The 57,671-nt window shown below is 40.4% G+C and carries 50 protein-coding genes and 2 pseudogenes (1 of these 52 running past the window's edge); 37 read left to right on the top strand and 15 right to left on the bottom strand.

Annotated elements, in window-relative coordinates; all coding sequences use genetic code 11:
* The coding region (locus LS48_RS12295) for a transposase (RefSeq protein WP_157881736.1) at positions 1–999 on the bottom strand (999 nt) is incomplete at its 3' end.
* Between the two features lie 279 nt (positions 1,000–1,278).
* On the opposite strand from LS48_RS12295, the gene LS48_RS12300 reads away from it, so the two are divergent.
* Together LS48_RS12300 and LS48_RS12305 are read left to right on the top strand one after the other, a co-directional pair.
* A complete protein-coding gene (locus tag LS48_RS12300) occupies positions 1,279–1,521 on the top strand; it encodes a hypothetical protein (protein WP_062622809.1) in 243 nt (80 codons plus the stop codon).
* Positions 1,512–1,829, top strand: coding sequence for a type II toxin-antitoxin system RelE/ParE family toxin (locus tag LS48_RS12305; RefSeq protein ID WP_062622810.1), 318 nt, complete (start codon positions 1,512–1,514; stop codon positions 1,827–1,829). Before LS48_RS12300 ends, LS48_RS12305 begins: the two co-directional genes overlap by 10 nt.
* A gap of 45 nt (positions 1,830–1,874) precedes the next feature.
* Here LS48_RS12305 and LS48_RS15615 read toward each other — a convergent pair.
* Positions 1,875–2,075: pseudogene (locus LS48_RS15615) on the bottom strand (IS110 family transposase); the annotation flags it as partial.
* Positions 2,076–2,135: 60 nt separating this feature from the next.
* Between LS48_RS15615 and LS48_RS12315 the strand changes: the two are divergent.
* The 3 genes and pseudogenes from LS48_RS12315 to LS48_RS12325 all read left to right on the top strand — a co-directional run bounded on the left by LS48_RS12315 (position 2,136) and on the right by LS48_RS12325 (position 4,772).
* A pseudogene (locus LS48_RS12315) lies at positions 2,136–3,271 on the top strand (IS3 family transposase).
* An 82-nt stretch (positions 3,272–3,353) separates the two neighbouring features.
* The gene (locus LS48_RS12320) at positions 3,354–4,370 is read left to right on the top strand and encodes a tetratricopeptide repeat protein (RefSeq protein ID WP_062622812.1); all 1,017 of its coding nucleotides are present in this window, start codon (positions 3,354–3,356) and stop codon (positions 4,368–4,370) included.
* Between the two features lie 21 nt (positions 4,371–4,391).
* Entirely contained in the window at positions 4,392–4,772 is a 381-nt protein-coding gene (locus LS48_RS12325; protein ID WP_062622813.1) for a hypothetical protein, read from the top strand.
* Between the two features lie 19 nt (positions 4,773–4,791).
* Here LS48_RS12325 and LS48_RS12330 read toward each other — a convergent pair whose 3' ends face one another.
* The gene (locus tag LS48_RS12330; protein ID WP_062622814.1) at positions 4,792–7,065 is read right to left on the bottom strand and encodes a T9SS type A sorting domain-containing protein; all 2,274 of its coding nucleotides are present in this window, start codon (positions 7,063–7,065) and stop codon (positions 4,792–4,794) included.
* 186 nt (positions 7,066–7,251) lie between these two features.
* On the opposite strand from LS48_RS12330, the gene LS48_RS12335 reads away from it, so the two are divergent.
* From LS48_RS12335 to LS48_RS15840, 4 genes are all read left to right on the top strand, one after another.
* Complete coding sequence (locus LS48_RS12335; protein WP_062622815.1) at positions 7,252–8,544, top strand: aminopeptidase P family protein; 1,293 nt, start codon at positions 7,252–7,254, stop codon at positions 8,542–8,544.
* Positions 8,545–8,634: 90 nt separating this feature from the next.
* Complete coding sequence (locus LS48_RS12340; RefSeq protein ID WP_131807725.1) at positions 8,635–8,967, top strand: DUF3784 domain-containing protein; 333 nt, start codon at positions 8,635–8,637, stop codon at positions 8,965–8,967.
* Between the two features lie 21 nt (positions 8,968–8,988).
* Positions 8,989–9,759, top strand: a complete 771-nt coding sequence (locus LS48_RS12345) for an alpha/beta fold hydrolase (RefSeq protein ID WP_062622817.1) — start codon at positions 8,989–8,991, stop codon at positions 9,757–9,759.
* Between the two features lie 63 nt (positions 9,760–9,822).
* Positions 9,823–10,068, top strand: coding sequence for a DUF1660 family phage protein (locus tag LS48_RS15840; protein WP_076692473.1), 246 nt, complete (start codon positions 9,823–9,825; stop codon positions 10,066–10,068).
* A 74-nt stretch (positions 10,069–10,142) separates the two neighbouring features.
* Here LS48_RS15840 and thiL read toward each other — a convergent pair whose 3' ends face one another.
* Positions 10,143–11,198, bottom strand: coding sequence for a thiamine-phosphate kinase (gene thiL, locus LS48_RS12350; RefSeq protein ID WP_062622818.1), 1,056 nt, complete (start codon positions 11,196–11,198; stop codon positions 10,143–10,145).
* Between the two features lie 169 nt (positions 11,199–11,367).
* Here thiL and LS48_RS12355 point away from each other — a divergent pair, with 169 nt between their 5' ends.
* The 16 genes from LS48_RS12355 (at position 11,368) to LS48_RS12430 (ending at position 25,116) form a co-directional block, all read left to right on the top strand.
* Positions 11,368–12,777 (top strand): choice-of-anchor B family protein, encoded by a 1,410-nt coding sequence (locus LS48_RS12355; protein WP_062622819.1) that lies wholly within the window; start codon positions 11,368–11,370, stop codon positions 12,775–12,777.
* A gap of 19 nt (positions 12,778–12,796) precedes the next feature.
* Complete coding sequence (locus LS48_RS12360; protein ID WP_062622820.1) at positions 12,797–14,149, top strand: hypothetical protein; 1,353 nt, start codon at positions 12,797–12,799, stop codon at positions 14,147–14,149.
* A gap of 33 nt (positions 14,150–14,182) precedes the next feature.
* Positions 14,183–14,950: an MbnP family protein gene (locus LS48_RS12365; RefSeq protein WP_062622821.1), complete on the top strand. Its 768-nt coding sequence runs from the start codon at positions 14,183–14,185 to the stop codon at positions 14,948–14,950.
* 25 nt (positions 14,951–14,975) lie between these two features.
* Positions 14,976–16,064 carry a cytochrome-c peroxidase gene (locus LS48_RS12370; protein ID WP_078056435.1) on the top strand — a complete coding sequence of 363 codons (1,089 nt, stop codon included), beginning with the start codon at positions 14,976–14,978 and terminating at the stop codon, positions 16,062–16,064.
* 154 nt (positions 16,065–16,218) lie between these two features.
* The gene (locus tag LS48_RS12375; protein WP_062622822.1) at positions 16,219–16,548 is read left to right on the top strand and encodes a HesB/IscA family protein; all 330 of its coding nucleotides are present in this window, start codon (positions 16,219–16,221) and stop codon (positions 16,546–16,548) included.
* Positions 16,549–16,561: 13 nt separating this feature from the next.
* Entirely contained in the window at positions 16,562–18,010 is a 1,449-nt protein-coding gene (sufB, locus tag LS48_RS12380) for a Fe-S cluster assembly protein SufB (RefSeq protein ID WP_062622823.1), read from the top strand.
* A gap of 47 nt (positions 18,011–18,057) precedes the next feature.
* The gene (locus LS48_RS12385; protein ID WP_062622824.1) at positions 18,058–18,462 is read left to right on the top strand and encodes a hypothetical protein; all 405 of its coding nucleotides are present in this window, start codon (positions 18,058–18,060) and stop codon (positions 18,460–18,462) included.
* A 1-nt stretch (position 18,463) separates the two neighbouring features.
* Entirely contained in the window at positions 18,464–19,213 is a 750-nt protein-coding gene (gene sufC, locus LS48_RS12390) for a Fe-S cluster assembly ATPase SufC (protein WP_062622825.1), read from the top strand.
* A gap of 54 nt (positions 19,214–19,267) precedes the next feature.
* Positions 19,268–19,657, top strand: coding sequence for a four helix bundle protein (locus LS48_RS12395; RefSeq protein ID WP_062622872.1), 390 nt, complete (start codon positions 19,268–19,270; stop codon positions 19,655–19,657).
* Positions 19,658–19,695: 38 nt separating this feature from the next.
* On the top strand, positions 19,696–21,009 hold the full coding sequence (gene sufD / locus LS48_RS12400) for a Fe-S cluster assembly protein SufD (RefSeq protein ID WP_062622826.1): 1,314 nt from the start codon (positions 19,696–19,698) through the stop codon (positions 21,007–21,009).
* A gap of 11 nt (positions 21,010–21,020) precedes the next feature.
* Positions 21,021–22,238, top strand: a complete 1,218-nt coding sequence (locus LS48_RS12405) for an aminotransferase class V-fold PLP-dependent enzyme (RefSeq protein ID WP_062622827.1) — start codon at positions 21,021–21,023, stop codon at positions 22,236–22,238.
* Positions 22,239–22,295: 57 nt separating this feature from the next.
* Complete coding sequence (locus LS48_RS12410) at positions 22,296–22,733, top strand: META domain-containing protein (RefSeq protein WP_062622828.1); 438 nt, start codon at positions 22,296–22,298, stop codon at positions 22,731–22,733.
* 12 nt (positions 22,734–22,745) lie between these two features.
* Positions 22,746–23,171: a SufE family protein gene (locus LS48_RS12415; RefSeq protein WP_062622829.1), complete on the top strand. Its 426-nt coding sequence runs from the start codon at positions 22,746–22,748 to the stop codon at positions 23,169–23,171.
* 4 nt (positions 23,172–23,175) lie between these two features.
* Positions 23,176–23,505 carry an SUF system Fe-S cluster assembly protein gene (locus tag LS48_RS12420; protein ID WP_062622830.1) on the top strand — a complete coding sequence of 110 codons (330 nt, stop codon included), beginning with the start codon at positions 23,176–23,178 and terminating at the stop codon, positions 23,503–23,505.
* 67 nt (positions 23,506–23,572) lie between these two features.
* Positions 23,573–24,076 (top strand): DUF2480 family protein, encoded by a 504-nt coding sequence (locus LS48_RS12425; protein WP_062622831.1) that lies wholly within the window; start codon positions 23,573–23,575, stop codon positions 24,074–24,076.
* Between the two features lie 113 nt (positions 24,077–24,189).
* On the top strand, positions 24,190–25,116 hold the full coding sequence (locus tag LS48_RS12430) for a DUF3078 domain-containing protein (protein WP_062622832.1): 927 nt from the start codon (positions 24,190–24,192) through the stop codon (positions 25,114–25,116).
* A 76-nt stretch (positions 25,117–25,192) separates the two neighbouring features.
* On the opposite strand, the gene hflX is transcribed toward LS48_RS12430, so the two are convergent.
* Complete coding sequence (gene hflX / locus LS48_RS12435) at positions 25,193–26,404, bottom strand: GTPase HflX (RefSeq protein ID WP_062622833.1); 1,212 nt, start codon at positions 26,402–26,404, stop codon at positions 25,193–25,195.
* 254 nt (positions 26,405–26,658) lie between these two features.
* Between hflX and LS48_RS12440 the strand changes: the two genes are divergently transcribed.
* From LS48_RS12440 to LS48_RS12450, 3 genes are read left to right on the top strand one after another with little or no spacing between them, the layout of a single operon-like run.
* Positions 26,659–29,151, top strand: coding sequence for a T9SS type B sorting domain-containing protein (locus tag LS48_RS12440; protein WP_062622834.1), 2,493 nt, complete (start codon positions 26,659–26,661; stop codon positions 29,149–29,151).
* Between the two features lie 38 nt (positions 29,152–29,189).
* Positions 29,190–30,107: a PorP/SprF family type IX secretion system membrane protein gene (locus LS48_RS12445; RefSeq protein ID WP_062622835.1), complete on the top strand. Its 918-nt coding sequence runs from the start codon at positions 29,190–29,192 to the stop codon at positions 30,105–30,107.
* 23 nt (positions 30,108–30,130) lie between these two features.
* Positions 30,131–32,017, top strand: coding sequence for an OmpA family protein (locus LS48_RS12450; protein WP_062622836.1), 1,887 nt, complete (start codon positions 30,131–30,133; stop codon positions 32,015–32,017).
* A gap of 521 nt (positions 32,018–32,538) precedes the next feature.
* Here LS48_RS12450 and LS48_RS12455 read toward each other — a convergent pair.
* Together LS48_RS12455 and LS48_RS12460 are read right to left on the bottom strand one after the other, a co-directional pair.
* Positions 32,539–33,912 (bottom strand): DUF5689 domain-containing protein, encoded by a 1,374-nt coding sequence (locus LS48_RS12455; protein WP_062622837.1) that lies wholly within the window; start codon positions 33,910–33,912, stop codon positions 32,539–32,541.
* Positions 33,913–33,941: 29 nt separating this feature from the next.
* Entirely contained in the window at positions 33,942–36,692 is a 2,751-nt protein-coding gene (locus LS48_RS12460; RefSeq protein ID WP_062622838.1) for a TonB-dependent receptor, read from the bottom strand.
* A gap of 132 nt (positions 36,693–36,824) precedes the next feature.
* On the opposite strand from LS48_RS12460, the gene LS48_RS12465 reads away from it, so the two are divergent.
* On the top strand, positions 36,825–37,874 hold the full coding sequence (locus tag LS48_RS12465) for an endonuclease/exonuclease/phosphatase family protein (protein WP_062622839.1): 1,050 nt from the start codon (positions 36,825–36,827) through the stop codon (positions 37,872–37,874).
* 84 nt (positions 37,875–37,958) lie between these two features.
* On the opposite strand, the gene LS48_RS12470 is transcribed toward LS48_RS12465, so the two are convergent.
* The 8 genes from LS48_RS12470 to uvrC all read right to left on the bottom strand — a co-directional run bounded on the left by LS48_RS12470 (position 37,959) and on the right by uvrC (position 50,610).
* Positions 37,959–38,399: a COX15/CtaA family protein gene (locus tag LS48_RS12470; protein ID WP_062622873.1), complete on the bottom strand. Its 441-nt coding sequence runs from the start codon at positions 38,397–38,399 to the stop codon at positions 37,959–37,961.
* 95 nt (positions 38,400–38,494) lie between these two features.
* A complete protein-coding gene (locus LS48_RS12475) occupies positions 38,495–41,128 on the bottom strand; it encodes a TonB-dependent receptor (RefSeq protein WP_062622840.1) in 2,634 nt (877 codons plus the stop codon).
* Between the two features lie 186 nt (positions 41,129–41,314).
* Complete coding sequence (locus tag LS48_RS12480) at positions 41,315–42,535, bottom strand: M23 family metallopeptidase (protein ID WP_062622841.1); 1,221 nt, start codon at positions 42,533–42,535, stop codon at positions 41,315–41,317.
* A gap of 29 nt (positions 42,536–42,564) precedes the next feature.
* Positions 42,565–43,338 (bottom strand): DUF3108 domain-containing protein, encoded by a 774-nt coding sequence (locus LS48_RS12485; protein WP_062622842.1) that lies wholly within the window; start codon positions 43,336–43,338, stop codon positions 42,565–42,567.
* 104 nt (positions 43,339–43,442) lie between these two features.
* Positions 43,443–44,603: a 4-hydroxyphenylpyruvate dioxygenase gene (gene hppD / locus LS48_RS12490; RefSeq protein WP_062622843.1), complete on the bottom strand. Its 1,161-nt coding sequence runs from the start codon at positions 44,601–44,603 to the stop codon at positions 43,443–43,445.
* A 157-nt stretch (positions 44,604–44,760) separates the two neighbouring features.
* A complete protein-coding gene (locus LS48_RS12495) occupies positions 44,761–45,921 on the bottom strand; it encodes a homogentisate 1,2-dioxygenase (protein ID WP_062622844.1) in 1,161 nt (386 codons plus the stop codon).
* 116 nt (positions 45,922–46,037) lie between these two features.
* On the bottom strand, positions 46,038–48,272 hold the full coding sequence (locus LS48_RS12500) for a patatin-like phospholipase family protein (RefSeq protein WP_062622845.1): 2,235 nt from the start codon (positions 48,270–48,272) through the stop codon (positions 46,038–46,040).
* 541 nt (positions 48,273–48,813) lie between these two features.
* Positions 48,814–50,610, bottom strand: coding sequence for an excinuclease ABC subunit UvrC (uvrC, locus tag LS48_RS12505; protein ID WP_062622846.1), 1,797 nt, complete (start codon positions 50,608–50,610; stop codon positions 48,814–48,816).
* A 137-nt stretch (positions 50,611–50,747) separates the two neighbouring features.
* On the opposite strand from uvrC, the gene LS48_RS12510 reads away from it, so the two are divergent.
* The 8 genes from LS48_RS12510 to LS48_RS12545 form a co-directional block, all read left to right on the top strand.
* On the top strand, positions 50,748–51,161 hold the full coding sequence (locus tag LS48_RS12510; protein WP_062622847.1) for a hypothetical protein: 414 nt from the start codon (positions 50,748–50,750) through the stop codon (positions 51,159–51,161).
* Between the two features lie 66 nt (positions 51,162–51,227).
* On the top strand, positions 51,228–53,450 hold the full coding sequence (locus LS48_RS12515) for a TonB-dependent receptor (RefSeq protein ID WP_062622874.1): 2,223 nt from the start codon (positions 51,228–51,230) through the stop codon (positions 53,448–53,450).
* A gap of 57 nt (positions 53,451–53,507) precedes the next feature.
* Positions 53,508–54,386, top strand: coding sequence for an ATP-grasp domain-containing protein (locus LS48_RS12520; protein WP_062622848.1), 879 nt, complete (start codon positions 53,508–53,510; stop codon positions 54,384–54,386).
* A gap of 194 nt (positions 54,387–54,580) precedes the next feature.
* Positions 54,581–55,006 (top strand): ATP-dependent zinc protease family protein, encoded by a 426-nt coding sequence (locus tag LS48_RS12525; protein ID WP_062622849.1) that lies wholly within the window; start codon positions 54,581–54,583, stop codon positions 55,004–55,006.
* The gene (rimK, locus tag LS48_RS12530; RefSeq protein WP_062622850.1) at positions 55,003–55,875 is read left to right on the top strand and encodes a 30S ribosomal protein S6--L-glutamate ligase; all 873 of its coding nucleotides are present in this window, start codon (positions 55,003–55,005) and stop codon (positions 55,873–55,875) included. Before LS48_RS12525 ends, rimK begins: the two co-directional genes overlap by 4 nt.
* Positions 55,876–55,877: 2 nt before the next feature.
* Entirely contained in the window at positions 55,878–56,879 is a 1,002-nt protein-coding gene (locus LS48_RS12535; RefSeq protein ID WP_062622851.1) for a succinylglutamate desuccinylase/aspartoacylase family protein, read from the top strand.
* A 4-nt stretch (positions 56,880–56,883) separates the two neighbouring features.
* A complete protein-coding gene (locus LS48_RS12540) occupies positions 56,884–57,465 on the top strand; it encodes a 5-formyltetrahydrofolate cyclo-ligase (RefSeq protein ID WP_062622852.1) in 582 nt (193 codons plus the stop codon).
* A gap of 32 nt (positions 57,466–57,497) precedes the next feature.
* Positions 57,498–57,671, top strand: partial view of a CD225/dispanin family protein gene (locus LS48_RS12545; protein WP_078056436.1) — the 5' portion only. 111 nt of this gene lie beyond the right edge of the window; 174 of the gene's 285 nt are visible here — the first part of the coding sequence; it begins with the start codon at positions 57,498–57,500; its stop codon lies beyond the right edge, outside the window.

Here is a 57,671-nt window from a genome sequence, read left to right on the forward strand (position 1 = left end):
GTGGGGCGGAATGTAGCTTTTAATGCCCCTGGCTTCCAGATAGGCATAGTTCTCCCCACTGCTGTAGCCGGTGTCTGCCAAGAGGTGCTCCCAAATCATTCCCTCCTTTCTCAACCGCCTGTTGAGCCTTGCCACGGTGTCCTGCAAATACTGGTTGTCTTTCTTGTCGGCGTGGTAAGCCTGCACATCGGTAATCACGTGGCCCCCGGTATCTACGCTTATGTTGCACAGGTAGTTGAGCTTTCTTGCCTTCCCGGGCTTGACACTTATTCTGGAATCGGGATCGGTAGGACTATAATGGGTTTTGTTGCTGGTGTAACGGCTGCCTTTGTTCTTGGCTCCCGGGCGCATATCCTGGTCTTCGCTCCATCTTTTGTTGCGGCTCTTGATCTCCTGTAATTCTTTTTTACTGGCCGTTATTTCTTGTTGTTCTTTAGGCGCTTTGTTCTCTTTGGCCTTTCTGTCCCTGCTGCTCTGTACGCGCACCTTGGAAAGGTGTTCTTCAAGTTCATCTGCCGGCACTTTGATTTCAAGACTGTCCATCGAGGCATTGGCCTTTACAGGAGCTGAATCGATGGCCTGGGTATGGCCGCTTACCAGACCGGCTTCTATGCACAATTTCAGAACACGGGTAAAGACTTCTTCAAAAATATCTTCCGGGAAAAGTTGCCGTGTGCGGCTGATGGTGCTGTGCCAAGGTAAAGGCTCGTCAATATCATAGTCCAGAAAATAAAGGATGTCCATGCGCATGCTGCAGTGATCCATCAGGCCACGGTCTGTGGTTATGTTTTCCAGATAGCCCACCAGGCATATCTTGAAAAAGACCACGGGGTCTATGCTTTTTTGCCCGCTTTGTCCATAGAACTTATTGGTGAGCGGATAAAGAAAGTCCAGGTCTAGAACTTCTTTTAGCCGTCGGTAAAAATTTTCTTTTGAAACCCTGTCGCTTAGCTTAAAGCTTGTGAAGAGTTTTTCCTGATAGTTTTTCTTGCCTTGCATAGGCATGAAATTAATAAACTTCTCAATTTTATACAAGCCTTTTGCTATATTTGAAGAGGTGGTTGTGCAACAGGCACAACGTATATAGTTTATTGCTAGATCAAGCCTAGTTACGAAAATCCTCGCGGATTTTCAGTTTGGTGTGTACTTGCAAAGTTAAGTGCTAAACCACGCAACTACTCATAGCCGGAGCCGTTGGCAACAAGCTGAATAAAAATTCGAAAATCATAAAAGCAACTGAAAATGATAATTTTGTACCTTTGATAAAAAGCTAATAAAATGGATTTACAAACGAGAAAATTAGAACTTATTCAGGAATTTTTGAAAATTCAAAGTGAAGATGTCATCTCACGTCTGGAAAAGATTTTAAAAAAAGAAAACAAAAGATCTGGACACGAAGATTTTAAGCCAATGACAATTGAAGAGTTTAACTCTCGAATCGACCAGTCTATGGAAGATTCAAAAAATGGTCGATTAATCGAAGCGAGTGAATTAAAAGCCAAAATTGATAAATGGAACTAAATTTATTCTGGACTGATTTTTCTCAAAAAGAGCTCGAAAAAATCTATGAATATTATCGAGAAAACGCAGGAATAAGAGTTGCTAAAAATCTCGTTAACGGAATTTATAATGAAACTCTAAAATTAAAAATTCAGCCGAGAATCGGACAAGAAGAAGAAATTTTAAAGAGCAGAAAACAAGAATTCAGATATTTAGTTTATAAAAATTATAAAGTCATTTATTGGATTAACGAAAAAGAAAACCGAATTGAAATAAATGATGTTTTCGATACTCGACAAAACCCAACAAAAATCAAAAGAACAAAATAAAGCCAGTTGCCAACAAAGATCTAAGTTAAAAACCTAACCTTTTTTCTAAAATTTCGATATAAATTTCTCATCATAGGGCAGTCCACTTTTCACGATTGCAAATGCCTGTTTCAGCAGTTTATTTGCTACTGCTATCAACGCCAGTTTTTTGCTTTTCCCCTTTAACACTATGCGCCCATAGACCTCTCGGCATGCCTTGTTGTGCTTGCATGCTGAAAACGCGCACAGAAACAACAGGTTCTGTAAGCTTCCCTTAAAACCGAATTGTTTAAAAGTAGAATAATTATCTTAAATTTAAACAGTATTGTGAGACGAAGTAAATTTTCACCGCAACAGATTGCAAAGATTTTAAAGGAATTCGACAACGGAAAGAGTGTTGACCAGATTAGCCGTGAGCACGGTGTTGCCCCTGCGACCTTCTATAAGTGGCGCTCCAGGTATGCCGGGATGAACACCAAGGAGCTCAAGCGCCTCAAGGAGCTGGAAGAAGAGAACGCCAGGCTCAAGCAGATGTATGCCTCCCTTGCCCTTGACCACCAGATGGCCAAGGAGATCATCGAAAAAAAGCTCTAAAGCCCTGCAGGAAGCGAACCATTGCCAAAGAACTTATTCATTACGGCATCTGCAGGGCGTGCCGTGTACTCAACATGAGTAAGAGTGTTTATTATTATAGGCCGTTGCCCAAGGATGACAGCGAGATAGAACAGGCCTTACAACAAAAGGCAAAGGAACATTCAGAGGAAGGTTTTTGGAAGGCCTATGACCGGTTGCGCGAAGAGGGAAAACCCTGGAGCCATAAGCGTATGCACAGGGTCTATGTGGCACTGGGGCTCCCCTTGCGCAGAAAGGTGAAGAAACGTTAAACGTTTGCCTGCCAGAACAAAAGAACCCCTGGAGGTTCCAAGCGAGCTCAACCATACCTGGAGTATGGATTTTGTAACAGACGTCCTAGAGAACAGAAGGCGCTTTAGGGCATTTAATATAATCGACGATTTTAACAGGGAGGCACTCCATATTGAGGTCGACTTCTCCCTGACGAGCAACCGCGTGGTCTGGGTGCTCAACCACCTTATCAATAAAAAGGCAAACCAAAAAAAATACGGATGGACAACGGCCCTGAGTTTATCGCCAAGATCGCCTCGGAATGGAGCGAGATGCACGATATCGAGTTCAAGTATATACAGCCGGGGAAACCCACGCAAAATGCGTTTGTGGAAAGGTTCAATGGGAGTTACAGAAGAGGGGTACTAAACAAATACATCTTTGAAGACATAGACCAAGTAAGAGAACAGACGCATATCTGGATGCACGATTACAACCATTACCGGCCGCACGACGGACTGGATAAAATATCGCCAGTAAAATATGCGGAACTTAATTCTCTTGGGGCTAGCCCCAAGAGAATTAAAAACAATAAGTTTGTAAAAATATTAGAAGAATAAACAGTTCTAATTAGGGGAAGCTTACACATTTTTAGAAACTAAAATAGGCCATTCCAGAACAAAACAATAAATTCAAATACCTATGAAAAATATATACATCTTATTGTTAGCTACACTATTCACAATTCAGCTAAATGCCCAAAACAACATAAATATTTTTATAGAGGAAGGCATAGCGCACCACGACAATGGTGATTATGACAAAGCACTGGACGCCTATAAAAAAGCGCTGATCCTTGATCCACAATCTACAGTGGTGAACTATGAAATGGCGCTGAGCTATTTTAAAAAAAAGGATTATGAAAATTCCATAGCACGTGCAGATATTGTAATTGACAAAAAAGAAGACAATGTAATAAGCGCCTATCTTGTAAAAGGCTCAGCCCTGGATATGATGGGAAAAGTGAAAGAGTCCATCAAGCTTTTTGAAAAAGCCATTCGCAAATATCCAAACGAATATCTGTTATATTACAATCTGGCATTAAACCACTACAAACTGAACCAAATGGACAAGGCCAAAGAAAATGTTATTAAAGCCATAGAAAACAATCCAAATCATGGCAGCAGCCATTGGATGCTGGCAAACATTGAGTACGCAAAGGGCAACACGGTTCAGTCGTTACTGGCCAATCATTATTTTTTATTTTTAGAACCTGACTCTGCCCGTTCTTTGGATGCCTATACATTCCTTCGTAAAAATTTTGGCGGAAATGTAACCCAAGACAAAGATAACGCCATCACTATTAATGTCTCCATGAGTGAAGATGATGACCCATTTTCTGCCGCTGGTTTAATGCTTGGCCTTATGGGAGCCACCAATCTTTTGCCCGAAAATTCAGATAAAACTTCTGAAGAACTCTTTGTGGAAAACACCGACTCCTTCTTTAAAATATTGGGTGAATTAAAAGACAAAAAACAAACGGGTCTTTATTGGAATTTTTACGTACCCTTCTTTTATGATGTTGCAAACAGCGACCATTTGGAAACCTATTGTATGTACATTTCGCAAAGCGGAAATGAAGACCCTACAGCCTGGCTGGATGCAAATACCAAAAAAGTTGAAGCTTTTGATATATGGCTTAAAGAATACTCTCAGTAATTTTAACCCAAAAAATACAAAATGAAACACCTTTTATTTTTCGCTTTACTCAATTCATTTTTTTCAATTACAGCACAAGAAAATTGTGAGAAATTCAAGAATGGAACATTTAAAATGAGTGATCCTGCAATCAACTTTGCCTGCACCATTACCAGAAATGATTCTATTCAAGTTGAAAAAATAGACGGTACAAATCAACAATCCACCTATAGGGTGAAATGGACCAGTCCCTGTGCATATGAACTACAAATGGTTGAAGGAAATCCTGATGCTGTAGCTTTTTATAAAGATAAAATACTTAAGGTGAATATCATTTCAACCGAAGAAGACAATTACACATACGAGGCCAGAATTGATGGGATTGAATTTGTTTCTACCCAAACCATTTATAAAGTGGAATGATAAGCTATACGTTAACTTATCAATTTTTAATAAGCTTTATTGTATTACTTTTCTTGTTTGAAGTAATCTTACAAAAATAAATTCCGTTTGACTGCGATGCCAGATTGAGCAAGATGCTATTTTTACCAATAGAAACATCTTTTACATCCACACTTTTTACATTTTTTCCCAAAATATCAAAAACTTCAATGGAAACGGGGCTAGCATCTTTAGATTGGAAAATTAAAGTAGTAGTTTCAGAAAAGGGATTGGGGTAATTTAACCCATCCATTTGTTCTGTAAAAGCGATATCATTTATACCCAGTGTTCTTTCCAGAGTTCGGTCTATACAGTCAAACCCATCAATTCCATCCGGGTTATAAATACTGAAACCTTCGCTCTGTGTTAGGGCCCAAACATTTCCAAAAGAATCTACTGCTATATCTTCTACCTGTTTGTGCGCCAAGGGGGAGCTCCCATCCAAGAAGGTAATAAAGGTATTTCCAGTGCCATCAAAATATGAGATACCGCCATAATAGGGCCAAATTTGTGTGTTATGGGCGCTTATGTAAATATTGTTGGCCGTATCAAAATCTATGGCCGTTACATAATCAGCCGCAATGTTGCTGTTTGACTCATTCCAATTGGTCCAAGTTGTGCCGTCATATTTCCATAAACCGGTAGTGGTACCTAGCCACATATTGTCATTGGCATCAAAAGCGACGTGAAGTACGTGCTCGATACCTTGAGGAGATAAGTCTATATTGGTCCACGATCCGTTTTCAAATACATCTATACCTTGGTAACTACCTACATACATGGCATTACCACGAGACCCCAGACTATATGGAGGACCGGACAATCCGTTAGACATGTTCCAGACAGTCCAAGTGTCGGCAACCTTATCAAACATAATAGCGTTATTGTCAGTAAGTGCAAACAATTTACCGTCATCCGTGGCATTTAATTCTTCAATAAATTGAAGTGCCGGGGTGGAATTGGTATTGTCATAAGTAGTCCAGGCGGCATAGTCCCAATAATTACCGTCCGGAACATGAATAATATAGCCCGAGGTGCCAGTGTATGAAAACCAAATATCGCCATCGGCATCTTCAGTAATTGAGGTTCCGATGGTAGTGGAATATAATGTCTGCGGATTTGGAAATAATCCCCCGTTCTCAGGGCCATAGACTTCCCATTTTGGACAATCAAAAACCTGGATCCCACCGTTGCCATTGGCAAACCATCTGCGACCTTGACTATCAATAAAAATATCCTCGTTGAAATTGGTTGGCAGTCCAGTATTGTAAGCTGTATATTGAATCCAACCCGTACCGTCATTCTTTGCCACCACGCCGTAACCCGATACCCAGTATGTGCCATCATTGTCTATGTATGAATCGAACATGCTTAGGTTCATATATTCCGAAGTCCAAGTAGTTCCGTCAAATAGCAATACGCGGTAATTGGAACCCTCAGCTATAATGACCTGATCACCGTGTATGGCCAGCGATCTGCCCTGTACGTTTGAAATAGGCCAATCACTTTCGTTAATTTGCGTCCAAGCGGTGCCGTCAAAAATATCGACTGCATTACCCACCAAAGCCCAAACCTTATTTTGGTCATCAATTGCAACTTCCCAAACATTATCTGCCGAAAGGCCACTATTTGCAGTGGTATAGTGCTGCCAGGTTGTACCGTCAAAAGAAATAAGGCCATTGTTTGAAGCTATCCACTTTACATCATTGCCATCAATGGCTATATCTCTCAAATTGGATCCAGAGGGAAGACCTGAGTTTGAGGAAGTGTAGTAATTCCAAGTTGCGCCATCAAAATAACCCACGCCTCCCAAAGCTGGGTCGCTATTGGTATTTACAGTCCAGACCGTATCGCCTGCACCTATGGCTATTCCCTCAACATCGGTACTTAAAAAAGGGGTGTTAGAAGCATCATAATGCGTCCAATTCAAGCCGTCGCCAGAAGTGGTAATACCTGCTTCAGAGCCGACCCATATAATACCCGTACTGTCAAAAGCAATGTCATAAATCAATCCGTTTGGCAAATATTCATCAGAATAGGTGGACCAATTGGTATAAACAGTATCCGTAGTAGCAATACGCACCAAACTACCTTCGTCTGAAGACTCATAGCCTCCAGTCCATATATTGCCAAAGGCATCGCCCTGCACAACGAAATGTAGCGCCCCGCCTATGCCTGTATTTTCTTTACGGAGATAGGTCCAGTTGGGATCTTGGGCAAAAGTTTGGATTGTAAACGATAGTAAAATTATATTGATAAGTACTTTTGTTTTCATAAGTGTTCTTTTTAAAAAGACAATCACCGACAAAAAAACCCTACCCTAATTTACAATTTTTTTAAATTATAAGTTTAAATATTGACTTTTTAGTGCCCCAAGCCGAATTTAATTCACTTTTAACCCTTGATTATCCTCAGATAACTTTATAATAATTAATTTTGAAGAAATTCATAAAACAATACGATGAAATACGATCAAATCTCCAACAAACTCTTTATAAAAAACCGCAAAAACTTTATGGCCCAGATGAAGCCAAAGAGTGTGGCGGTCTTTAACAGTAACGATATTTTTCCAATAGGTGCAGACAGCACCATGCCCTTTCAGCAGGCACGCGATATTTTTTACTTAACGGGTGCAGACCAAGAGGAAACCATGCTTGTTCTTTTTCCAGACGCGCCAAACAAGGACCACCGCGAAATGCTTTTTGTGCGAGAAACCAACGACCATATTGCCGTTTGGGAAGGCGAAAAACTTACCAAGGAAAATGCTACTGAGATAAGCGGAATAAGATCCATTTACTGGCTGAAGGAGTTCGACAAGATTTTCTTTGAAGTAATGACCCAAGCCGAACGTGTTTATTTTAACACCAACGAGCATTACCGCCAGAGCGTGGAAACCGAGACACGCGAAGACCGTTTCATCCAAAAAACAAAGGAGAAGTTTCCGGCACACAGTTGGGAACGCAGTAATCCAATTTTACAACGCTTGCGTTCCGTAAAGGACAAAATTGAAATAGACCTAATGCAGCAAGCCTGCAACATCACCGAAAAAGGTTTTAGAAGACTCCTGAACTTCGTAAAACCCGGTGTGTGGGAATATGAAATTGAGGCGGAGCTTATGCACGAGTTTTTAAGAAACCGTTCCCGCGGTTTTGCTTATACGCCCATCATAGCAAGTGGAAATAGCGCCAACGTGCTACATTACATCGAAAACAACCAACAGTGCAAAAAAGGCGATTTGCTTCTTTTGGACGTGGGTGCCGAATATGCAAACTATTCCAGTGATATGACACGTACCATTCCCGTAAGCGGAAAGTTTAGCAAACGCCAGCGCGAGGTTTATGATGCTGTGAAAAAAGTTAAGGACGATGCCACAAAAATGCTGGTCCCCGGCAATTACTGGAAGGAGTATCACGAAGAAGTGGGCAAACTGATGACCAAAGCCCTCTTGGACCTAAAGCTTCTGGACAAAGCCGATGTAAAAAACGAAGACCCAAACTGGCCTGCCTACAAAAAATACTTTATGCACGGCACCAGCCACCACATAGGCCTGGATACACACGATTATGGAATTCTTTGGGAAAAGATGACCGAGAACATGGTATTTACCGTGGAACCGGGAATCTATATTCCAGAGGAAGGTTTTGGAGTCCGTTTGGAAGATGATGTAGTTATCCAGAAAAAAGGCGAACCCTTTAACTTAATGGGCAACATACCGATAGAAGCGGAAGAGATTGAAGAAATAATGAATAAATAGAAGCCGAGAACCAAGAATCAAAACTTTAGACCTAATAGATTTTCCTTCTTTCTACGAACTACAGTGAAAGAGAAAAACTGTTAGGTCTTTTTGAGGCCAGCAGGACTTATGGAAGTATCAAATCTTTTTATTGGCGTTTTTCTAATTATAGTTGGAGTTGTTGTAAAACATTTCAAATTATATTTCTTAATTGCCGGTTATAATACCATGAGCGAGGCTTATAAGGAAAAAGTTAATATTGAAAAAGTAGCTACGCTTTTAAGAAGTGTCATGGTTTTTATGGGCTTGGCTCTTATTTTATTGGCATTAGCCAGTTCATACAACGATAAGCCTGAAATTACCGACTATCTGTTTTTTCCTATTGTAATTGGAAGCGTAATTTATCTTATTGTTAAATCGAATTCCAAAGCCTATAAAAAGTAGGTTTAATTAGCTTTTCATCGCGTGACTTTTCATTATAAAAATATTCCTATCCATTACGAAACCTTCGGAAATGGCCCTGCTATTGTTTTACTTCACGGTTTTTTGGAAAGTGCCACCATGTGGAAACCCTTGATTCCGCAGTTGTCAAAAAATAACCTTGTAATCACGATGGACTTTCCCGGTCACGGAAAGAGCGGCGTTATTGCTGAAATCCATACTATGGAATTGATGGCAGAATTGGTGGATGAAATACTCCAAAAGCTACAAATTTCGTCAGCAAGCTTTTTAGGCCACTCCATGGGTGGTTATGTTACCTTGGCCTATGCCGAATTATTTTCAGAAAAAGTAGAGAAAATAATTCTTTTAAATTCAACACCCGCCGCAGATTCCGAAGAAAGAAAAGAAAATCGCACCCGGGCATTGAAGGTTATAGACCAAAACCCGCAGGCTTACATAAGTATGGCCATTGGAAATCTCTTTGCTGAAAGCTCCCGTGAAAAATTTTCAAAGGAAATTGAAACTTTGAAAAATGAAGCGTTTTCTTTTCCCGTGGAAGGAATAAAAGCCGCCATTAAAGGTATGTGCGATAGAAAAGACAGAACTACTGTTTTAAAAAATTTCAGAAAAGACAAACATGTGATATTGGCAAAAGAAGATCCAATTTTACCATTTTTAGAAACAGAAAAGCTGGCAGAGCTATCTGATGCTTCAGTAAAAATTATTGAAGGCGGCCATATGAGTTTGATAGAAAATGGTGATTCTGTTGCGAAATATTTACATTTTATCGGATAAAATTTGCGCTTTATCTAAAAAAATGTTAATATTGGGAAATTAACCCCAATTAAATTAACAAAGATGGATAAAGTTACGCCCCAAAGCCGACCTCCAATTTTGAGCCTTGTATGCACTGCATTTGGCCATGATTACATCGTAACCCGCAAAATTACCAATCACATTAATGAATATAAATGTGTCTGTTGCGGGAAAGAGGTTTCGAACAGCTATTCTGGTAAATTTGAGCTACTTACCCGCAAACAACGTGAAGTGAATGAGTGTTTATCTTCATTTTTCATAAAAAAGAAAAAACTTTCCATCCATTAGAAATATTTCACTTTCCTCAAGATTCTGTTCCCTTTAAATTAGGGAACAAGGTTTATAGTGACTTATTTTAAAACTTAATCTTTATTTTTCAAGGCATTCCAACCACGTGCAATCAATGGTATTTTTGAGTCTGCGCGGCTAATTAAATGCACTCCTTCCTTTTCATCGGTAATGTGTCCTATTACAGTTAAATGCGGATTTGCCTTTATTTTCGGAAAATCCTCAGTATTAATTGTGAAAAGTAATTCATAGTCTTCCCCTCCGCTCAACGCTATTGTAGTGCTATCGAGATTAAATTCCTCACAGGCTGAAATAACCTGAGGATCCAATGGGATTTTATCTTCATACAAATTACACCCGACTTTTGAGTTGTTGCAGATATGTAATATTTCTGAAGACAAGCCATCGCTAATATCAATCATTGCAGTAGGCTTTACGCCTAATTCTTTCAATAAGGCAGGAATATCCTTTCGGGCCTCTGGTTTTAACTGCCGCTCCACTAAATACGAATATGGTTCCAAATCGGGTTGCGAGTTGGGATTCACCTTAAAAACTTCCTTTTCGCGTTCCAAAACTTGGAGCCCCATATAAGCAGCGCCAAGGTCACCAGTTACAACCAATAGGTCATTTTCTTTTGCACCACTTCTATAAACGGCGTCGCCTTTATTTACAGTTCCTAGGGCAGTGATACTTATAAGCAACCCAGTAGTTGATGAGGTGGTATCGCCGCCCACTAGGTCAATATTATATATTTTGGCTGCCGCTTGAATACCTGCATATAGTTCTTCCAAGGCTTCTACAGGAAATCTATTGGAAACCGCCACGCTAACGGTAATTTGTGATGGTTCTGCATTCATGGCATAAACATCTGAAAGGTTAACGACCACAGCCTTGTACCCCAAATGTTTTAATGGAACGTAGCTTAAATCAAAATGTACTCCTTCTAGTAGTAAGTCTGTGGTTACTACCATTTCTTTTTTTGAATCACAAGAGATTACAGCAGCATCATCGCCAACTCCCTTTACAGTGGACTTTTGCTTTATTTTGAAGTTTTTGGTAAGATGGTCAATCAAGCCAAATTCTCCTAAATTTTCAATATTAGTAGTGGAGTTGTCTTTGTTCTCAAACATGGATCAATTCTATTAGGGTTTTGGCAAAAATACTGCTTCAATAACCAATAAAAAAGCCAAATGAAACATTGCTATAAAATCACAATACTAATATTTAACCTTTTACGTTTGTAGAAAAACACATAATATGTTTACATTTAGCCGCTTTTAAACCTTATATTATATCCAAATGAAAAAAATATTACCAATTCTAGCTTTTTTGATTGCAACTTATTCTTTCGCACAAACACCTTGTGAAAATGGTATGGCCGGACAATACCCCTGCAACGGCTTAGACCTTTTATCTCGCATAAGCCTTAATACTTTTGGCACTGACAGAGGAAATGATTCTTGGGGATGGACCGACCCCCTAGATGGAAAAGAATATGCATTGATGGGCTTGGGCAACGGTACTGCCTTTGTGGATATCACAGACCCCGTGAACCCAATATACCTTGGTAAACTTCCAACACATACAGATTCAAGTACGTGGAGAGATATAAAAGTTTATAACGACCACGCTTTCATAGTAAGTGAAGCTGGGGGGCACGGAATGCAGGTTTTTGATTTAACGCGCCTGCGCAATGTGACTAATGCTCCAGAAACATTTACGGAAGATGCCCATTACGACGGCTTTGGACATTGCCACAATATTGTTATTAATGAAGAAACCGGGTATGCTTTTGCTGTTGGAACAAGTACTTTTGGCGGAGGGCCACATTTTGTGAATATTCAAGACCCAGTAAATCCTGTTGCAGCTGGCGGGTTTAGCGGCGATAATTATTGCCATGACGCTCAAGTTGTTATTTATAACGGCCCAGATTCAGATTATACAGGACGCGAAATATTTTTCGGCAGTAATGAAGACAGAATTTCAATTGTTGACGTAACCAATAAAAATAACCCTATACCTATATCAAACGGTTTTTACGGAAGTGTAGATTACACTCACCAAGGCTGGTTAACAGAAGACCAACGTTATTTTATGATTGGTGACGAATTGGACGAGTCTAATTTTGGATTTAATACCAGAACCATAATCTTTGACCTGAGCGACCTGGACAACCCTGTGGTTCATTTTGAATATGAAGCAGATGTAGCTGCAATAGACCATAACGGTTATGTAAAAGGAAATGAATTCTATTTATCCAGCTACCGTGCAGGATTGCGAGTTTTTGATATTAGCGATATCGAGAACCAAAATATGGTGGAGACCAAATTTTTTGACACTTATCCAACCAGTAATTCAGCCCGTTTTGATGGGGCTTGGAGTGTTTACCCATACTTTGCCAGTGGCAGTATTGTAATTAGCGATATTGACCGTGGACTATTTGTGGTTAGAGATCATCTTTTGGGAGTTAACGACAATTCAATTTCAAACTTCGCAGTTGCTCCAAACCCGGCAACGGAGATTGTTACCGTTACATCAAAAACAGAGCCTATAGCACAAGTAGAAATTTTTAACGTATTGGGGCAAAAGATAATGGATTTAAATTTCACTGAAAGTCTTTCCGAAAACATAAACGTTTCTAACCTTCAATCGGGAATGTATGTGATGAAAATAAATTCAACTACAACAAAACGATTATTAATAGACTAAAAAAACTGTTATCCCCAATATGTTAAATATTAATACCCCAAACCTTAAAGCGCTCCCAATTCTGCTTTCGTTTTCATTATTATTTTTTTCCTGCGGAAAAGATGACGGCCCGGGACCTGAACCCGAAATAAATGGTGAAGTAGAACTGGTAAAAACCTATGGCGGAAGCGGAATAGATGAAGCAGTCTCAGTTGTTGAAGCTGCAGATGGAAGCTATTTAGTTTTAGGAACCACCCGAAGCTCCGACGGTGATATTACTGACCGTTCCGGCTCCGATAGCGATTTTTGGTTGCTAAAACTTTCCAAAACCGGAGATATAATCTGGAGCAAAACATATGGCGGCAGTGATGATGAAAACGCTTCCAGAATTACAAAAACCAATGACGGAGGATACTTATTATCCGGTTACACTACCAGCAACGATGGCGATGTTAACGGCAACGAAGGTTTTCAGGACTATTGGGTGGTAAAGGTTGATAATGCTGGCAACATTTTATGGGAAGAAAATTTTGGTTTTTCAGGCAGTGATCAAGCTTTCAAGGCCTTTCAAACCTCAGACGGCGGATATTTTATAACAGGTTTTTTTGATGTTTCAGCAAGTGGCGGCGCTGGAAATGATTTCCAAAGAGGTACCATGCACGGCGTTGGTGAGTTTTGGGGAATTAAACTAGCTGCTGATGGCACCAAGGAATGGAGACGTTATTTTGGCGGAACCAATAACGACCGTAGCTATGATGCCCTTGAAACTGCAGATGGCGGTTTTTTAATGACCGGCACCTCCGAAAGTGAGGATTTTGACAAAACTGACCCTAAAGGAAGTTATGATTACTGGGCGGTACGCCTAACGGCTGATGGCGATTTGGTTTGGACCAAATCTTTTGGAGGAGACGAGATCGATAACTCCTATGCTTCCATAAAAACTAATGACGACAACTATATAATGGTTGGCGACTCTAGAAGCTCAGACCAAGATGTAACCTCCCCACGAGGAAATGCGGATGCTTGGATGGTAAAGTTTGACGATAACGGAAGTAAAATCTGGCAAAAATCTTTTGGCGGTTCCCAATTTGATACTGCCCACAGCATTGTGCAACGCAACAATGGAGATTATATACTCTCAGGTCATAGCCGAAGTGCAGATGGAGATCTACAAACCAACAATGGCGTGAACGACGTTTGGGTTTTTATTGTTGACGGAAATGGAGCTATGAGGTTTCAAAAAAGTATAGGAGGCTCAAACCTTGATTTTGCGTCAGAAGCTATTGAAACTTCAGACAATAAAATTTTAGTGGTAGGCAACAGTGAAAGCAACGATTTGGATATACCTTCAAACAAAGGCTCCAAAGATTTTTTAATGATTAGAATAAAATAGTTTTAACAATTTACAAATCCCTTTTTTTAACCTATGAAAAAAATAGTTTTTTTATTAGCTATAGCATTTGCTGCAATTGGCTGTAGTAACGATGATGATGGCAATAACATTCCGGTAACTGCTGCCGTATCTTTTAACTTTACCCAAAACTGGGGAGTAACTGAGATTACCCCATCCAATTATACCTCAGGAGTTTATGAAAATGCCGCAGGAAATTATGTTTCTATTGATAGACTTCGGTATTTAATTTCACGGGTAGAGCTTCATAAAGCAGATGGCACGACTGTTTCTTTTGATGGTTACCAATTAATTGATCTTGCCGATGCAGGTTCGTTGAGTTTTAACCCTTCAGAATCAGTAGCTACTGGTGATTATACGGGTATTTCATTTGTTTATGGTTTTAATGAAGAGGATAACGTAAATGGAGCTTATCCAGATTTAAATGCTGCTGATTGGAATTGGCCAACCATGCTGGGCGGAGGGTATCACTTTATGCAGATGGATGGTAATTTTGACGACTCAAACGGCACATCACAGCCCTATAATTTTCACAACGGTACTGCGAGGGTAAGTGAAGGTGTTTTTGAACAAAACTTCATCAGTTTTGATTTTGACCAAAACTTTACCATTTCTGGCGATGTAACCATAGAAATAGCAATGGATATTTCAGAATGGTACAAAAATCCTTTAACTTGGGATCTTAACGATAGAAGTGTTAATTTAATGATGAATTATCTAGCCCAAAAAGATATGCAAAGAAACGGCGCAACCGTTTTCAGCATTGGTGCTATAACACAATAATTTAAAAAAATTGAAGGAACGGTCCATGAAATTGTTTCGAGTATTCTTTGGAATTTTAGCCATGAGCTTGTTTATTGCTTGTTCATCAAGCGATCCAGATCCTGCAGATCCCAATGAAGATTATATACCCACTCCAAAACCATTGACCGTTCCTCCTATTTTTGACCGCTTACTACCTCCCCCAATCGTTCCTGCTGATAATCCACAAACTGTAGAAGGAGTAGCCTTGGGCCGTAAATTGTTTTTTGACCCCATACTTTCCGGTGACGGAACACAAGCCTGTGCTTCTTGCCACCAACCTGCTAATTCCTTTACCGATACCGATCGTTTCAGTATAGGAATAGATGGCTTGGAAGGCACAAGAAATTCTATGCCTATCTTCAATACGGCTTGGAACACAAAAAATAAATTTTTCTGGGATGGCCGTGCTTCCAGCCTTGAGGCACAAGCCTTGGAACCTGTTACCAACCCCATAGAAATGCACAATACTTGGCAAAATGCCGTGTCGAGTTTACAAAGCGATGCGGAATACCCCGAACTTTTCAACAAAGCTTTTGGAACCGGCAATATTACCAAAGAGTTAACCGCAAAGGCTATTGCCCAGTTTGAAAGAACCCTTATTTCAGCTAATTCTCCTTTTGATAAGTATCTTTTGGGCGAAGGTAGCCTTACGCCCCAGGAATTGAACGGCTTTCAAATATTTATGGATGAATCGCGCGGAGATTGTTTCCATTGCCACGGTAATGAAAACAGCCCATTATGGACAGACAATATTTTTCACAATAACGGCCTCGATGCAATTATAACCGACAAAGGTTTGGGCAATGTTACCGGAGATCCAAACCATGATGGTTTGTTCAAATCACCATCACTTCGAAATTTAGCTTACACAGCACCCTATATGCACGATGGCCGATTTGCAACTTTGGATGAGGTTATAAATCATTATAGTGAAGGGCTCGTGTATTCAAGAACAATTGATCCGCTGATGAAAGCTGTATCACGTGGCGGAGTCCATTTAACAGAATCTGACAAAGCAGACTTAAAAGCATTTCTTCTTTCGCTTTCAGACCCTTCCTTTATAAGTAACCCCGATTTTCAGGATCCCAATTAATTTCTGAAGTAGTTTCGAATTCTAATACCCTAAAAAATACGGGGTGTTAATTATTGTTTAAAACTATGGCCCCATAGTTTTAAAATCCTACTTCCGTATGGTCAAAAGTACGAATTGATGTATATTTGCCGTCTAATTTAGAATTAATCTACATATGATTAGGGTAAGTGAAAGCGCAAAAACCAAAATTGCACAATTGATGGCCGAAGAGGGCTTTAATATTGCAAATGATTTTGTACGCGTTGGCGTAAAAAGTGGCGGGTGTTCAGGACTAAGCTATGAGCTGAAATTTGACCATAATTTAGGCGAAGACGATAAACTCTTTGAGGAAGAAAATGTAAAAATAGCCGTAGACAAAAAAAGCTTTTTATATTTAGTTGGCACTACACTTGAATACAGTGGCGGCCTGAATGGAAAAGGATTCGTATTTAAGAATCCTAATGCAAACCGCACCTGTGGCTGCGGAGAATCTTTTTCACTTTAAAATATAAATGAGGATGAGCAAGTATACTGAAGATGATTTAAAAAAAGAACTGGAAACCAAGGAATACGAATATGGTTTCTATACCGATATAGAATCTGACACTTTTCCCATAGGGATAAACGAAGATGTAGTTCGTGCCATTTCAAAAAAGAAAGAAGAGCCCGAATGGATGACTGAATGGCGTTTGGAGTCCTTCCGATATTGGCAGGAAATGGTAGAGCCAGATTGGGCAAACGTTCATTACGAAAAGCCTAATTTTCAAAATATTTCCTATTATTCCGCACCCAATAAAAAACCAAAATATAATAGTATTGACGAAGTAGATCCTGAGCTTTTGGATACTTTTAAAAGGCTGGGGATTTCTTTGGACGAGCAAAAGAAATTGGCCGGAGTTGCAGTAGATATTGTTATGGACTCCGTATCCGTGGCTACTACTTTCCAAAAAACATTGGCGGAAAAAGGAATTATTTTCTGCTCTATTTCCGAAGCCATTCGCAAACATCCCGAATTGGTAAAAAAATATCTGGGAACCGTAGTGCCGCAGCGCGATAATTTTTACGCCGCCCTTAACAGTGCCGTGTTTAGTGATGGTTCCTTTTGTTACATCCCAAAAGGCGTTCGCTGCCCGATGGAGCTTTCTACCTATTTCAGAATTAACCAGGCCGGAACCGGACAGTTTGAAAGAACCCTCGTAATTGCCGATGAAGGCAGCTACGTAAGCTATTTGGAAGGCTGTACTGCCCCAAGCCGCGATGAAAACCAATTGCACGCCGCCGTGGTGGAACTTATTGCCCTGGACGGTGCCGAGATAAAATACTCAACGGTTCAAAACTGGTTTCCGGGCGATAAGGAAGGAAAAGGTGGGGTTTACAATTTTGTGACCAAAAGAGGTATTTGCGAGAAAAATGCAAAAATTTCCTGGACCCAAGTAGAAACCGGAAGCGCTGTAACCTGGAAGTATCCAAGTTGTGTACTTAAGGGTGACAATTCCATCGGGGAATTTTACTCCATTGCCGTAACTAACGATTATCAACAGGCCGATACTGGCACAAAGATGATTCACATTGGTAAAAACACTAAAAGCACCATAATTTCAAAAGGTATTTCGGCAGGAAAATCACAGAATAGTTATCGCGGTTTGGTGAAAATTATGCCAAACGCAGACAACGCGCGTAATTTTTCCCAGTGCGATTCCTTGTTGATGGGCAACAGTTGTGGCGCGCACACCTTCCCCTATATTGAAGCAAAAAACAAAACCGCCCAAATAGAGCACGAGGCTACGACCAGTAAAATTGGCGAAGACCAAATTTTCTATTGCAACCAGCGGGGAATTGATACTGAAAAGGCCATTGCACTGATAGTAAATGGTTTCAGTAAAGAAGTGTTGAATAAACTGCCAATGGAATTTGCTGTTGAAGCACAAAAACTATTGGAGATAAGCCTCGAGGGGTCAGTTGGCTAAACACTTTATGTCTTGGAAAATTAAGTAGAAAACTAAATATACAACCTATGAAAAAAATCGTTTTGTTGTCAATGCTTTTAGCAGTAGTATTTTCTTGTAAAAATTCTGAAGAAAAAAATTCCGAAGTTGAAGAAACAACTACCGAAAATGTTGAAGTTAAAGCTTATAAAGGAGATTATATCGATTCAAATGGCGCTTTGGTGCTAATGGGGACTAACTTTATTTATGGTGTGAAGCGCAACGAAATGTCAGAAAAACTCTCACAACAGGTTGCTAATGTAAAAAAGAATGATTTTGATATGGTGGGTGTAGTTGTGAGAGGAAATATTTCAAAAAATACAGATACTGACAGCGAGTGGGAAGAAGTGATTACAATAACAGAAATAATGAGGGTTAGTGACAAACCTTCAGAAGCGGATATAAAATTTGAAGAATCAGCAAAGAATAATTAAGATGTTAAAAATAAAAGATTTACACGCCGGACTTGAAGGAAAAGACATACTGCAAGGTATTAATCTTGAAGTAAAAGCAGGCGAAGTCCACGCAATAATGGGACCCAACGGTTCTGGAAAAAGTACCTTGGCCTCAGTTGTTGCAGGCAAAGAGGAGTATGAGGTTAGCAGAGGCTACATTACATTTGAAAACGAGGATATTTCTGAGTTGGATCCTGAGGAAAGAGCCCATAAAGGCATCTTTCTTTCCTTTCAATATCCTGTGGAAATTCCTGGGGTTTCCGTGACCAATTTTATAAAAACGGCCATCAACGAAACCCGCAAATCGAAAAAGATGGACGATATGCCTGCATCCGAAATGCTTAAAATGATTAAGGAAAAGGCAGACATGCTGGAGATTGACCGTAAATTTCTTTCACGTTCACTAAATGAAGGTTTTTCCGGAGGTGAAAAGAAACGAAACGAGATTTTCCAAATGGCAATGCTCGAACCAAAGCTTGCTATCCTAGACGAAACTGACTCTGGGCTGGACATTGACGCACTCAAAATTGTGGCAAATGGCGTAAATAAGTTAAAGAGTGGAGATAATGCCGTAATCGTTATCACCCACTATCAGCGCCTTTTGGACTATATAGTTCCAGATTTTGTACACGTTTTAATGAACGGAAGAATCGTAAAATCCGGCACCAAGGAACTGGCTTACGAGCTTGAGGAAAAAGGATACGATTGGATTAAGGAAGAATTGGTTTAAAATAGTTTCTGGTTTCTGGTTTCAAGTTTCTGGTTGGATAAAATCCAAAAATTTATGGCCACAATTGAAAGGTTTGAAGATTTAGATATTTGGAAAGAAGCAAGACTTCTTTCCAAAGAAATAATCCGGTTATCAAAAAATACTGAACTAAAAACCGATTACAAACTAAGAGACCAGATAAAAAACGCATCGGGTTCCGTAATGGACAATATAGCCGAAGGGTTTGAAAGAGACGGAAATTTAGAATTCAGACAATTTCTATCAATCGCAAAAGGTTCCGCGGGAGAATCTCGCTCGCAATTATATAGGATTTATGATTCTGAATATATTTCAGAAGAAGAATTATCTTCTTTGGTTAATAGATATTTGAACTTAAGTAAACGAATAGCGAACTTTATCATATATCTGAACAAAAATGAATTTAAAGGCAACAAGTACAAATAACTTGAAACCTGAAACAAGAAACTTGAAACAATATTTTCATGAGCTTTAAAGACAAATTATTATCATCATACATCGCCCTGGAAGATTATTTGGAGTTTGATTCGCCATTGCACGATGTGCGTAATAACGCCATAAAAATTTTTGAAGAAAAAGGGTTTCCCACAAAGAAAGAGGAAGCGTGGAAATACACATCACTCAATACTTTGCTGAAACCAGATTACAGCATCTATTCAAATAAAGAGCGTAATGTTGAGCTAAAAAATGTTCGAAAGTATTTTCTGCACGAAATTGACACCTACAAACTTGTTTTTGTAGACGGAGTTTACAATTCGTTCCTTTCAGAAACCACGCACGATTCGCTGGATGTTTGTTTAATGTCTGCGGCATTGAACAAAAGCAAATACAAGCCCGTGATTGAAGCCTATTTCAACAAGGCCGCAAAGAGCGATAGTTTAACTGCGCTAAATACTGCTTTTACAAAAGAAGGCGCTTACATCCACATTCCAGCCCATAAAGAAGTTGAAAAGCCCATTGAAATAATTAATTTCTCTACTGGAAATGAAGCGGCAATTTTTTTACAACCAAGAAATCTAATAGTGGTTGGCGAAAATGCGCACGTACAAATAATTGAACGTCACCAAAGTCTTTCCAGTAATGAGGTTTTGACCAATTCTGTTACCGAGATTTTTGCCGAAAAACGCGCTTACGTAGATTATTATAAAATTCAAAACGACGAAGCCACCGCTTCTTTGATTGACAATACATACATCTCACAACAGCGTGATACGGTTTGCCGCGTGCATACTTTCGCCTTTGGCGGAAAATTGGTTCGCAACAACCTCAACTTTTTCCAAAAAGGGGAAAACTGCGATTCTACACTGAAAGGAATTACCATTCTTGAAGGCAAGCAACATACAGACCACAACACATTGGTACACCACATAGCACCAAACTGCGAAAGCCACCAAGATTACAAAGGGCTGTTTGCAGAAGCTTCCACGGGGGTTTTCAACGGAAAGATAATAGTTGAGAAAGATGCCCAAAAGATTGACGCCTTTCAGCAGAACAACAACATTTTGATTGATGATAAAGCCACGATAAACGCCAAGCCGCAGTTGGAAATTTTTGCCGACGACGTAAAATGCTCGCACGGTTGCACTATTGGTCAGTTTGACGAAGATGCACTATTCTACCTTCGCAGTCGCGGAATTGGGCTGAAAGAATCTCGTGCCTTGTTAATGTATGCGTTTGCGAATACCGTTTTGGAAAGTGTTAAAATTCCAGAATTGAAAGTGCGGATCAATAAGCTTATTGCCAATAAAATTGGGGTGAGTTTGGGATTTGAGCTTTAAAATTATTTTTTATGAGCTTTGATATCCAAAAAATACGCAAAGATTTCCCCATCCTTTCCCGAAAGGTAAACGGCTATCCGTTGGTATATTTGGACAACGCGGCAACGTCGCAAAAACCGCAACAGGTTATTGATTGCATTGTGGATTATTACAGCAATTACAATGCAAATATCCATCGCGGAGTGCACACACTTTCACAGGAAGCGACAGACGCTTATGAGTCTGCCCGTAAAAAAATTCAAACTCATTTTAACGCAAAGGAAGCCTACGAAATCATTTTCACGGCGGGTACCACCCACGGAATAAATCTGGTGGCAAATGGTTTTTCTGAAATTCTAAAAAAAGGCGATGAAATAATCGTTTCCGCAATGGAACACCACAGCAATATCGTGCCGTGGCAAATGCTGTGCGAAAAAACCGGAGCCATTTTGAAGGTTATTCCGATGAACGAGGAAGGCGTTTTGGTTTTTTCGGAATATGAAAAATTGCTTTCAAAAAAAACGAAACTGGTTTTCGTAAACCACATTTCAAATGCATTGGGAACTATCAATCCCATTGTTGAAATTATTGAAAAAGCACACGAAGTTGGAGCTGCCGTGCTGGTTGACGGCGCACAAGCCTGTTCACACATAAAACCCGATCTTCAAAGACTCGATGTAGATTTCTACGTAACCTCAGCACACAAAATGTGTGGGCCAACGGGCGTTGGGATTCTTTATATGAAGGAGGAATGGGGCAACAAACTCCCGCCCTATCAAGGCGGTGGCGAGATGATTGCTGAAGTTACTTTTGAAAAAACCACCTATGCCGGACTGCCGCATAAATTTGAGGCCGGAACCCCTAATATCTGTGGCGGCATTGCTTTTGGAGCAGCTATTGACTATCTAAACACAATCGGTTTTGAAGCAATTGAAAAGCACGAAAACGAACTTTTAAAATATGCTACTGAAAAACTTTTGAAAATTGACGGTTTAAAAATTTACGGTACGGGACCTGATAAAACCTCTGTGGTTTCATTCAACATTGAAGGAATTCATCCCTACGATATAGGTGCCATTGTTGACAAATTGGGCATTGCCGTGCGCACCGGCCACCACTGCGCGCAGCCTATTATGGATTTTTATAAAATTCCGGGAACGGTTCGGGCTTCCTTTGCATTTTACAATACATTGGAAGAAGTGGATGCCTTGGTAACAGCAGTAAAAAAAGCTAAAATGATGTTAAGTTGAACCATCACTAAAAGTTAAAACTTGAACTTTGAGTATTCAATTTTAAAATATAAAGACATGAAAACACTTGCCACTTTATCTATTCTTATTTTCAGTATAATCTTTACCAGTTGCGATGAAACCAAAAAAGTGATTGATGTTGCGGGCAGCGTACAACTTACGGGAAGCTATACTGTTTCAGCAATCAATGGTAAGAAATTAGTAAATGCTACTAACCCAACTTTTACAATGTCTGCACTGGACAATTCCTTCCGTGGAACTACCGGTTGTAATTCAGTTTTTGGAAATTATACAATTGATCTCTATACAATTAATTTTAGTGATCTTGCGGTAAGCGAAAAATTTTGTGCAGAAAAAGAAATTATGAAAACAGAACGTGATTTTCTAGATGCGCTCAACAATACAGGTTCGTACGCCTTGGATAATGGGGTTCTTACCTTCTATTCAAAAACAGACCGCAGTGTACTTTTGAGTGCAAAGAAAGATGAAAAATAATTGGATTAAATGATGACGATTGAAGCAATACAGGAAGAATTGATCGACGAGTTTTCTATGTTTGACGACTGGATGCAGCGTTATGAATATATGATAGAGCTTGGCAAATCTCTCCCGTTGATTGACGAAAATTTAAAAACCGACGATAAACTGATAAAAGGCTGCCAAAGCAAAGTGTGGCTTAATTCAGAAATGAAAAACGGAAAAATTATTTTTACCGCAGATAGCGACGCCATCATCACCAAAGGAATAATTGCCGTGTTGGTACGCGTTTTTTCAAACCAAAAACCTCAGGCCATACTTGATGCCAATACCGATTTTATTGATGAAATAGGATTGAAAGAACACCTTTCACCTACACGGGCAAATGGTTTGGTCTCTATGATTAAACAAATGAAAATGTATGCCCTGGCATACCAAACACAACTTAATAATTAATTAAATGGGAGCAGATACAGAAATAGACATGGCTGAACTGGGCGAAAAAATAGTAACCGTCCTAAAAACCATTTATGACCCCGAAATACCCGTTGATATCTATGAACTTGGATTAATCTACGATGTATTCATAAATGAGGATCGTGAAGTGAAAATATTGATGACACTCACCACTCCCAATTGTCCGGTAGCAGAAAGTTTGCCGCTGGAAGTTGAGGAAAAAGTAAAGTCGATGAAAATGATAAAAGATGCAGAGGTAGAAATAACTTTCGACCCGCCGTGGACACAGGAACTGATGAGCGAAGAAGCAAAGCTAGAGCTAGGGATGCTTTAAAAAAAGTGTTCCGTATTCAGTTGCAGTTGGCAGTGACAAATAACCCAAAAATTTAATATCTTTTTCTGTGAAAGAAATAGTAAACCGTGTAGCGAATAGCAAATTGGCAACTTTTGACCTTGAGGCAATCTATCCGCAAGGTGAAAGGATCGCTTTTGATATTTCGCAATGGTTGTTGGAAGGTATTGTACTTCGCGAAAGTGAATTTCGCGAGCAAGCCAAGGAACACGATTGGAGCGATTACCAAGATAAATATGTTGCTCTTTTTTGCAGTACCGATGCCATTGTTCCAGGCTGGGCATACATACTTTTATCACTTCATTTAGCTCCTTTTGCAAAAAAGGTTACCGTTGGAAGCTTAGATGAATTGGAAAGCGTTCTCTTTACGGAAATACTCCAAAACATTGATATTTCAGAATACACAGACAAACCTATCATTATAAAAGGTTGTGCCCATAAACCTATTCCACAGAATGCATACGTACTATTGGCCCAAAAACTCCAGCCAGTTGCAAAAAGTATAATGTATGGTGAAGCCTGCTCTTCTGTACCACTTTTTAAAAAAAAGTAGGAAAATTTAAATTTTACCGTAAGAATTCACAAAAGACACTCTGTTTTTAGCGCTGTTTTTACCACATTTTCAAAAGAGTAAGTACTTTTGCAAAAATTAAAACTATTTTAAAAATGAAAAAACTTTTACTCCTTGCTGTTGTGTTCACTATACCTATGGCAATAGTAGCACAAGATGAAAATGCAAAAGACACCATCCCCAATGGATGGACCCGTGCGGGAAATCTTTCGCTATTGTTCAACCAAGCAGCTTTCAACCATGAATGGACAGGTGGTGGAACTTCCAATTATTCGGGAAATCTTTCACTTACTTATGATTTCAACTATAAACACGACAAACTTAGTTGGAACAACCGCTTGATAGGTGAATATGGCCTTACTAAAAACAAGGATGATAAATATTCCCGAAAAACCAATGACCGCTTGGAGCTAAACTCTATTTTAGGTAAACAGATAAAAGAAAGCAATTGGTATTATTCATTGTTCTTGAACTTTAAAACACAGTTTGCAAAAGGTTATGAATTTAATAGCGACTTGAATCCTGAAGACGAGGGCTACCGTACAGAAACCACCCATATTCTATCACCCGCCTACATTCAGTTTGGCCCAGGTCTGCTTTGGAAAAAAAGCGATAACCTTTACGTGAATATTTCTCCGGCAACGGCTAAATTCATTTTGGTAGATAAAGATTTTACCGCTGTAGATGAATCAGTTCCCGGAGCTTTGGACGCGTACAACGAAAATAAATATTTTGGGGTTGATGCCAATGAAACTAGCCGTTTTGAATTTGGCGCTTCTCTTTCTGGATATGCAAAATTTGATGTAATGGCAAATATATCTGTAGAAAATATATTGAACCTTTATTCAAATTATCTTGAAGATCCACAAAACGTAGATATAGATTACACTCTTAATCTAGTGATGAAGGTGAATAAATACATCACTACAAACGTAACTTTTCAAGCTATATATGATGACAATGCAGTACAAGGGTTCCAGATTCGCGAAGCTTTGGGCGTTGGTTTAACCTATGGCTTTTAAGAGATAAAATGTATAATAAAGAAAGCTGCCAAGTTTCAATTCTTGGCAGCTTTTTTTATTTTCTTGTTAAAAAATTTTAATCCTCCTCGGTATATTCATCATATAAGAAATTGTTATATGGGAAACGAGTGGTATGTATTTCCTTTACTTTTTCATAAACCAGCTTTCGGAATTCGCTGAAGTTTTCCTTGTTCAAAGCAGAGATAAATATGGCGTCGCCGTTTACTTTGGACATCCAGGTTTGTTTCCATTCTTCCAAAGTATAATGTGCCTTGGTTTTTTCGGTCATCAAATCGTCGTCTTCAATCTCTTCCGCTTCATAAGCATCAATTTTATTGAAAACCATAATGGTAGGTTTGTCTGCGCTGCCTATTTCCTCCAAGATTTTATCTACGGAATCTATATGGTGTTCAAAGGATGGATGGCTGATATCTACTACGTGCAGCAGTAAATCTGCCTCTCGTACTTCATCTAAAGTACTTTTGAAGGATTCCACAAGTTGCGTGGGCAATTTTCTAATGAACCCAACGGTATCTGTCAACAAAAAGGGAAGGTTGCCTATAACCACTTTCCGAACCGTGGTATCGAGGGTTGCAAAGAGTTTATCTTCGGCAAAGACATCACTTTTACTTATCACGTTCATCAGGGTAGATTTGCCAACATTTGTGTAACCAATAAGTGCCACGCGTACCAAGGAGCCGCGATTGCCACGCTGCACTTCCATTTGGCGGTCTATTTTCTTTAATTTATCTTTCAGTAAAGCAATACGGTCGCGCACAATACGTCTGTCTGTTTCAATTTCCGTTTCTCCCGGGCCTCGCATCCCGATACCCCCACGCTGGCGTTCCAAGTGAGTCCACATACCTGCCAGTCTAGGAAGTAAATACTGGTATTGCGCAAGTTCTACTTGTGTTCGGGCATAACTGGTTTGTGCACGCTGTGCGAATATGTCCAAAATTAAATTTGTACGGTCTATTATTTTGCACTGTAATATTCTTTCAATATTTTTTTGTTGTGCGGGCGAAAGTTCATCATCAAATATTGCAACGCCCACTTCGTGCGCGTCCACAAAATTTTTTACCTCTTCCAATTTTCCGGTCCCAATAAAAGTCTTCGGATTGGGCACGTCCATTTTTTGGGTGAAGCGTTTAAGCACTTCGCCACCTGCCGTATATGCCAAAAACTCAAGTTCGTCCAGATATTCGTTAGATTTTTCTTCGTCTTGATACTGGGTTATCAATCCGATTAAAACTGCTTTTTCATAAGATATATCCGTTGGTTCAATCATACTATGTAATACTCTAAGTTGTAGTTGTTATCGATTCTTAAGTTACAATTTATTTAAGAATTAATATTTCCACAAATGTACAAAACACATGTTGAGACCTCTATGTTCCTTATGACCATTTTATGATTGTAATTAATGACTTTTTTTATTCAAACTGAGAAAAATGAAAAGGAATTTCTTAGAAAATTCATATATTTCGCTGTTAAAAAAAAGTTAACGCTAAATACTCTTTAATAACAACCAATAAAAACTTTATGGATAAAAAATTACCTCTCTATTTACAAAGTTGCCATCATTTCTTTAAAGTCAACTTTAAAAAAAACTTACTTGCTTTTTTTAGTCTTTTATTTATTTCTTTATCAGCATTTTCACAAGGGCCGGGATGTCCTAATGTATATGCAGGGGAAGATGTAGAATTAGGTTGTGGCGAACCCTGTACCGACCTTACCGCAAGTTTTTTAGACACTGGTGAAACTACCAGTTATGAAGTTTCTTCAATTACATATGATCCTCCTTTCCCGTTTACGGGGGGAACTCCTGTTTCAGTGAATACAGATGATATTTGGTCTGATGCTATCCAATTACCTTTTGATTTCTGTTTTTTTGGTGAAACCTATACGGAGATGGTTATCGGATCTAATGCAGTAGTTTCTTTCGACTTGGCAAACAATCAGCCAGGGGATTTTTGTGATTGGTCCTTTGATGACCCTATTCCAAGTCCCAACTTATTTTTCACTACAATCTTTGGCCCTTACATGGATGTTGATCCATCTGTACAAGGCTCGGGCATTATAAACTGGGCTGTTTTTGGGGAATCTCCTTGCCGGACCATGGTAGTTAACTTTCCCAATATTCCATATTTTGGATCAGCCTGCCCAAATCTCTCACTTACTTCACAAATCGTTATATACGAAACTACCAATGTAGTGGAAGTATATGTTCAGGACAGACCAAGCGGCTGTACATGGAATGACGGAAATGCTGTTTTGGGAATACAAAACCAAAACGGTACTGTTGGTTACACTGCTCCTGAAAGAAATACAAGCGATTGGGCTGCTACCAACGAAGCTTGGCGTTTTACGCCCAATGGCGCATCAAACGTTGCTTTTTCTTGGCTTGATTCTATGGGGACTGTTATTGGTACCGATACAACTATAAATGTGTGCCCAACAGATCAATCAACTACCTACACCGCCCAAGCAGTTTACACAAACTGTAATGGAGATGTTATTACGGAAACGGATGAAATTACGGTAACAAGAATAGGTTCCTTTACAGTAGATCTAGGCGGGGATCAGGAACTTTGTGATGCAGAAAGCTATGATATTACTGCCGAAATCACTGGAGGAGATCCAACTGATGCTACATTTCTTTGGAATACTGGTGAAACCACACAGACTATTACTGTTACCACTTCTGGAACATATTCTGTAGATGTTACCATAGGTACTTGTACAATTTCTGCTTCCGTAGTTATAAACTTTAATGAACTTCCTTTAATAGAGCTTGGAGACAATATTGAAACCTGTTTCTTTGACCCTATAATTTTAGATGCTTCTCCGTCTAACTATGACCCTACTGATGCTACCTATGAATGGAGTTTGGACGGGGTTGTGCTGGCAGGAGAAACAAATCCAACCCTCAATGCTACCCAGTATGGCGTATATAGCGTAAATGTTTCTGCAAATGGATGTTTGGCAACAGATGAAGTAACCATTTCTCCACAAACACTCAATGTTGCATTAGGAGATGATTTTACTTCTTGTTTTGAAATTCCCGAAACTCTTACTGCTGAAGCTATAGATTTTGACCCAGCTACAGCAACCTTCGAATGGAGCCTAGACGGAATAGTAATTGCCGGAGAAACCAACCAAACACTTAATATAACTGAGCCTGGAACATATGTGGTTACGGCTACTGTTAATTCCTGTACTGCCACAGATACCATTGTTGTTGGGTTGGGCAATATTGAAGTAACTGTAAATGATGACTTCCAAACCTGTTTTGAATCTCAAGTTCAATTAGAAGCAATGCTTACAGTTCAAAATCCTGAAGCAACTTACCAATGGAGCCTTGATGGTAACATTATTCCTGATGAAACAAATTCTACTTTAATAATTACCGAAGTAGGAACATATACCGTAACTGCAACCGTAGGGACCTGTTCAGCATCTGATAGCGTAACAGTTTCCTTTAGAGACGACCTTGAAGTAACTCTTGATGAAGACTTCAAAACATGTCCTAACGAACTTCAGATTTTAACCGCAACAACTGATGAAGAAGACGCAACATTCCAATGGTTCTTAAATGGAGATATAATTGCCGGTGAAACTAACAAAACCCTAGAGTTTTCTTTGGAGACCGGCACTTTTGGCACCCAAACCTTTGAAGTTGTAATTTCTGTTGGTGGATGCTCTGGTACAGACTCAGTAGATGTTACTTTGTATGAAGTTGGAAACTGCATAATATCTGAAGGACTTTCTCCAAATGGCGATGGTTTTAATGATACACTTGACCTTACATTCCTAAATGATAGAACTGGAATCAGTAAGCTTCAAATCTTTAATAGATTGGGAACCCTGGTTTTTGAGCAAAACAATTACACAAACCAATGGAGAGGCCAAACCAATGATGGTGAAGACCTTCCTACCGGGACGTATTTCTACGTAATTGACCTTGCCGGAAATGATGCGGTTTATGGCTCACAGGCCACAGGCTGGATCTATCTTAACCAAGAGGCTAACTAAAAACCATTAAATACTTTTTAACTACCAAATAGATAAAAATGAAAAAACATATATATATCCTAATTGTATTGATGGCAGGGTTGCTCTTTCAGGAAACACAAGCGCAGCAGGACCCCCAATACACCCAGTACATGTACAATATGAACGTGGTGAACCCAGCCTATGCGGGCTCCAAGGAAAGTCTTTCACTCACCGCCCTTTACAGAAACCAATGGTCCGGAATGGACGATAACCCAGTTACCTTTACCTTTTCGGCACATTCGCCCATTAGTGATAAAATAGGCCTGGGTCTTTCCGCCATAAAAGACGAGTTGGGTCCCGTAAGCGAGACCAATGTGTATGCAGATTTCTCCTACACCTTGCAATTGGGCAGTACCGTAAAACTTGCCTTGGGTCTAAAAGCCGGGGCCACCTTTCACGAGGTGGGCCTAAGCGGTCTGGAACTTCAGGATCCAAATGACCCTTTCTTTTCAGAAGACATAAATAACACCTACCCAAATATCGGGGCAGGTGCTTTTCTGTACGGCGATAAGTTTTACGTAGGATTTTCGGTTCCAAATATGCTGAAATCCGTTCACCTTGATGAAAACGGAATCAAGTACGGTTCCGAGACCAACCATTACTTCGCCACCGCAGGATATGTCTTCCAAGTTTCGGATAACTTTAAGTTGAAGCCTTCCGTGATGGTGAAATCTGCCTTTGACGCTCCCGTTTCCTACGATGGTAACCTGAACGCGCTGTTCTATGATAAATTTGAACTTGGAGCATCCTACAGATTGGACGATTCGTTTAGCGGTTTGGTTGGGTTCCAGATTACCCCAAACATCCGTGTGGGCTATGCTTATGACCACGTAACCTCCGACCTTAAAACAGTTGGCCCGGCCTCACACGAAGTAGTGCTGACCTTCGATCTGTTCTTTAAGCCACGCGTTTTACGTTCACCAAGATTCTTCTAATAACCAAACAAATTTCATTTAAGATGAACAAGATATATACAATCCTTTTACTCATTGCGGTAAGCAGCACAATGGCTTTCGCACAAAACAGTAAAACAAAAAAGGCCGATCAGTATTACGACCGCCTGCAATATACCGATGCCGCAGAGGCCTATCAGAAATTGCTGAAAAAGGGCGAGGGCAGCACCTACGTGTTTACCCGTCTGGGCAACAGCTATTACTTTATTAACGATACCAAAAAGGCCGAAACCTATTACAAACGCGTGGTAAAACGCAAAGATGTAGATGCCGAAACGGTCTATAACTATGCCCAATCGTTAAAGGCGAACGGCAAGTTTGCCGATTACAATACCTATATGAAGCAGTTTGCCGAAATGAAACCGAACGATTCCAGAGCGGTAACGTTTATGAAAAACCCAGACTATCTACCGGAAATTATTGACGAAAACGCCCAGAAATATTCGGCCACAAACCTAGACGCCCTTAACTCAAAGTACTCCGATTTTGGAGGTACCGTGGTGGGCAGCGATTTCTATTTTACTTCTGCGAGAAATACTTCCCGCAAAAAGTACGGCTGGAACGAAGAACCGTTTTTGGACATTTACAAGGCTTCCCTGGTAGGTGGAATGGTTAAGGGCGAATCGCTTTTGAAGGGAGACGTAAACACCAAATACCACGAGAGTACCGTAGCCATTACCGCAGACGGCAAGCGCATGTATTTTGACCGAAACGATTACTACAACGGCAAGTATAAAAAGAGCGAAGAGGGCATCAACGAGCTGAACATCTACTACGCCGAAAACGTAAACGGCGAGTGGAAAGATATTAAGCCAGTGCCTTTTAACGACCGCGAGTATTCCACCAGCCACCCTGCACTAAGCCCAGACGGTAGCACGCTTTACTTTACAAGCGACCGTCCCGGCGGCAAAGGCCAGGCAGACATTTATAAAGTATCCATTTCAAAAGACGGTACTTTCGGCACGCCCGTAAACCTTGGCGACAATATCAATACCGAAGGAAAGGAAGGCTTTCCTTTTGTGGACTCCAATGGCACACTCTACTTTAGCAGCGATGCGCATTTGGGAATGGGCGGACTGGATGTTTTTGCAGCAGAAGCCAACGGAGATTCTTTTGGTGAAGTTAAAAACCTTGGACTTGGAGTTAACAGTAGTGATGATGATTTTGCATATTCTTATAGTCCAGCCACAGAGGAAGGTTATGTGTCTTCCAACAGAAAAGGTGGCAAGGGAAGCGATGATATCTATAAAATAAAGAAATTGCAATCCTGCGAACTTCTAGTAATGGTAGTTGACGCTGAAACCGGGCAGGCCTTAGCCAACGCCAGATTGGATCTTTTTGATAGCAAGGAGAATAAATTAAAAAGCCAAAATACAGATGCCAATGGTAAGGGAACCTTAGCCGCTGCCTGCAACCAGGCGCACGTAGTCCAGGCTTTTATGGATGGGTATGAAAGCAATGCCGAAACCATTGCCGCACAACGCAGTGGCGAGAAGAACGTACGTATTGCCCTGCGACCCATTGACCAGATCGTGGAAGGCGAAATGGTAAAACTGAACCCGATCCTCTTCGACTTTGACAAGCATAACATTAAGCCGCAGGCTGCTTTTGAACTTGACAAGCTGGTAGAATTGATGAAGAAAAACCCAGATATGGTAATAAAAGTGGAAGGCCATACCGACAACCGCGGTAGCGATGCCTACAATATGGACCTTTCGGAAAGACGTGCGCGCAGTACTGTACAATATGTAATTTCAAAAGGAATTGCGAAAGACAGAATTAGCGGGCAAGGTTTTGGCGAAAGCCGTCCGGCTGTGGATTGCGCGCCTAACTGTACCGAGGCCCAACACCAGCAGAACAGACGCTCAGATTTTATTGTGGTGAAGAGATAACCACTAGTTAATAGTAACTGGTAACCAACCAGAAAAAGAACCCCTGCTTATTTCCAGTACGGAAGGTTGCGGGGGTTTTCTTTTTGGGTAAATTGAAAGGCGGGAGGTTTGTGAAAGATCGCCGCTTTAACAGAACAACTAATTGATGCTCGTGATAAAAAGCGATACGTAGTGTAGTGAAGCTATTGTCTTTTTATTTACCTAAATACAATTAACAGTTGAGTAAATTAAATAAGCCAGACTTCAAATTCCCCTAAAACCTTGTGGGTGACATTAAATAACTTCCCTTGGACAATTTATTGCGCTATACTCATAAAAATATTGCGCTATTTTTTGAAAATATAGCGTAATAAATTACCGACGGCACGTTAGGTTTTATCCCTCGGATAAGCATCTTTCCTGACTGGGCTGCCGTGACTTTCTTTAAAGGAAATAAAAAAACCGCCCCCAGAGGAAGCGGTTTCATCATTTTATAAGACCTAATAGGTTTTAAAAACCTTGCAGGGACATTTCCCAAAGGGTTATTCCACTACGGAAATATTGTCTATTTGGTACGTAGTCGTGGTTCCGTTTGATGCACCTTCGTATTGGTAGGCAATATAGACCACCTGTCCGGCATAGGCCGAAAGGTCCACGTCGCCCGAAGGGGTAAACTCATCACCATAACCGCTTGTGTTTCCACTGGAAATGGTTGCATTCAAGTTTGTCCAAGTTGCTGTTGTAACATCCCCTGCAAAATCAGTTGAAATTTTCACTGTAAGCGCAGCGCCGTTATTAAAACCATCATTGGTTTCAAAAGTAAGGGTTGGAGCGGAGCCGCTAGGCAAAATAAGCCCTGGGGTAACTAACCACACTTCATAGGGGTTTTCGTTTGAGTTGTATGCAGAGGTCTGCGCATATTTGTTTGAATCGTACTCACGCACTTCGTAAAGACGGGTACCGCCATTTACGTTTACATTTGTCCATCCTGAAATATTTACATTCATGCCAGTACCGGCAGTTTGTCCTTCAAAGTTTTCTGAAAAAGGCAATTCCAAAGCATCGCCAGGCCCACCATTACTGCAACGCTCTCCGTCCATCTGCACATCATCTGTATCGCGAATAAACAATTGGTAATCGCTGTTGAAAATACTCAAAACAGCAGTAAGGGTGCCATTGCCTTCGGGTAGTGTCATATTTTTGAAATCTGCAAAGCCACTGGTTCTAAGCAATACCGTCTGTCCATCACAGTTTTCTACTGTTCTATTTACGCCAAAAGTATTGTTTAGGTTTCCGTATGCCTCAACACCCGCTACACCGTCCGGAAATTGAACACCTTCAAACTTAACTAGTGTATTCAATCTTGCTGGGTTTGATGCTTCTGCAACCCCTATAACGGTAGGAACTAATTCTACATTTTCAGTAGAACGCATGATGCGGCTTTCAAAATCTTCAATCTCTATCCGGCCAACCTCATCACCATCCTGAGTACCGATGGTGGGTAAACCAGCATATTCGCCAATATACAATCCGTCAACGCGGAAGTAGATTTTACGGCCAGGACCATATTTAGTGTAAAGGTCAGTTGCATTTGTAGAGATAGATAGACCTGCTGTTGGATTTTCAGGTTTATCCTGAATGATAAGTTGCTTGTAGTAATTGCCAGACTCGTCGCTGGAAACTACATAAGCTTCAATATATAGCGGCTCTGTAGAATCGGGCCCTGCTTCAACTTTTACAGGTTCAAAACCGCCATACATTTCTTTAACTGCGGTAATGGTGGTGTTTACGTCAACGTTTGGTTCTTCCACGTTAATCTCCGGCACATTATAATCATCATCCTGCACACAGGAAGTAGCAATCATTCCTAAGAAAAATAGGAAAGGTATAAGTTTGATGTTCAGTATTCTTTTCATATTTATAAAATTAATTCTTTTTTTCTTAATTAAAATCGAACGTAAAGGTTTAGGTAATAAGTTGTTCCGTAGCCGTACCAGTATTTTGGTCCAAATACACGGGTGTCGTTTGCGGTGTCTTCAGAAAGGGTTCTGTAATTTGCGCTTCTTCCCTGTTCAAAACCACCAGTTTTGTATTTTTCGTCGAAAATATTGTTGATACTTGCAAAGAAGCCAACAAAATAATCTTTTATTTTCCATGACTTTCCACCTACAACGTTTACCAACATATAGTCGTCAAACTTTTCCTGTTTTAACAATTCCCTCGCTACCGCTGGGTCGTAATCGTTAAAAGGAAGTCCGTCTGTATCCAAATAAAAGTTTGAGGTTCTTGTAAGTGGCGAAACGTCTATATAAGCATTATTGAAATAGTTGGTTGTAGCACCGAACCACCAGAAGTCTGGATCGCGGTATTCAAATCCTATTTGGTAGGCTTGCTGAGGGCCACCTGCAACTTTATAGTTTTCCAAATATGACTTTCCAAAGTTTACCACATTGTCAAAATCATCAGAGGTTATATATAAATTTGGGTTATTGTCATAAGTATTTTGGCCGTATGCAGCAGCACCTTTTAACTTGATAGTGGGAGTAACTTGGGCTTCTATACCAAACTCTGCTCCTACGTTTCTTTTGTCAATATCAGTCAAAACCTCTTGCACAAAAGCTGTGGTTGAATTGATTCCGGGAACTGAAATACCGTCGGCATAATAGAAGGAAATTTCAGAAGCATCCTGCATTAAAGTGTAGTAACCCGTTAAACGTGCTTTCACGATTGGAGAACGGAAAATATAGCTTCCGTCTATACTTATATTTTTTTCTTCTGTTAAACCAATAACGGTATTGTTGTTCTGGCGCGAGTTTGAAAAGGAATTTCTAAGCGAAGGCGCATCAGTAAAATAAGCACCATTTACTTCCAAAATGTGTCTTCCAGAAATTTTATAGGTAGCCCCAGCTTTTCCGCCGTAGGTTGTAAAATCCAATGCTTCACTTTGGCCAAAAGAATTGTCGGGGAAGTTTCCATTGCGGTACAATCCGTTTCTTTGGTATGTGGTTTTTCCTAACTTTCCTGCCAAGTAAAAATCTACTTTGGAATAGCTGAACTGGCCTTGCACAAACCCGTGATAGTCCGTGGCGTCAAGCTCAAAATTATATTTGAATTTATCTCCTTCCCCCACCACGCGGTCTGGGTTGTTCAAATCGCTTTGTGATTCATCGCCAAAGTTGAAGGTATCCACATCCAAATAACCATTGCCACCAAGTAAATCTATCATATTGGCAAAATTGCTTGAGTTAAGGTTTCTATAATTAAAAGAAGCGGTCAAAGCAATGTTATCAGTCAACTGCGAGTTCAAAATAGTATTTGCTGAAAGTTGTTTGTCATCGTTTCTGTCTTCATACAAATAGTACCGTGAAGTACCACCATAAAAAATATTTGTTTCGTAAATATCCTGCCAGTCTATTTGCCCGTCATTCACAAAGTTTGAATAAGCTTGGTAGGCTCCTTCATAGTTTGTACCCGTTGGGTCTGCCAAAAAGTAACTTGGTAATTTTTGGTAATAGGTAGGGTCTGGGTTGGGCGCATTGTCGTAACCTAAACGGCTGTTACCGGTTTTACCAAATTGGTAGCCCACATTGGTATTAAGTTGTGTTTTTTCTGAAATATCCCAGAAATGGTTCAGCATAACAACAGGTTCTTCTATTTCCCTGATACGTGAGTTGCGAATTTCACCGTCCTGTTCTCCCCAATATGCATTGTATCGGGTTCCCTTAAGATCATAAACTTCTTGGGTATTTGGTGATGATTTTCCTCTTCGGTTGGGCGTATAAAATGCTGTAAGGTTAAGGCTGTGGGCATCGTTCAATCTTTTTTCTACGGAAGCAAAAAATGAATTGGCGTCATATAAAGTACCGTCATTAAAGCCTTCTTCCCCAAAGCGTCTCGCTATCAATACAGAATAGGCCCATCCACTAGGCAGCAGGCCGCTATTGTAGGAGCCCATAACTCTTCCTCGGTAACTTCTGTTGCTTGTGGCATAAGAAATGCGACCACCCTTGCGATATTGGGAAGCTCTCATTATTATATTTGTTGTGCCCGCAAGATGACCAAAATTATATTCGTTGGCCGAAATTCCCATAGAAAACATCTGGTTGCGCTGCGCATCGTTAAGTCCGCCCCAATTGGACCATTGCGGTCTTCCGTTGTAAAGTTTGTTCATCTCCAAACCGTTAATAAGTACTTTTCCATCTTCAGAATCGTAGCCTCGTGGTCTGAAAAAAGTTGCGCTAAAATCATACGAAGCCGCATTCAAGAAAACATCTCTTGAAGCCTGAAGCAAGCCTGAAACATTGTAAGAGGTTCCCTCGTCTTCGTCCAGTTCGTTGTCGGAAAGACTGATAACTCCAATTTGAGCTTCAACGGCAGATAGATCTACTTCCATCAAGATTGATTCTAGAGCTACGGGTGTATTGGGCTGTATAGTTACAGGAATACGCAATGAAACATAACCTGATTTTGACAATACCAAAACTTGTTCTCCCTGCGGAAGGCTTTGTTGTGAAAAAGAAAAAATTCCTTCAGCATCTGTAGTTGTGCTGAAAATACTGTTTAAAATACTGACTTCTACGTCTGGTATTGGTTCACTGGAGTTGGTGTCTAGCACTCTACCAGTAATAACGGTTTCTTGGGCAAACATTGAAAATCCCGAAAAGAAAACCATGAAAGTAAAAATGAATCTGTTCATTCTAAAATTTAAAGTTTTAATATTAAGATATCTTTAAAATAGGGTGCAAAAATAAATTTTTTAAATGAAATAACTACTTTTGGCCTCATTAATGAATAAAACTTTACGCAAACATAATATTTAAACATCACTATGAAATTACCCATTTGGTTTTTCACCTTAACACTGCTAACATTTACCGCATCCTTTGGGCAAAATGAAAAGCAATACAAAGTAAACACTATCGCCTTTTACAACGTTGAAAACCTTTTTGACTATGAAGACGACCCACTTATTTTTGACGACGACCGTACCCCGGAAGGGAAAGATCATTGGACCCAGGAGATTTATGAGGCAAAATTGGCTAATATGGCAAGGGTAATTTCAGAAATAGGCGAAGATGTTACAGGAACCTCTCCAGCAATCATTGGCGTTAGCGAAATAGAAAATCGGCGTGTACTCGAAGATCTTTTAAACCAGGAATCCTTGGTTAAAAAAGATTACGGTATTGTCCATTTTGACAGTCCTGACCGCCGTGGGATTGATGTTGCAATGTTATACCAGAAAAAACTTTTTACACCTACCAATTACAAGGCCTACGAACTTGTAATTTATGATGACCAAGACCGCAGCAAACGTATTTATACCAGAGATCAATTATTGGTCAGCGGGATGCTGGATGGCGAGAAAATTCACGTGATCGTTAACCACTGGCCCTCGCGAAGTGGCGGCGAAGCACGAAGCAGGCCCAAGCGTATAAAAGCCGCAGAACTTAACAAACAAATAATGGATTCATTATTCAGTGAAGATCCGTATGCAAAAATTATCACTATGGGCGATCTAAATGATGACCCCACCAATGAAAGCGTTAAAGAGATTTTAAAAGCCAAAAGTGAACGTGATGACATGAAAATAAAAGAGCTGTATAATCCAATGGAGGATATGTTTAAAAAAGGATTGGGCACCTTGGCCTATCGTGACGGCTGGAACCTATTTGACCAAATCATAATTTCTACTGAATTAGCAAAAAAAGATTATTCAAGCTATCGCTTTTACAAAGCTGGAATTTTCAATAAAAGCTATTTGGCCACTCCGCGCGGACAGTACAAAGGTTATCCGTTCCGGAGTTTTGTGAATGGATATACGGGTGGTTACAGCGATCATTTTCCTGTATTTATTTATCTTATTAAGGAGAAAAATTAGGGTAGAACAACCCTCTTTATTCAAACAAAAAAATCCTGCTGAAAAATAGCTCAACAGGATTTTTTTTTGAAAATATATTTTCTTTTAGAACCAATCGTTCCACGGAATCCTGCTTAACATTAAAACCAATGCAATGGTATAGAAAATTGCCAAGGTTTTAAATTTGCCGCTGGAAAGCAGTTTCTTTTTATGTTTTGAATAACCTATGGTTATAAAAACTACGGTCAAAATCATAATCAAAGGATGCTCCACTGCATACAGCCGAGCGGTGGAATCTTTCATTACAACGCCCATTCCCGAACTGGTAATATTTTGTAATCCCAAGGGTGAAACAAAATAAAGCACCAATCCAATTAGTAATTGGATGTGCGTAACAATAAGCGCGAAGAGTGAAATTCTAAAGTCTTTGGCCCCGTATTCCCTTTTTGAGAAAAATCCTGCCAGTGCATTGATGGTTGCAAGCAAAATAATGAGAAGTACTAGATAAGCCCAGTAAGAATGAATAAATTGAATTGTTGTGTACATATGTGAGTGTTTTTGAAGTGCATCAAAGATAAGGTTTATAAATAAAAAAAATGCCCCAAAAAATTGGGGCATTTTATAATCCATTTTATTATTTATTAGAAGTCATATCGGATGCTAGCGTTCCAAGTTCTTCCGTTACCGTAATAGTAACCGAAGGAATCTTTTTGGCTTAAATACATCTCGTTTGTAGCGTTGTAGCAGTTTGCCCTAACGGTAAGATCTTGTCCTCCAAAATTGAACTTGTAAGTAATTCCAGCATCTAAAACACTATATGCTGGCAAAAGCTCAGCTTGATAAACCTCTCCCGATAAGGATGCGCCAATTACATCATCAGCATCAACAAATCCGTAAAGATCTGTATAAATGTTATAATCGGCATCTACGGTAAGGCCACCAATAACGTTGTATTTGAAACCAAAACCAAAAGAAGTTTGTGGAGCATTGCCCACTTTTGTGCCGCTCAAATCAACTGAACCTTCTTCCAACAATGCATTGGTTTCGTTATCTCTGGTTTGAAAAGGTGTTTTTCCATCATACTTCCAGTTACCAATACTTCCGAAAGCTCTAAACATAAATGCACTTGAATGTCGGTATTTCCCTTCAAATTCAAATCCTTTGTGAACTTGGGTAATGTCTGTAAACTTTTGGTAACGGTCTACTTGTTCAACAGGGTTTGATGAGCTAGGGTCAGCTTCAATAAATCCTCCTCTAAGGAATCTGTTACCCCAAGAGGTATAATATCCATTCAGATCCAATGAAAATCTACCTGAACGAATTCTATAACCTACTTCAACTCCTAAAATTTCTTCGTTTTCAATTTCGTTATCTCCTTCAAGGATATAGTTTGAGTTTCTAATATCATCAAAAATATTATCCAGGAAAGGCTGTCTTGAATAATAACCGGCATTGGCAAAAATGGTATTGTTTTCAATAAAGGTATAACCCATTCCACCTTTTAGGTTGTAACCAAGCTTGTTTACTTTATCAGACTTTCCAAAGCCATCTACACCCTCAACTTCTACTCCTTGTGCGCGACCCTCTCTTTGGTAGCTTTGTGTAGAAACAGCACCTTGTATAAATGCTGAGAAGTTATCAGTTTTATACTCAGCTTGTCCAAAACCACCTATGTAATTTATATATTCTGAATAGTCAAAGTTGAATCGTTGCGCTTCATCTGCTCCATTAAACAACGCTGCCCATGGATTTGCTTCAAAGGTTTCACTTATTACGTAATCACTGTCTCTTTGACCATCGTAACCAAAATTATCTGCATATCCCTGAAGTCCTAAAAGGTCGTTCATTTGGTACCAGTGGCTTCCTTTATAAAAACGTGTATCAACACCTATGTTTAAGGTGAAATTATCGCTTAGGTTACTTTCAAGGTTAGAAAGAAAACCATACCAGTTATGGTTGTTTACTGACATTCTGCGTGCAAGTGAACCACCACCAAAGCTTCCAATTCCATTTTCAGCTCCTTCAATATTGCTCTCTTCGATGGCGTCAAAATCTACCTCACCGTTTGCATCACGTATAATATTTCTTGAGCTTCCAGCAGGGCCTGTTCCTCCACCACGCCCAAAAGACGCATAAAGTACAGATGATAAGTTAGTTCTATCACTTATATTCCAATCCCAGTTAAGGTTGATAATTGGTTTGTGGTAGTAATTTCTTCTAAAGGTGTATCGTTCTCCGTTATAGAATCCTGAATTGGCGTTATAGCGTTTTCCGTAGCGCTCATAATCCTCCAAAGAGTCAGAGAAGTTTTGGTCGTGCCATTGTGGGGCACCGGTCAACAAGAAATTGAAGGAGTGGGTGTCATTTGGCACATAACCGATGCCAATGAAATAGTTCTGCCCCTGACCCGCGGTTCCATCAGAATATTTTCTGTGAGCTTGCCAGTGGTCAAACAAAAAGGAATACGCCCATTTGCCCTTTAGACCAGAATCGTAGCTTAATGTTCCTTTGAAATAACTATCGTTACCTGTCATAAAACGTGCAAAGCCACCTTCCTTTCTTCCAGCGGCACGAGACACGATGTTAACAGTTCCTCCAACAGATGAGATGGCCAATTTTGAAGAGCCCAAACCACGCTGAACCTGAACCGCATTAGCCACATCAGACATACCAGACCAGTTAGACCAGTACATTTTTCCGTCTTCCATACCGTTGATTGGCTGTCCATTTAAAAGGAAAGCGGTGTTTGTTTGGTCAAAACCACGCAAGAACATTTGCGAGTCGCCAAAACCTCCGGCTTGGTTGGAAACGTAAACACTTGGAGTACTCTTAACCACTTCTGGAAACTCAACGTTACCAACTGCCTTAGCTTGAATTTCAGCAGCAGAAATAGTTGAAACGGCGATAGGGGTTTGACGGTCCTTTGCCATATCTATAATTCCTTTTCCCACGATGACTACTTCTTCAAGGGCATCAGAATCTACAGTAATTTTAACGGTACCTAAGTTTGCGGCTCCATTTACAGCTTTAAAAGGAACTTTTTCAATAGTGTACCCAATGTAAGAGATGGTAAGCGTACCCGTTGCAGCGGAAGTTTGCAGTGTGAAATTTCCGTCAAAATCGGTAATGGCACCGTTAGTAGTGCCAGTTTCAACAACATTGGCACCAGCCAAGGGGTCGTTGGAATCAGAATCGATCACCGTACCGGTGACCGTAGTTTGTGCAAAAGCGGCGAAACCGCCCAATAAAAAAACAAGAAATAGAAACTTTCTCATGAATTTGGATTTAGGTTTAAAATTTCGGCAAAAGTACAATCTTAAATAATTTCCCACTAATAAAATTGATTAAGAAATCTTTAAGAGAAATACTTAACAATAAATTTAAAATTTAGAAACTAAGATACTGATAAATAGACCGTTATTTAATAACAATGTTATTAACATGTTAAGCGAATGGAAAAATTAAAATAAGATGCAGTCCAATTCTTCCTTCATGGGAAGCAGATTTGCGAAATATTGCTCGTGCAATTCTTTCGGTAAGGGCTGCGAAAAAGGGGTGTCTTCCTTAAAAGGGTCTACTTCTTTTCCATTTTTCCAGAAACGGTAACATACATGTGGACCGCTCGTGTTACCAGTCATACCAATCCAGCCAATTACATCGCCCTGGCTAACGTGTTGCCCTACTTTTACATTTCTGGCTTTCATGTGAAGATATTGTGTTTCATATGTGCCATTATGTCTAATTTTAACATAATTTCCATTACCGCCACGACGTTCAGATTTGGTTACCACGCCATCTGCTGTGGCCAAAATAGGAGTTCCCACTGGGGCAGCAAAATCGGTTCCGCGGTGTGGACGAAGTTTAAAACCGTAATATTTTATTCTTCGGTTTAAATTATATCTAGAAGATATTCTACTGAATTTTACGGGAGCTTTTAAAAAGGCACGCTTTAAATTGTTAGCGTTTTCATCGTAATAGCCTGAGAGTTTTCCCAAAGAATCTGAAGAAAATTTAAAGGCATATAGCGGTTTGCCTCTATGCTCAAAATAAGCGGCCTTAATTTCCTTAAGTCCGCCAGGAATGGTGTCATCAATAAACTTTTCAGTGTAAATAACCTTAAAGCGATCGCCAGGCTGCAACTTAAAAAAATTGATGGTCCAGGCATAGATATTTGCCAATTGATCCGTCATATAAGGACTTAGGTTCTGTTCTTCCATAGTTGCGGAGAGCGAACTAGTAATAACTCCAGATGCTGTTCTATCTTCATAACGGACAGGCTTTTGACTGTTGAATATGGAAAGCGTATCCCTAAAATCTACTACCGCAAAATCTACCTTATTAGTTTCATAAATAAAGACTTGGGTTTTGTTGAGGGAATCTTTGGAATTTAAGAGGACATAGGGTTTTCCAATTCCTATTTTTCGAACATCGAAGCTATCACGAAATTTAGTGGCCACTTCCATAATTTTTTCCTGTGGCACGCCATTGGCAAAAAGTATGTCGCCAAAAGTGTCGCCTTTGCGGATGGTATCTCGTATTACGTTAAAATCATTGAGAATGTAACCATATTGCTCGATTATTGGATCTACTACCGTCTCGGGTTCGATTATTTCATCTTTGGGTTTTTCGCAGGCGGTAGTGAGCAGGGTAAGGGTGAATACGGCTAAAATTAGTTTCTTCAATGCTGGGGAATTTTCGGTATTATTTATTCTTAGTCAACTAATATTTTAAAAGAATGTTGCAATCCTTTGAATTCGGTTAGGGTTGCCTTAAGCGACCCCACCGCCAAATCTGCCTTTACGAGCAGTGGAATTTTGTTGTTATCATCACTTATCCAGACTGTTAGGCTTTCCTTTTCCTTAAAAACACGGCCAGATTGTACATAAGGCCTAAAAATCAGAGTTCGGACGCGCCCAAAATTAGTATCTAAAACTTCTTTTCCAAGGAATTTTAACCTGAATTTGTAATTTTCTTTGTCGAAGAACATGTTCATCTCTACCACGTCGCCTGTTTTTATATTTTCGGTGTCCAATTGGTTCCGAAGGTAATAAAAAGCCGAAATCATGTCCTGCGTATCTTCTGGGAACGAAAAGACCGTGGTTTCATTGTGTTTTTTATCGTTTACAGTTGCTTTTTTGGTGTTGTGGTTAAAGTCTATTTCAATATCCTTGGTGTAGCCGCCTTCGTCAATTTTCCGAATAAACTTGTAGGGAATGTCTTTCTCTTTGTCAATATAGGATTGATAGTCGTCCTCAACCTTAAAAAACCATTTTGAGACCCCGACCGTTTCGCCATAACCCCGCACGTGGAAGACATCCTTGCCTTTTATCGTGGCGCTTTTCACTTTTAAAGTTGCATACCCTGCGGTAACAAAACCGTAATGGACACGGAATTTGAAATATTCGCCATCGCCGTAAGCCCTTTCTTGTGCAGAAAGAAAAAAAATGTTACCAAAAAAAATTAAAAGCGCAAATAGCTTTTTCATAAATAAGACTTAGGGATTTATGGTTTTTAAAAATACAACTACCGTTCCAAAAAAATAAAAACCCCACCTTCTTTAAGACGATGGGGTTTATATAATGTTACATTTTATAAAGTCCCTCTCTGTGCCTGTTCGCGCTCGATAGATTCAAAGAGTGCCTTAAAGTTTCCGGCCCCAAAACCTTTGGCGCCCATACGCTGTATGATTTCAAAGAAAAGTGTGGGCCTATCTTCCACGGGTTTGGTAAATATCTGGAGCAGATAGCCCTCCTCATCGGCATCTATCATGATGGAAAGTTTTTTCAGCTCATTAATGTCTTCTTTCATCATTTTCATATGGTCGCCCAACCTGCGCGGAATATCATCGTAGTAAGCTTGTGGTGGGGGTGGTAAAAATTCTACGCCGCGCTCCTTCAGCTGGCTAACTGTTTTAATGATATCATCCGTAGCCACCGCTAAATGCTGTACACCGGAGTCTTCATAAAAATCCAAATATTCCTCTATCTGTGATTTCTTTATTCCTTTGGCCGGCTCGTTTATAGGAAATTTTATTCGCCCGTTGCCATTGCTCATCACCTTGCTCATCAGCGCCGAATACTCTGTATGGATCTGCTTATCGTCAAACGAAAGGAAATTCACAAAGCCCATTACATCCTCGTACCATTTTACCCATTTGTTCATTTGGCCCCAGCCTACGTTGCCAACCATATGGTCTATGTACTTTAAACCAGTTGGGGTAGGATTGTAATCGCTTTTCCATTCGCGGAAACCTGGTAAAAATGTTCCTTTGTAGTTTTTGCGTTCCACAAACATATGTACTGTTTCGCCGTAGGTGTATATCCCACTTCGCACCACTTCGCCGTGTTCGTCTTTTTCAACGGTAGGCTCCATATAGGGTTTTGCGCCGCGTTTGGTGGTTTCTTCAAAAGCACTTGTGGCATCGTCTACCCACAGGGCAATTACCTTTACGCCATCGCCGTGTTTTACTATATGGTCGTTTATTGGCGATTTGCTGTTTAGCGGTGTGGTTAGTACAAGCTTGATTTTATCCTGCTTCAGTACATAACTTACAGAATCGCGCGAGCCGGTTTCCAGACCTTTATAGGCGTATGATTGAAAACCAAAGGCGGTTTTATAGAAATGTGCGGACTGTTTTGCATTGCCCACGTAGAATTCTACATAATCGGTGCCCAATAAGGGCAGAAAATCTTCTGCGCCCTCAAATATTTTTTCCAGTCCGTAATCGACTGATTTTACTTCTTTGCTCATAATTTAAGTTTTCAATAATCTTATTAATTTAACTCAGAATATTTTAGATAGAATAGCTTCATTTATAATGAAAATAGTTTTCAAATTCATTTAACCGCAAAGGCGCAGAGAACGCAAAGACCACAATCTACTGCTTACTGCAACTGCGACTGCCAACTCATTCCTCCAACCAACTCTGGTAATACGTACCATCCGAGAGTTTTAAACCATCTTCGGTAACCTGTAATGGTTTAAACGTATCAACCATAACGGCCAGTTCTTCTGTTTCCGTTTTACCAATACTTCTTTCCGCGGCGCCGGGATGTGGTCCGTGTACAATACCGGCAGGGTGAAGCGTGATTTGACCAGCTTCAATATCATTCCTACTCATAAAATCGCCATCTACGTAATATAACACCTCATCGCTATCTATATTGCTGTGGTTGTAAGGCGCCGGAATACTCAGCGGGTGATAATCATACAGCCTAGGCACAAAACTACAGATAACCATGGCATCTGTTTCAAAAGTTTGGTGCACTGGCGGCGGTTGGTGGATTCTTCCGGTAATTGGTTCAAAATCGTGGATTGAAAAGGCGTACGGAAAGTTGTACCCGTCATAACCCACGACATCAAAAGGATGGGTGGCGTAAATCATTTCAAAAATATCGTCCTGTTTTTTCACCTTTACCAAAAACTCACCTTTTTCATCACGAGTTTCCAACTCTTGCGGCTTGCGGATGTCGCGTTCACAATAGGGCGAATGCTCCAGCAACTGGCCAAACCAGTTTCTGTAACGTTTTGGGGTGTAAATGGGGCGGCGCGATTCAACAATAAAAAGTCGGTTGTCTTTGGTGTCGAAATCTATTTTGTATATAATTCCGCGGGGAATCAATAAATAATCGCCGTATTTAAAATCGAGATTGCCTAAAAAAGTTCGCAGTTTTCCGCTGCCTTTGTGGATGAAAATCAACTCATCGGCATCAGTATTTTTATAAAAATAATCTTTTTGTGATTCCTGTGGAGCTGCGAGAATAATGCTACAATCGCTATTGGTGAGTACCGTTTTACGACTGCTTAGATAATCTTTTTCGGGTTTTACATCGAAACCTTTTAGCCGAAGCGATTCCAGATTATTGGCGCGTGCAATCTTCGGGGCTACGTTGTATTGCGCTTTTATTTCCTTGACCTGTGTGGGTCTGTGTTCGTGATAAATATTGCTGTACATTCCATCAAAACCCACGGTTCCGAAAAGTTGTTCAGAATAAAGGCTCCCGTCCGGTTTGCGGAACTGCGTATGGCGTTTGGGCGGTATTTTGCCCAGTTTGTGGTAGAAAGGCATCTGTTATTGTTTATTACTTATTTTTATTTTTTATTGATTCTGAAGAATAAGATACGTTAAAATCAAGCTTCCTACAAATATCGGAAAAATAATAGAGCTAAGCCGCTAAGTTTTTACTAAAACCGATAGCCCAATGTCACATACCATTCGCTTTCATTAAGCTCAGGCGAATAGGAATATTTAATCTCCATCGGTCCTAGAACGGTTTCCAGCCCATACCCTGCTGAAAATCCCGAATAGTCTACCCCGTCAATCCACTGGCCGTTTTCAAAAAGATCATTCCCCACATTGGCAATATTTACCGAAATATTGACGTGGTTCTTTCTGAAAATTTCATAATCAAAAGTAAGCGTTGACTTAAGATAGGTATTTCCGCGGAGCGAGATGGCCTCGTAACCCATAAACGGAATAATGTTGTTCATCTCCTTAAATCCATAGCCCCCCAATGCAAAATCCAATGAAGTGGTTTCCGGACCGCCCCATTTAAAACCACCCTCGGTTGTTAAATGAGCCGAAATTGTGTTAAAAAATGTATGGGCATACCCCATTTTTGCTTTTGCCAAAGAGAATGGCTCAAAACTCTTGTTTCGCCCGTGGGCCAATAAATACCAATGAAAATCACCTGAAAAATAAGCTCCTTTTTTTGGAAAAAAACTATTATCATAAGTGTCATACTTCAAAAAACCAAACGCACTGTAATAATTGGTGCTTTCAAAAACCGTTCGGGGAAGGTTGTTTTCATCTGTACCTATAGTTTCCGAAAGATAACGAAGGTATTTATGCTCTCCTCCCAGACCGAAAATCAAGGTCCTGCGGAAAAGGGTCTCAAAATAAAGCTGGTTGGTAAAATCGCTATACTTAATGGAAAGTTTATTGACAGGCACCGATATCTCCGCATCAAAATCGGGATTGATGAAATCCAACGGCACGTCGGTTTCAAAAAAATGATACTTGGAATTGAAGCCCACGCTCCAGTAAAATCCCTTGTCTATATAATATTCAAAATTGTACCGCAAGTTGTCGCCAGCAATTAAATCCAGCGAGGCAATATCGTTATTGGTAAGAAGCCGCTTTTTGGTAATATTTACCAATGCGGCCGTTCGGAAAAGGTCGTCATAATGTACCGCAAAACGCAGCATCATGGAAGACCGGCTCTCGCGCAGTTGTAGCAGGAGTGTATTTTCATTGTTTTCATCCTCAATCAACCTATAATTAATGTCCTGGAAATTCCCAGTTGCCGAAAGGTTGTTTATCCCCTCACTAAAATCTTCATAGGTTATTTCATCGGGCGTGCGCAATTTCAATTTCCCCAAAACATAGCTTCGGGTATATTTTTCGTTCCCCTCTATTTTAACTTCTTTTATATAAATAAAGTCATTGGCATCAAACTTTACTTCTTCACGGTTTACAGGCTTTTGCCTCGAAGCGATATTTTCAAGCTCCTCCCTATATGATTCTGCTGCAACAATTCCAGATTCTACAATATTTTTCCCCTCATCAAAAGAAACTACCGAGAAATCCTGAATGTTCGGATGAATATAGACATCTGTTTTTTCACGCTTCTTAATCATGTCGTTAATGGTTCGATAGTTATTTATCTGGACCAATACATCAAAAGCAGATCTCAAATTGTCCCTATTTTTTAAGCTATCCTGTACATCAACCCCTATGATTATATCCATCCCTTTGGCACGCACCTCATTTACAGGATAGTTGTTCACCACCCCGCCATCAATCAATACTTTATCGTCAATCACCACAGGACTGAAAAGCGACGGCAACGCCCCGCTGGCCGTAACCGCACGCGGAAGGTAACCACGATCAAGGATTACTTCCTTTCCAGTTTCAACATTGGTTGCCACACAGAAAAAAGGAATGGGCAATTTGCTGAAATCTGAAACCGTGCTCACATGACTTGTCAATTTTGAAATCAGATTATATACGTTCTGTCCTTTTGAAAGCCCTGATGGAAAACCAACTTTAAATTTATCAAAAGGCAGCACCAAGGCATATTTTTCCGACTCCTGCTTTTCGTAAAAAGTCTTTGCGCTCCGCGGAATATTGTCCTGTATCAAACTGCTGAAATCCGTTTCGCGAAAAATACTGTCAAGTTGCGTTGCCGAATACCCCGAAGCATACAGCGCCCCGATAATTGCGCCCATGCTCGTGCCGCCAATGTAGTCTATCCGCACGCCCGACTCCTCAATAACCTTCAATGCGCCAATATGCGCCAAACCTTTTGCCCCGCCACCGCTCAAAACCAGACCTACTTTTAGGTCCTTCTCAGCTTTTTCTTGTGAAAAGACAAAGGTTGAAATTATCAGGAAAAATATAAAGAGCAATCTTTTCATTTGTACATTATTGGATTGAAAGATTTCTGAAATTTTAAAACTTTGGCACTGATTATTTTACTCATAGCCCATATCATTTTACTCATTGACCAAAAAACTTACTCATAGCCTATATCATTTTACTCATTGACCAAAAAACTTACTCATAGCCTATATAATTTTACTCATTGACCAAAAAACTTCCTCATAGCCCATATCATTTTACTCATTGACCAAAAAACTTCCTCATAGCCCATATCATTTTACTCATTGACCAAAAAACTTCCTCACAGCCCATAACATTTTACTCATTGACCAAAAAACTTCCTCATAGCCCATATCATTTTACTCATTGACCAAAAAACTTCCTCATAGCCCATATCATTTTACTCATTGACCAAAAAACTTCCTCATAGCCCATAACATTTTACTCATTGACCAAAAAACTTACTCATAAGCCATATCATTTTACTCATTGCCCAAAAAACTTACTCATAGGCCATATCATCTTGCACATTGTCCATATCACCTTACGCAACGCCAAACAGCTATTACACTTGACTTAAGATTTATTGCTGAAATGTTCTACCAACTTCTTCGCCCTGCTCGGACCGATCACTTTTGAAAGCTCCTCAAAACTTGCCGAAACAATCCGCTTCGTGCTTTTAAAGTGTTTCAACAATTCCACGACCGTTTTTTCGCCAATGCCGGGAATGGTTTCCAGTTCAGTATTTAAAGCCTGCTTGCTGCGTTTGCTCCGGTGAAAGGTAATGCCAAAACGGTGTGCTTCGTTACGCAATTGCTGTATTATTTTTAACGTTTCGCTTTTTTTGTCCAAATACAACGGAATCGGGTCGTTGGGATAAAACAATTCCTCCAACCGCTTTGCAATACCTATAATAGCTATTTTTCCGCGCAATCCCAATTTGTCCAGACTTTTTAGAGAAGAAGACAACTGCCCCTTTCCTCCATCTATGATGATGAGTTGCGGCAAGGGTTGCTCTTCTTCCAGCAATCTTTTGTAGCGGCGATAAACCACTTCTTCCATCGAGGCGAAATCATCCGGTCCTTCAACCGTTTTAATATTGAATTTGCGATAATCCTTTTTGCTCGGCTTCCCGTTTTTAAAAACCACACAGGCCGCCACCGGGTTCGTGCCCTGTATATTACTATTGTCAAAGCACTCTATATGTCGCGGTTCCTCGCTTAACCTTAAATCTTTTTTCATCTGCGCCATAATGCGCTTTTCATGACGGTCGGGGTCCACAATCTTTGCCTGTTTAAACCGCTCCATGCGGTAATATTTCGCATTTCTTTCGGAAAGGTCGAGGATTGCTTTTTTATCGCCCAGTTTGGGAACATGCGTTTTTATGTCCTCGCCCAGTTCCACCTCAAAAGGCAAGTAAATTTCCTTTGAAAGCGAATTGAACCGTTGCCGGATTTCCACAATCGCAAGCTGAAGCAATTCTTCATCCGTCTCGTCCAATTTCTTCTTTATTTCCAACGTATGCGAACGGATAATCGCGCCGTGCGAAAGCTGCAGAAAATTCACGTACGCATAGCTTTCATCAGAAATTATCGAAAACACATCAACGTTATTAATCTTCGGATTTACCACCGTGCTTTTGCTTTGGTAATTCTCCAAAATATCAATCTTTTCCTTTACCCGCTGTGCCTGCTCAAACTTCAGCTCGGCCGCCAATTCCTTCATCTGGTTTTTAAACTTGTGCAGCGAATCCTTAAAATTTCCCTTCACAATATTGCGGATGGCCTCAACATTTTCGTGGTATTCCTTTTCGGAATAAAGCCCCTCGCAAGGCCCCAAACAGTTTCCCAAGTGATATTCCAGACACACTTTATACTTGCCTGCCCTAATTTTTTCTTCGGAAAGGTCGTAGTTGCAGGTGCGCAACGGATACAGGCCTTTTATCAAATCCAGCAGCGTGTGCACGGTTTTCATACTCGTGTACGGGCCGTAATATTCACTGCCATCCTTTATCATGCGCCGCGTTGAAAAAACCCTCGGAAACCGCTCGTTCTTGATACAAATCCACGGATAGCTTTTGTCGTCCTTCAGCATCACATTGTAGCGCGGCTGATAGTTTTTAATTAAATTGTTTTCCAACAAAAGCGCATCGGTCTCGGTCTTTACAACGATGTGCTTAATGGTCACGATTTTCTTCACCATAAGCCGCGTGCGATTATTGTCAAAATTTTTTGTGAAATAGGACGAAACGCGTTTTTTCAGGTTTTTTGCCTTGCCCACATACAGCAGTTTCCCGTCCTTATCGTAATATTGATAAACGCCGGGCGAATCGGGAAGGGTTGCAAGCTGAAGTGTTACCGAAGCATGGGCCATAGGCTCAAAGATACTTGCAATTTTGTTTTTTAAGGAATTTTTCCGCTATCAAAAATAGTTAAGAAACGGTTAAATGAAGCTTATTCAAAATCCAAATTCCCCAATCTTGCGTATCTATTTACAACCAACCCAAAATAATGCTTAAAAGCAAATTACATATTTCCTTTAAAAAGTATTTTGTGCTTTCCCTGTCGATTTTTTATCTGCTCAACCCGATGCAGAAACAGCTTTCGGAGGGAATGCACATTTTTTCGCACGTAATGACGCATACCGATTATGGACATCACGAAGAAGACCATTTGTTGGGCCACGAACATACGCACGAACACAAACTGATTACATTTTTCTCCAAAATATTCTCTTCGGAAGAGACCAGCGACCACGATGGCGTATTTTTTAATTATACTTTTGATAAGCATTTTGCACAGGAATATCCTCCAATCGATTTCAAAAACGAAACTAATACCAAACACAATTTCTTTTATGCTTTTCATATTCCGAAAAGCGTAAAAACCATTCCCAGCCCGCCTCCGGAAACATTCTTTTCATAGTTTTTTATCTGAATGAAATCTTCATTCAGACTATTCATTTATTATAATTTTTTAAACCAATCACCCATGAAAAGAATACTCTTAATAGGGCTGCTGCTATGCTTTGGTATTGCGCAATCGCAATCGCTAAAAGGAAAAGTAGTAGGCCTAAATAACAACCCGCTGGAAAACGTGGCGGTTTTTGACCGAACCTCGGGCAATCATACGCACACCGATACTTCGGGAAAATTTTCACTTGAAAATGTGAAGGAAAACGACATCATCAGCTTCTCAATTTTAGGTTTCGCAACTTATGAATACACGGTTACCGCTGCAAGTTTTTCGGAACCCATAAACATCACTTTAAACGAAGCCGCCGTTTCTTTGGAACAGGTAACCATCACGCCCGAAGTAAACACGCTTAGCCAAATTGTAGCGGTAGATTTAAAGACCGCGCCCGTAAAATCGTCGCAGGAAATTCTTCGGAAAGTTCCGGGATTGATTATCGGCCAGCACGCCGGCGGTGGAAAGGCAGAGCAAATATTTCTGCGCGGTTTCGACATTGACCACGGAACGGACATCAACCTTTCGGTGGACGGAATGCCCGTAAATATGGTGTCGCACGCGCACGGGCAAGGGTACAGTGATTTGCACTTTGTAATTCCCGAAACGATTGATGAAATTTCCTTCGGAAAAGGTCCGTACAACGCGGAATACGGCGATTTTGCTACTGCGGGTTACGTGGCTTTTAAAACCTTGGACAAGCTCGACAAAAGCTCCGTTTCCGTGGAATACGGGCAGTTTGACGCTTTTAGGACCGTTGGGCTTTTCAATCTTTTGGATACCAAAAAAAGCAATGCTTATGTGGCGGCCTCTCTCAACACCTTTAACGGTCCGTTTGATTCGCCGCAGAATTTTAACCGCTTTAATATGATGGCGAAATACAACCTGAAATTGCCCGACAACCAAAAACTGCAACTTACCGCTTCGCATTTCCAAAGCAAGTGGGATGCTTCGGGGCAAATTCCGCAGCGCGCCATTGACGATGGTTCCATCGGGCGTTTTGGCGCTATTGACGATACCGAAGGCGGAAACACCAGCCGCACCAATTTGCTGATAAATCATTCCAAATTGCTTTCGGAAAACAAAAAGTTGGAAACCCGCGCGTATTATTCGCATTATGATTTTGAGCTGTTTTCAAACTTCACTTTTTTCTTGGAAGACCCAATAAACGGCGACCAAATTGCACAACGCGAAGACCGAAATATTTTGGGTTTCCAAACGGAGTTTTCAGATAAAATAAATTCTGAAACACTCGATTTTAAATACACTGCCGGAATTGGCGTTCGTTACGACGATGTGAACGACGTGGAACTTTCGCACACCAAAAACCGTTATGAAATTTTGGATCGGATTGCCTTCGGAAATGTGGACCAAATAAACAGTTTTGCATTTTTGAATACGGAATTTGGTTTCGGCGATTTCAAAATAAACCCCGCCGTACGATTGGATTATTTCAAATTTGATTACGAAAACAAACTTTCGCCAACCTACGATAACCGAAGTGAAAGCAAGGTTTTCGCCAGCCCGAAGTTGAACTTTATTTACAGCCCCAACCGCGATTTCCAATTGTTTTTGAAAACGGGAATCGGGTTCCATTCCAACGATACACGCGTAGTTGTTGCCAATGGCGGCGAGGATATTTTGCCCGCAGCTTACGGTGCAGATTTGGGCGGAATTTACAAACTGACGGACAATCTTATTTTTAACACGGCCCTGTGGGCGCTCTTTTTGGAACAGGAGTTTGTGTACGTGGGCGATGCCGGAATTGTGGAGCCTAGCGGAAAAACCCGCCGATTGGGCGTTGACTTTGGCCTGCGTTACGAAGCCTTGGACTGGCTGTATTTTTACGGCGATGCAAACTATACCTACGCCCGAAGCACCGAGGAACCCAAAGGCGAGGATTACATTCCGCTGGCGCCGGATTTTACCTCAACCGGTGGAATTGCAGTTGAAAATCTTGCAAATTTTTCGGGCGGATTGAATTATCGTTATATTAAGGATAGGGCCGCAAACGAAGACAAAAGTATTATTGCCGAAGGTTATTTTGTAACCGATTTCAACATAAATTATACTTTTAGAAACCTTGTTTTTGGGATTGCGATTGAAAATCTCTTCGATACCGAATGGAACGAAACCCAATTTGCAACCGAAAGCAGATTGTTTGACGAACCGGCACCGGTGGAAGAAATACATTTTACCCCCGGAACGCCGTTTTTCCTAAGAGGAAAGGTAACCGTTAATTTTTAACTAATGATTTTAGGGGCAATGTTCTTTTTGGTTAAATTGCACACACAATAACCAACTATGAACATTGCCATTTTATCGCGTGGGGAAGCGCTTTATTCCACCCAAAGTCTTTTAAAAGCTGGCGAAGCGCGCAACCACACCATGGAGGTTTTGGATCCTTCCTATTGCAACCTCGCCGTGGAAAACGGAAAAGCCGTCCTCTATTTTCAAAATGAATTGGTGGACGATCTGCACGCCGTCATTCCCAGAATTGGTGCTTCCAATACCTATTTCGGGACCAATGTAGTCCGCCATTTTGAGGCGATGGGCGTTTTTAGCGCGGTTTCTTCCGAAGGAATTAGCAATAGCCGCGACAAATGGACCTGCTTTCAAATTTTGGCAAAACATCAAATTCCCGTGCCACGCACAATATATGCTTCATTTTTTGAATTTGAGGAACAATTGAAAACCTTTAACGGCAAGCCAATAATCATCAAACTTTTGGAAGGCACACACGGCGAAGGCGTTATTCTTACCGAAAGCCCGCAGAATGCCTTGGCAACGATTGAAACCTTAAATGCCGCTGGCGTTAAATTTCTGCTACAGGAATATATTGAGGAAGCCAACGGCGCCGACGTTCGTGCCATTGTTGTTGATGGCGTTGTGGTTGCGGCGATGAAACGCAAATGCAAGCTTGGCGATTTCCGCAGTAATTTGCATCGTGGCGGCACTTCGGAAATGATTTCGCTCTCTTCCGCAGAGGAAAAAATTGCCATAAAAGCAGCAAAAGCTATGAATTTGGGCTTTTGCGGGGTTGATATTCTACAATCCAAAAACGGGCCGTTGGTTTTGGAAATTAACAGCACGCCTGGATTGGAAGGCATTGAGAATACCTCGGGAAAAAATGTTTCGAAAAGCGTAATTGGGTTTATTGAGCGGAATAAAAAGTCGCAGTAGCCAGTCGCAGTAGTCAGTAGGCGCGCGATTCATCGCGCGCATCTTAATCAAATAATTTAATGGAAAGTAGAAAGTCGCAGTTTGCAGGCTTCAAAATTTTGATTTTTTTTTGGTTTTTGGGATTTATTTGGAATTTGTTATTTGCCAATTGGAATTTATATTAGTTAACTTGCAATTACAAAATTTCTAAAACATTGAAAAGAAACATCGGCAGAATAGACAAGGCAGATTTTCCATTGCTGAACCTCTTCGATATTGAAGTGAAAATTGACACGGGCGCCTACACTTCTTCCATACATTGCAAAAACATGAAAGTAGAGGATAACTATCTGAAATGCAATTTTTTGGACGAAGAGCATCCCAGCTACCACGAAAAGGAAATCATTTTTGACGAATATGACGTAAAAGTGGTGAAAAGCAGCAATGGCCAATCCGAAGCGCGATATAGAATTAAAACGGAAATTGTTCTTTTTGGAAAAACACATCCCATTTATTTAACATTGAGCGATAGAGAGGAAATGCGTTTTCCCGTACTTTTGGGAAGAAACTTTTTGAGCAATAAATATATGGTGGATATTAACAAAACCAACCTTTCCTTCAAACTAAAAAACAAAAAATGAACATCAAAATATTATCGGCAAACAGCCATTTATATTCCACCCAACGTCTTGTGGAAGCTGCAAAAAAAAGAAAGCACGACGTTGAAGTTATAAATCATGCCAAGTGCGATATCGTAATAGAAAAGAAAAACCCCGTTATTTATTACAAAGGCCACAAACTAGACCACACCGATGCGGTAATCCCACGTATTGGGGCGTCTGTAACTTTTTACGGAACCGCGGTAGTGCGACAGTTTGAAATGATGCGTGTTTTCACAACTACGGAAAGTCAAGCATTGGTACGCTCGCGCGATAAACTGCGAAGTTTGCAGGTACTTTCCCGCGCTGGATTGGGGTTACCGAAAACCGTTTTTACCAATTATTCCAAGAACGTAAAGGAAATCGTGGACCAAGCCGGCGGTGCGCCCGTAATAATCAAACTTTTGGAAGGAACACAGGGCATTGGCGTAATCTTGGCCGAAACCCGAAAAGCTGCCGAATCCGTAATTGAAGCATTTAATAATCTTCAGGCGCGGGTTATTGTGCAAGAATTTATAAAAGAAGCCGGAGGCGCGGACATTCGTGCATTTATTGTGGACGGACAGGTAGTTGGTGCAATGAAACGGCAGGGAAAGGAAGGCGAATTTCGAAGCAATTTGCATCGCGGCGGAACCGCAACCGTTATAAAACTTACCGATGAGGAAGAAACCGCCGCCCTGAAGGCAGCAAAAGCCATGGGCCTTGGAATCGCTGGGGTTGATATGTTGCAATCGGCACGTGGGCCGTTGATTTTGGAAGTGAATTCATCTCCCGGTTTGGAAGGAATTGAACAAGCCACAGGCAAGGATATCGCAAACTCAATCATAAAATATATAGAACGCAACGTATAACTATGGCCAAAAAGGAAGAACGTGATATTGTAATTTTAAATGAACGGATTGCGCTGGGGGAAAGCCGTACAGTTGATTTTAGCATTGCGAAACTTTACACTTCCACCAAGGTTGAAATCCCAATAATCATTGAACGCTCCAAAATCCCCGGACCTACGGTTTTAATAACAGCCGCCATTCACGGAGACGAAATAAACGGAGTGGAAATTGTGCGCCAGCTCATTGCTCGAAAATTGAACAAGCCCAAACGCGGCACTATAATTTGTATTCCAATTCTCAACGTTTTTGGGTTTTTAAATGGCGACCGTTCTTTCCCCGATGGACGGGACTTGAACAGGGTTTTTCCGGGTACCAAAACGGGTTCGTTGGCAAGCCGTGTTGCCTATCATTTCACCAAAAAGGTTTTGCCGCACGCCGATTATTGTCTTGATTTTCACACCGGTGGTGCCAGCCGCTTCAATGCAGCACAGATTCGCATAAAACCGGGCGATGAAAAATTGCTGGAGCTCGCAAAAGTGTTCAACGCTCCCTTCACGGTCTTTTCAAATACCATTGAAAAATCGTATCGAAATACCTGCCATAAAATGGGCATTCCAGTTTTGCTTTTTGAAGGCGGAAAAAGCCGGGAAAGCAACAAACATATTGCAAAGGAAGGCGTTGATGGCATCTTGCGGGTACTGGCTCATTTGGACATGTTGGGTAAAAGACACGTAGCTCCCGAACCAAATGCCAAAACTGTTATTATTGAAAAAAGTAAATGGATACGCGCATACCGAAGCGGGTTGCTGCACGTAAAAATTGACTGCAACAAGCACGTGGAAAAAGGTGAATTTTTGGCAACAATCACAGATCCATATGGAAAAATGCGGTTTAAGGTTACTTCGCCTAACGAAGGCTACATAATTAACGTGAACCAATCGCCAATAGTAAACCAAGGAGATGCAATTTTTCATATTTCAACAGTAAATACGGCAAACACCGAAGACGAAGAGATGGAGGATTAATGCTATGGAAAAGAAGGCGCTTCGTTTGAAATATAAAAAACTTCGGGAAGAGCTTTCCGAGGAATCCGTTGAAACAATGAGTCTTCAGATTGCCAACCAGGCTTTGAAACTTCCTATTTGGGATAAAACGTATTATCACATATTTCTTCCCATTTCAGAAAAAAAGGAGGTGAACACCGAATATCTACTGCATATTTTACAGGGAAAGGATAAGAGTATCGTTGTTTCAAAGGCCGATTTTAATACTGGGGAAATGAAAAATTTTCTTTTGCAGGAAAACACGGTTTTAAAAACTTCGGAATATGGAATTCCCGAACCCGTTTCGGGTATAGAAATTTCTCCGGAAATAATTGAGGTTGTCTTCGTTCCTTTGCTCGCATACGATAAAAGAGGCCATCGCATCGGCTACGGAAAAGGGTTTTACGACCGATTTTTAAAACGGTGCAATTCTGAAGCTATATTTGTAGGGCTATCCTTTTTTGACCCCGAACCGGAGATTTTCTTTGAAGCTACCGATGTGCCCCTACAATTTTGTATTACGCCAAAAAAGATAGTGGAATTTAAAAATAACAGCTTATCTTTATAAGCTAAAGTATTATCAACCAATTAGATAAAATTATGGAATCAACTAATCAACCAATGGGACCTCCGCCAGATAATAATTTGGTTTGGGCAATTTTATGTACAGTTTTATGTTGCTTACCTTTCGGTATTGTATCAATAATTAAATCTACAAAAGTGAAGGAACTTTGGGCACAGGGAGATACTGTTGGCGCCCAAAAAGCTGCTGAT

This window comes from Aequorivita aquimaris, from assembly GCF_001573155.1.
Taxonomy (GTDB): Bacteria; Bacteroidota; Bacteroidia; order Flavobacteriales; family Flavobacteriaceae; genus Aequorivita; species Aequorivita aquimaris.

Bases quoted from the DNA above. Each gene is read 5' to 3' on its own strand.
- LS48_RS12300 (WP_062622809.1), top strand. From the start codon at position 1,279: ATGGATTTACAAACGAGAAAATTAGAACTTATTCAGGAATTTTTGAAA.
- LS48_RS12305 (WP_062622810.1), top strand. From the start codon at position 1,512: ATGGAACTAAATTTATTCTGGACTGATTTTTCTCAAAAAGAGCTCGAA.
- LS48_RS12320 (WP_062622812.1), top strand. From the start codon at position 3,354: ATGAAAAATATATACATCTTATTGTTAGCTACACTATTCACAATTCAG.
- LS48_RS12325 (WP_062622813.1), top strand. From the start codon at position 4,392: ATGAAACACCTTTTATTTTTCGCTTTACTCAATTCATTTTTTTCAATT.
- LS48_RS12330 (WP_062622814.1), bottom strand. From the start codon at position 7,065: ATGAAAACAAAAGTACTTATCAATATAATTTTACTATCGTTTACAATC.
- LS48_RS12335 (WP_062622815.1), top strand. From the start codon at position 7,252: ATGAAATACGATCAAATCTCCAACAAACTCTTTATAAAAAACCGCAAA.
- LS48_RS15840 (WP_076692473.1), top strand. From the start codon at position 9,823: ATGGATAAAGTTACGCCCCAAAGCCGACCTCCAATTTTGAGCCTTGTA.
- thiL (WP_062622818.1), bottom strand. From the start codon at position 11,198: ATGTTTGAGAACAAAGACAACTCCACTACTAATATTGAAAATTTAGGA.
- LS48_RS12355 (WP_062622819.1), top strand. From the start codon at position 11,368: ATGAAAAAAATATTACCAATTCTAGCTTTTTTGATTGCAACTTATTCT.
- LS48_RS12360 (WP_062622820.1), top strand. From the start codon at position 12,797: ATGTTAAATATTAATACCCCAAACCTTAAAGCGCTCCCAATTCTGCTT.
- LS48_RS12365 (WP_062622821.1), top strand. From the start codon at position 14,183: ATGAAAAAAATAGTTTTTTTATTAGCTATAGCATTTGCTGCAATTGGC.
- LS48_RS12370 (WP_078056435.1), top strand. From the start codon at position 14,976: ATGAAATTGTTTCGAGTATTCTTTGGAATTTTAGCCATGAGCTTGTTT.
- LS48_RS12375 (WP_062622822.1), top strand. From the start codon at position 16,219: ATGATTAGGGTAAGTGAAAGCGCAAAAACCAAAATTGCACAATTGATG.
- sufB (WP_062622823.1), top strand. From the start codon at position 16,562: ATGAGCAAGTATACTGAAGATGATTTAAAAAAAGAACTGGAAACCAAG.
- LS48_RS12385 (WP_062622824.1), top strand. From the start codon at position 18,058: ATGAAAAAAATCGTTTTGTTGTCAATGCTTTTAGCAGTAGTATTTTCT.
- sufC (WP_062622825.1), top strand. From the start codon at position 18,464: ATGTTAAAAATAAAAGATTTACACGCCGGACTTGAAGGAAAAGACATA.
- LS48_RS12395 (WP_062622872.1), top strand. From the start codon at position 19,268: ATGGCCACAATTGAAAGGTTTGAAGATTTAGATATTTGGAAAGAAGCA.
- sufD (WP_062622826.1), top strand. From the start codon at position 19,696: ATGAGCTTTAAAGACAAATTATTATCATCATACATCGCCCTGGAAGAT.
- LS48_RS12405 (WP_062622827.1), top strand. From the start codon at position 21,021: ATGAGCTTTGATATCCAAAAAATACGCAAAGATTTCCCCATCCTTTCC.
- LS48_RS12410 (WP_062622828.1), top strand. From the start codon at position 22,296: ATGAAAACACTTGCCACTTTATCTATTCTTATTTTCAGTATAATCTTT.
- LS48_RS12415 (WP_062622829.1), top strand. From the start codon at position 22,746: ATGACGATTGAAGCAATACAGGAAGAATTGATCGACGAGTTTTCTATG.
- LS48_RS12420 (WP_062622830.1), top strand. From the start codon at position 23,176: ATGGGAGCAGATACAGAAATAGACATGGCTGAACTGGGCGAAAAAATA.
- LS48_RS12430 (WP_062622832.1), top strand. From the start codon at position 24,190: ATGAAAAAACTTTTACTCCTTGCTGTTGTGTTCACTATACCTATGGCA.
- hflX (WP_062622833.1), bottom strand. From the start codon at position 26,404: ATGATTGAACCAACGGATATATCTTATGAAAAAGCAGTTTTAATCGGA.
- LS48_RS12440 (WP_062622834.1), top strand. From the start codon at position 26,659: ATGGATAAAAAATTACCTCTCTATTTACAAAGTTGCCATCATTTCTTT.
- LS48_RS12445 (WP_062622835.1), top strand. From the start codon at position 29,190: ATGAAAAAACATATATATATCCTAATTGTATTGATGGCAGGGTTGCTC.
- LS48_RS12450 (WP_062622836.1), top strand. From the start codon at position 30,131: ATGAACAAGATATATACAATCCTTTTACTCATTGCGGTAAGCAGCACA.
- LS48_RS12455 (WP_062622837.1), bottom strand. From the start codon at position 33,912: ATGAAAAGAATACTGAACATCAAACTTATACCTTTCCTATTTTTCTTA.
- LS48_RS12460 (WP_062622838.1), bottom strand. From the start codon at position 36,692: ATGAACAGATTCATTTTTACTTTCATGGTTTTCTTTTCGGGATTTTCA.
- LS48_RS12465 (WP_062622839.1), top strand. From the start codon at position 36,825: ATGAAATTACCCATTTGGTTTTTCACCTTAACACTGCTAACATTTACC.
- LS48_RS12470 (WP_062622873.1), bottom strand. From the start codon at position 38,399: ATGTACACAACAATTCAATTTATTCATTCTTACTGGGCTTATCTAGTA.
- LS48_RS12475 (WP_062622840.1), bottom strand. From the start codon at position 41,128: ATGAGAAAGTTTCTATTTCTTGTTTTTTTATTGGGCGGTTTCGCCGCT.
- LS48_RS12485 (WP_062622842.1), bottom strand. From the start codon at position 43,338: ATGAAAAAGCTATTTGCGCTTTTAATTTTTTTTGGTAACATTTTTTTT.
- hppD (WP_062622843.1), bottom strand. From the start codon at position 44,603: ATGAGCAAAGAAGTAAAATCAGTCGATTACGGACTGGAAAAAATATTT.
- LS48_RS12495 (WP_062622844.1), bottom strand. From the start codon at position 45,921: ATGCCTTTCTACCACAAACTGGGCAAAATACCGCCCAAACGCCATACG.
- LS48_RS12500 (WP_062622845.1), bottom strand. From the start codon at position 48,272: ATGAAAAGATTGCTCTTTATATTTTTCCTGATAATTTCAACCTTTGTC.
- uvrC (WP_062622846.1), bottom strand. From the start codon at position 50,610: ATGGCCCATGCTTCGGTAACACTTCAGCTTGCAACCCTTCCCGATTCG.
- LS48_RS12510 (WP_062622847.1), top strand. From the start codon at position 50,748: ATGCTTAAAAGCAAATTACATATTTCCTTTAAAAAGTATTTTGTGCTT.
- LS48_RS12515 (WP_062622874.1), top strand. From the start codon at position 51,228: ATGAAAAGAATACTCTTAATAGGGCTGCTGCTATGCTTTGGTATTGCG.
- LS48_RS12520 (WP_062622848.1), top strand. From the start codon at position 53,508: ATGAACATTGCCATTTTATCGCGTGGGGAAGCGCTTTATTCCACCCAA.
- rimK (WP_062622850.1), top strand. From the start codon at position 55,003: ATGAACATCAAAATATTATCGGCAAACAGCCATTTATATTCCACCCAA.
- LS48_RS12535 (WP_062622851.1), top strand. From the start codon at position 55,878: ATGGCCAAAAAGGAAGAACGTGATATTGTAATTTTAAATGAACGGATT.
- LS48_RS12540 (WP_062622852.1), top strand. From the start codon at position 56,884: ATGGAAAAGAAGGCGCTTCGTTTGAAATATAAAAAACTTCGGGAAGAG.